Consider the following 57,671-nt stretch of genomic DNA (forward strand, 5'->3'; position numbering starts at 1 on the left):
CTCAACAACAGTCATTTCGGTACGACCGGCTGATAAACGTACCACCGTTTTTGGCATAATAATGCGGGTAGTAGCTATCATCCTCACCATTTCCCAAACAGATACCCTTGGCTGATCGGCTAACGGCGTACCTGCTACAGGTACTAAAGCATTGATTGGCACGGATTCGGGATGCTTTGGCAGGTTCGACAAAGTTTTCAGCATGGAGATCCGGTCTTCTACTGTTTCTCCTAAGCCGATAATGCCGCCACTACAAACCGAAATTTTTGCTTTGCGTACATGCTTCAATGTTTCAAGGCGCTCATCATAGGTACGGGTTGTTATAATACGCTTGTAATCCTCTTCAGATGTATCAAGGTTATGATTGTAGGCATACAAGCCTGCATCTGCCAAACGTTGAGCCTGGCTCTCGGTAAGCATACCCAGTGTACAGCAAACTTCCATATCAAGGCTATTAACGGCTTTCACCATATCTATTACCTTGTCAAAATCGCGGTTATCACGTACCTCGCGCCATGCGGCACCCATGCAAAGCCTTGATGCGCCACCTGCCTTTGCCTTTTCGGCTGCGGCAATAACTTCATCTTTGGGCATGATGGCGTGTACATTAACACCTGTATTGTAACGTGCAGCCTGGGGGCAATAAGCGCAATCCTCAGAACAACCACCAGTTTTGATAGAGATAAGTGAACTGATCTGTACCTCGGCGTAATCAGTATTTTCACGGTGTATAGTTGCCGCCTTGTAAACAAGATCAAGCAACGGGGTGTTGTATATTTCTGCTATTTGCTCTTTTGTCCAATCGTATCTTACTTCAGTCATAGTCTCAATTTTGATGGTTCAAATTTATAATAAAAGCTTGATTGGAAAATTAATGATGTAATAAAAGCTTAGTAGCTAGGTAAAGTGGCAGCAAAAAACCCGCGCAATCTGTAAACGTAGTTATAATAATAGATGACGCAACTGCTGGATCGACCCCTATCCTCTTCAATACAAGCGGAATAGACGCACCAGTGATGCCTGCAATAATTAAATTACCTGTCATTGCTAAAAACAAAACCAGGCCCAACATTGGGTTGGCATCATAAAATAAGGCAATACAAAATACTACCAAACCATTGGCCGCACCGTTGAGCATACCAACTAAAAACTCTTTAATAACTGTATTGTATGCCTGGCTATCGGTAAGGTTGCTTAGCGATATACGCCTAACCGTTACTGCAAGAGCCTGCGTGGCAGCGTTGCCTCCCATACCTGCTATAATAGTCATGTATGCTGCTATTCCCTTTACCTGGGAAACAGTATCATCAAAATGACGGATTACAGATGCTGCTAAATACGCTGTAGCTAAGTTTATCACCAACCATGGCAGGCGGCTTTTTACAGCATCTTTCCAGTTACCGCTTAGTTCCTCATCTTCAGATACACCAGAGATCTTTAATAAATCCTCGGTATTTTCCTGCTCCATTACGTCGATGATATCATCAACTGTAACCCTGCCAAGCAACTTCATGTTATCATCAACTACGGGGATCGTGGTTAAATTGTACTGGGATATTAAGCGCGCCACTTCCTCCTGGTCAAGATCGGCCTTTACGTAAACAGGGTCGCGTTTTACCAGGGCTTTCACTTTTACATCGGCGTGAGCCTTAATTACATCTTTTATGGATAATATTCCTTTCAGGATATCAAAATCGTCGACAACATAAATGGTGTAAAACTCTTCCATTTCTTCAGATTGACGGATGATCTCGTCCAACGCCGTCTTTTTATCAAGATTGATGTTCACCTTAATAATATCGGAGTTCATCAAACCACCCGCCGTATCCTCGTCATAACTTAACAAGGCCCGAATACTGCTTGCATCTTCCTGGTCAATATCCTTTAATATTTCATGCTGCTGATCCTCGTCGAGCTGTGAAATAATATCGGTGGCATCATCATAGTCCAGTTCCTCTACAATCTCCGATCTTTTCTCGGGATGCAGGTTAATGAGCAGTTCTTCGGGGTGATGCTCCTCGTCCATTTCCGAAATTACTTCTGAGGCAACGTCGGTTGGCAGGATATTGATAATGCGTTCTTTCGCTTCCTGTGGAAGCTGTTCAAAGAGTAAGGCAATCTCCGAAGCGTGGTAGTCCTGCAAAACAACCTCTAAATCAGCATCATCGCCTTCAAGGGCGGTTTTAATGCGGAGCAGATCGGTTTTATCTAATTCAAAAGATTGCATACGCGACTAAAATAGTCATTTAAGCCACAAAACAGGAATTAAAAAGCATTAATTGAGCGTTAAAATTAAGGCTGAACTAACAGATTAATAATAACATTAACGTGACTATTAAATGTGTATCGATTTGTGTGTTCCGGTACAAAAGTAAGGATTTGTCGTTTTTTTTTAACCATTTCGCATTTTGCCTTGTAATTGTCTTATTATTAGAAACTTAACAGTAAAAATGAAAAAAAGATGTACGACATGAGTTGTCGTACATCTTTTCTTCAGTGTTGATATTTATTCTGAAAAATAGATATATATCCGTTAAAGACTATAATTATACAGGGATTTTAACCCATTTATCTTACTTAATTTACCCAGGGTTTGTTCTACCTGCGTTTTGCGGATGGAAAGCCGTATGCTACAATCATTATCAAATTGCTGCTCAAGTACAACCAGGCTATCGTCCTTAATTATCCGCATTACATCGTTCATTTGCAGGTAATCAAATGTAATGGTATAAACATCGTTTACAGTTTTACGGATAATAACTGCCTGCTTCAGGGCCTCCTCGGTAGCAACCTTATAAGCATTGATCAAACCGGGAACACCTAACAATGTACCACCAAAATAGCGCACAACTACAACCAGTATATTGGTAAGATCCTTAGATAACAGCGTATTTAAAATAGGCCGCCCGGCTGTGCCTGATGGTTCGCCATCATCATTTATCCTGAATACCGACCTATCTATACTTAACCGTGTGGCCCAGCAGTGGTGATTGGCTTTGGGGTGTTCTGCTTTCAGTTTAGCAACAATACCTTTAATCTCAGTTTCTGACCTGATAGGATATGCAARGCCCAGGAATTTACTGCCCCGGTCGCGAAACAGGCTTTCGGTTGGTTTTTCTATAGTTTGGTAAGTATCGTCAAAAAGCATTTTAGAGGCTGTAGGCTGTTAGAGACTGTAGGCTGAAAGTTTAAAACAAAAACGGTTATTGGGACCTTCGTAATGAATATTAAACGTTACAGGTGCAGAAAACCCAGCGTTTGCGGAAAGTAGATGATTACAATAGCCAATACAGCTATTACTATTCCTATTTTATTAAGCAAACTAAGTTTTTCTTTGAATATTAGCATACCAACCAAAGCACCAACAACAATAACACCAATGTTCATTGCCGAAAATACAGATGATGGATTGTTTGCCAGCGCCTTATGGGCCTTTAGGTAAAATAGTATATTACCAAAGTTAAACATACCCAATACCCAGCCAATTAAAATATGCGGCCAGGAAAAACGCATTTTTTTTGTAATAACCTGGTAAAACAATCCAATCAGCGATAATACAAACGCCAGTATAAATATGATAAAGATAGCCGTAGTGAATGGTACATTGTTTACCTTGGTTATCTGTTTTAATAATACATCAATAACCCCAAAACCTAAAAATACAATAAGCAAATAAAACCACGAGCCCTTTTCTATTCTGTTGCCTGCGTTTTTTTGCCAGGGCATTGAACATATAATAGCAATAAAAGCCAGTACAATACCAATTATTTTAACTGTGTTTGATGCCTCGCCAAATAAAAAGAATGCTGCAACTATAGGTATAAACAGCGATAAACGTTGTGCCACATCTGTACGCACTATCCCAGCCTTCCGTACCGACGATGCCATAATTACAAAAATCAATGGAAATAATATCCCAAGCGCCACGTAATTGTAAATTGGAGTCTCCTGCAGGTTTGATAGAGATGGTTTAAAAAATATCCCGGTAAGCAGTATGGCCATTGAGTAATTCCAGGTGATTGCCTGGAAAACATCAATATGATAACGCCTGGCCAGCTTTAGCATAACCGACACAATAACACTGCAACAGATACTTAAAAAAACGTATAGCATTTTATATAATTGGCTTGTTATGTGAGAACAAGAGTCAAGATATTAGAGTCAAGAATCAAGATTAAAAATACAGCCAACTTATTTTAGTGGATCTCTTTTATCATATGCTACTACTTTCTTGACTCTTGGTTCTTGACTCCTGATTCTTAACCCTTAATTTTCATTTGTTGTATAACACTTGCAGGCGGTCGGCCCCAATAAAAGATTCGCCCGCAATTATACCTGTTATTTGTGGTGATTTTATGCCTTTTGCTAAAACAGTTTTCCCTGTGAAAATACGGGCCTCGTCCCATAAACCGGCTTCCATGAATGTTTGGAGGGTATGTGCGCCTCCTTCAATAATAACTGATTGAATATCCTGCAGGTATAACTGGTACAAAATATACTGGGGCACATAGCGTTCAAAATCCTCCAGGGCAATATATTTGTTTTTGCCGTCAACATTAAATTCAATTTCGTTAAAAATCAGTGTTTCAACAGATTGATCAAATACCTTCAAGTGTTTGTTTAACTCCAGCCGCCTATCGATAACCACCCGTTTGGGCGATCGGCCTTCCCAATAGCGTACGTTCAATTGTGGGTTATCAATGGCAACGGTATTCTTTCCCACCAATATAGCATCTTCTTCGCTGCGCCATTTATGTACCAGCTTACGCGATTCGGTACCGGTTATCCAAAGCTGGCTGCCATCATCCGGAGCAAAAAAGCCATCGGCGGTTTGCGCCCATTTCAGGATGATGTATGGCCTGTGTTTTTGCACCTTGGTAAAAAAGCGGCGGTTTAGCCACTGGCATTCCGCTTCCAGCACCCCTCTGATCACGTTAATACCGGCAGCTGTTAGCTTTTCAATTCCCTTCCCATCAACCTGCGCAAAAGGATCGCGCGTGCCAACAACAACTAAGGGGATCTGGTGCTTAATGATCAAATCGGCGCAGGGCGGCGTTTTACCATAATGCGCGCATGGCTCCAAAGAAACATATATTACCGATTGCTTTAGCAATTCAGTTGAATTATCAAACCTGCCGGTAACCTGGGCAATAGCATTTACTTCGGCATGGGCTTCGCCATATTTCTGGTGATACCCCTCGCCTATTATTTTACCATCATGAACAACAACGGCGCCCACCATCGGGTTCGGACTAACCTGCCCGGCACCAAGTTCGGCAAGTTCCAGGCAGCGCTGCATAAATATTTCATGTTGAACCATGCAGCAAAAGTAGCTTTTATGTTACTTTGTTGTATGATTACTATCCAGGATGTTTTTGAAGATTACAAACGGCTGAACAATATTTACGCCATTAATGAAACAGAAGCAATTAGTTTATTGTGTATCAGTGAGATAACTAACTTATCAAAAGCATCTGTTAAAGCATTTCCTGAAAGGGAAATAACCATAGAACAATCTGAAAAGTTAAAACAGATCCTCGCCGAATTACTGACAGGTAAACCCATTCAATATATTTTAGGTGTTACCGAGTTTTACGGCTTGCCGTTTAAGGTAAACCCTTCCGTACTGATTCCCCGGCCTGAAACCGAAGAATTGGTGGAGTGGATTTTGGGAGAAAGGCAAAAAGTGAAAGGTAAAAAGTTTTCCGGACGCATTATCGACATAGGTACCGGTAGTGGATGTATCGCTATCACTTTGAAAAAGAATTTACCTGGTGCTGTTGTTTTTGCAATAGACATATCTGAGGACGCGTTAAGAACTGCCGAGGATAATGCAGAACTTAATGAAACAGAAGTTCATTTCTTAAACCTGGATATACTCACTTTTTTACCTGATAACACCATTCCAAAGTCGGATATCATTGTGAGCAATCCGCCCTACGTTACTATTGTTGATAAAAAGCAGATGCATACCAATGTAACCGATTTTGAGCCGCATACTGCCCTGTTTGTACCAGAAAATGATCCACTGCTATTTTACAGAGCTATAGCCGATTTTGCTTTGGTTAATTTAATGCCAGGCGGGTACCTGTTTTTCGAGATCAACGAAAGCTTTGGTGAGGAAACAGTAGAATTATTGCGGGATAAGGGCTTTGTAAACATAGAGTTAAGGAAGGATATGAGCGGCAGGGACAGAATGGTGAAAGCGGTTGCCAATTCATGACCGGGGATGAAACTGGCTGATTGTGCTCTTCAGATACTCCCTGTCTAAATGTGTATAGATCTCGGTTGTGGTGATACTTTCATGGCCCAGCATTTCCTGCACGGCACGTAAATCAGCACCGCCTTCAACAAGGTGAGTGGCAAAGGAGTGACGGAAGGTGTGCGGACTTATCGTTTTTTTTAACCCCACAATCTCTGCAAGATCTTTGATCATTAAAAATATAAGCTGGCGGCTTAGCCTTGATCCTCTCCTGTTTAAAAACACGATGTCCTCCTCTCCTTTTTTTATTGGAGTATGTACACGAACATTTTCAATCCATATTTTAAGGGCTTTGATGGCCTCGGCGCCAATAGGTACCAGGCGTTCTTTATTGCCCTTACCGGTTACCTTTATAAATTCAATATCAAGGTATAGGTTTGATAGTTTAAGCTCTGTAAGCTCAGATACCCGCAGGCCACTGCCATAAAGTGTTTCTAATATGGCTTTGTTACGCGTGCCTTCGGGTTTGGAAAGATCAATAGCGGCAATTATTTTATTGATATCCTGGTAGCTCAGCGTATCTGGCAGTTTGCGCTGTATTTTGGGTGATTCCAATAATTCCGACGGGTCATTTTTTATAATATCCTCCATCAGCATGTACTTATAAAAAGCCTTAATGCCCGATAGTATCCGGGCCTGCGAAGACGGAATCATTCCCAGCTCATTAACCCAGTTAATAAACTGGCGCAGATCATTTAAAGTAATAGCTTCTGGCTTTAGCTTAATTGTTTGTGCATCAGCAAATTGATACAGCTTTTCTATATCCCTGCTATAAGCTTCAACAGAGTTATCAGCAAGCGATTTCTCTAATTTTAAATAAGCCTGGAAACCTTTTATTGCCGAACGCCAATCCAATTGATTTTACTTTTAATGTTTTATAGTTAAGTTTGAACCAATGAAGATACAAATTATTAACGGCCCCAATTTAAATCTGCTTGGTGTACGCGAAAAATCAATCTACGGTAACACCAATTTTGAAAGCTACCTTGAAGAGCTGCGCTCACGATACGCAAACATCACCATTAATTATTACCAAAGTAATGTTGAAGGCGAAATTATAAACAAGTTGCACGAAATTGGTTTCGAATACGATGGCATAGTAATAAATGCCGGCGCTTATACCCACACATCCATTGCTATCGCCGATGCTATAGCGGCCATCAACACGCCTGTTATCGAGGTGCATATCTCTAACGTTTATAAGCGTGAGGAGTTTAGGCATCATTCCATGTTAGCTGCAAGTTGCAAAGGTGTTATTGCCGGTTTTGGTATGGATTCATATAGGTTGGGAATTGAAAATTTTGTTGGTTAAAAATAAAGGCAGGAAATAAAGCCAGGAAGTAATAGATAAAAAATAAAAAAGCAGACCGTCACGGGTAGTAAAATCCGAGAACTCTGAAGATGGAATGACGTTTTAAAAGATTTGTCATCCTGAACGGAGTGAAGGATCTATTATTCGCCATGCTTCTTCGCCCTGTACAGTGTGCAAATAGATCCTTCACTCCGTTCAGGATGACAAAAAAGGTTTTTTTTTGCAAACACGTCATCGGTAGGTAAGAAGCAATGGCGCTCTGTTTTTTTATTTTTAGACAACCTCTTACATCTTTTATCTTTTTTTAAAACGTTTTCAGGTATATTGTGTTAACACATTGCTTTCAGCCTATCTTTTACGATGCATAAATTATCTAAGGTTACCGCTTTTATCTTATTATTCATCACGCTTTTTTCTTGTGCCGATGTGCTGGCGCAAACAAAAAAGAAAAAGCAGCGATCAGTAAGGGATTCCCTCCGCGCTGCCATCCTGTCGCGGGATTCGCTGATGCGGTCACTCAAAAAATCAGACACATCGGTAAATAACCTTTTACAAAAGGTGGAGTATTATACTTCGTCTTTTAACCAGATCAAAACCAATCTTTCTAAAGAATTGGATACGATAGAAATCAGCCAGAAGCTGCCTTCTTTTGAAAGACGGATTGGCCTGATTAAATCATTAATAGACAACGATAAATCAAGTACCCTGCGCTATTTGTATGCTATCCGCGATGTTTTAACCCGGAGTGACGATCAATTAGACTTGTGGCAGGATCAACTGGCCGACATTAATACCAAACTGGTTCAAAACCAAACCGACCTTAATGCCATATCGAAAGATAGTGTGTTAAAGATTCTGCCGTCTGACAGTTCATTGGCTACTACCTATCTTATCCAAAAAATAGCTATAGATAGCAAATACCACAGGCTGGATACAGTTAACAAAAAGTTGATGGTAAAAATAGGTCTGCTTCAAAATCGTGCATCCGCCGTCTATATCGGTGTGCTCGATCTGAAAGACCAGATAGACCTGAAGATCAGAAATTTCAGTATCCGCGCTTTATCTGCAGAATACAGCAATATATGGGAGATGAAGGCCGATGAGGGTACTGATTTTGGTGACGCGGTTTCAAAATCAGCAACCATGAACTCCAAATTGTTGAACTTTTTCATTGGTCGCGATATATTGATCCACCTGGCTGGGTGTTTATTATTAATAGGCTTTGTACTCTGGGTTTATACCAGCCGTAAAAAAATTCTAAAGATAAATGAGGCACCCGGCAATATATTTAGCCAGGCTAATTATGTAGTTAATTACCCCATTGTTTCTTCGGTAATTGTAACATTTACCTTATTACCCAATTTTTATGATCACCCGCCTGTTGTAGTGTTAGAGGTATTTTTCCTGGTACTTATCAGCGGGATATTATACCTGGTGAATAAAGCCTGCCCTAAACCATTTTTCAATTATTTAATGCAGCTTTATGTGTTAACTATACTTTACTGTCTCAGTAATTTATTTGTACAGGTTGCCAATGCCGATAGAGTGGCGGTGCTTATCCTGGGTATAGCATCGGGATATATTAGTATCAGGTTTGTAAATATTGTACGCAAAGCGCCAGGTGATTTTTTACCATATACAGGCCTGGTACTTAAGCTTTTTGTATTGCTGCAGGCATGTTCATTTATCTGTAATGTATTTGGCCGCTTTAGCCTGGCTAAAATAATTGGTGTAACCGCCGTGCATAACCTGTGGCTTGTATTAAGCATGTATTTTGTGGTACAGATACTAATGGAAGCCTTGTTTTTACAATTGGAAGCCAGTAAAAACAACAACAGTATTAGCTCATTTATTGATTTTAAGCTGCTTAAAAACAGGTTCAAAAGCGTACTCACAGTATTAGCAAGTGCGCTTTGGCTGGTTATGCTTACCCAAAACTTAAGTATTGAAGACGCCGTTTTTGACCGCCTTGCTGCTTTCCTTACCGCAAACCGCAGCATTGGTGGCACCAATACGCAGTTTACCTTTCAAAGTGTCATCATATTTTGCGTGGTGATATGGCTATCAACCCTTACTTCAAAAATCATCAGCTATTTTTACGATATATCTGCCAAACACCATAACGACATGGATGTGCTGAAAAAGAAAAACCGCACCTCTACCCTGCTCATCCGTATCGGGGTTATCGCGGTTGGTTTTTTCCTGGCAGTTGCAGCTTCTGGCGTTCCGCTGGATAAGATCACCATTATTGTAAGCGCCTTTGGTATAGGCATCGGTTTTGGCTTGCAGAATATTGTAAATAACCTGGTTTCGGGACTGATACTGGCCTTTGAAAAGCCTATCCAGGTTGGCGATATTATTGAGGTAGATAACCGCTCGGGTACCATTATGGATATCGGTATCCGCGCCAGCAAAATTGCCACTGGCGACGGCGCAGAGGTGATTATCCCCAATGGCGACCTGATATCACACCACGTAATTAACTGGACCCTAAGCAATAACAACCGCCGTGTTGAACTGATTGTAGGTGTGGCTTATGGCTCAAATATTGAAAAGGTAAAAGGCTTGCTTACGGATTTATTGAACAACCACGAAGACATCATGGCCGAACCTGCTCCGGCTGTATTTTTACATAGTTTGAGCGAAAGCTCTGTTGATTTCAGGTTGTTTTTCTGGGCCGATGATATAAATACATGGCTTGGCCTTAAAAGCCGGGTATTGACCGACATTTACGATACTTTCAATAAAGAAGGGATCGAGATTCCTTTCCCCCAACAGGATATGCATGTTAAATTTCCCCAGGAAATGCCTGCGTTGAATATTCCCGTAAAAGCGAAAAGCAAAGCTAAAGCAGAAAAAAAAACTGAAGAGCCGGATGCTACTGATACTAAACCAGGTCGGCCTGCGGCAGATCAGTAAACCTGGTTTTCTTTTTAACAAAAAACTGCCACACAATACTGCCTTTGAAGGTTCCTTTTAAGTGAGCAGAGAATGATGAATCTGGTAAAATAACTTTTGACTTTTGACTTTTAGCTTTTGACTTAAATAACTCTATAAAAAAGCTTTGGTGTGCCCTGCTTACCGCCCAGGCATCTTTGCGCTTACCTTCGGTTAAAAACCGCAATAAAGCCAGCAGATCCATCCATATACGGATACTGATAAGCCAAAATGCTCTCCAGAAAGGCAGGTTATTTTTAATCAACAGCAAATTGTTCCTGAAGTTGAGATAGGTTTTAAAAGGGTTTTCTGCATTCAACGTGCCCCCACCAACGTGATATACCGTTGATTGTGCACAATACATTACCTTATAACCCATGTTTTTTAAGCGCCAGCATAGGTCTATTTCTTCCATGTGTGCAAAAAAAGATTCGTCAAATCCACCGGCCAGGTCCCAATATTTTTTTTTGATGAACAAGGACGCGCCCGATGCCCAAAATATTTCGCCCGACTGCTCATATTGCCCATGATCCTTTTCTACTTCATTAAACAGTCGTCCGCGGCAAAACGGATAACCATAAGCGTCAATAAAGCCTCCGGCAGCACCTGCGTGCTCAAATGTATCTTTTTTAGCGTAAGCCAGTATTTTAGGCGCAGCAGCAGCAATTAGGTCATCACTTTCCATTAGGCTTACAACCGGCTCAATCCAGCCGGGTACTACTTCCACATCCGAGTTCAGCAGGATGTAATAATCGGCATCAACCTGGGCCAAAACCCTGTTATAACCGCCTGTAAAGCCATAATTCGTATCATTTTGTATGACCCTGATGGATGGGTAATTATCGCGCACAAGGGCCACAGAATCATCAGTAGAAGCATTATCGCCCATTACAACTTCCAGCGCAGGCCAGGTTGAGGCCAAAACCGATGGAAGAAATTGCTTAAGATATTTAGCGCCGTTCCAGTTTAAAATAACCACGGCAACTTTGGGTTTATTTATCATGTATGTTTGTCCTCCGGCTTAAACTTCCACCTCCGGTGCGACCATAGCCAATATTGTGGTTCCCGCCTGATCATGCTTTCCAGGTATTGCACATGTATGTCGGTAATTTCGTGCTCGGCTGTCTGCTTCGCATTTTCTGTTAAAGGAATTAGCGTATAGGTATAATAGCCACGTTTTACACGTTTCATGTCGTAAAAAACAACGGCCGCATCAATTGTTTTGGCTATTTTTTCGATGCCCAAAAATACGGCAGTAGGCTGGTTTAAAAAGCGGGTAAAGTAAGTCACCTCGTGCATAACGGGAGTTTGGTCGCCAACAAGTACACTTACGGTTAATTCCTTTCGGTATTCTACCATCTTGCGCATAGTTTGCTTCATGGCAACAGGCTGCCCGCCAAACCGGGATCTGATTTTGATAAAAAAATCATTAAACGTGGCATTCGACAGCGGTTTATAAATTATCATAAACCTTTTATCGGTTACAAAATTAAAGTTCAGCGCCGCCATTTCCCAGTTGCAATAATGGCCCGCCACTGCAATGATGCTTTTACCTTTGGCAAAATATTCATGCACCAGTTCGGCATTGGTAGCTACCACCCTTTTCTGGATCTGCTTTTCAGATACAGTGATCATTTTTACCGTCTCTACCATCAAATCGGCAAGGTAGCGATAATACTTGCGTTCAATATCCCCGCGCTCTTTAACTGATTTTTCAGGGAAAGCATTAGCCAAATTTTGTTGCACCACCTGCCGGCGGTAATGTACTATGTAGTAAATAACAACAAATAAAACATCAGATACGAGGTATAAAAACCAGAAGGGCAATAATGATATGAGGTATAAAAATACTATCCCCAACCTTAAAAACCCTTTTTTTATCATTATTTTAACCAATTTTGAACGCAAACATAAAATATATGATTGAAAAAGGTGCTGTATTACCTATGTTTTATCTTCCGCCGGTTGAATATTTTGTACAATTAAATACGTACAAGACTGATATACTGATAGAAAGAGAAGAACATTTCCCCAAACAAACTTACCGCAACCGGGCTAATATTTATTCGCCCGAGGGTATCCTTACACTGGTGGTGCCGGTGGTAAAAGGGTCAAAAAACCATACAAAAATTAAAGATGTTAAAATAAGTTATGATTTTGACTGGCAGCGCCTGCATTGGCAAAGCCTGGGTGCCTGCTATCGCCGGTCGGCTTATTTTGAATATTATGAGGACGACCTGGCAGTTTTTTACGATAAAAAAAAGCAAATTCCATATTTGTTTGATTATAACGAACAGCTTTTACAACTGCTGCTTAAATTCATCAAAATAAAAACGGAAATAAAATATACCGATGAATACCATGCGGAGTATGCGTCCGTTCCAGACTTCAGAGCATCTATCCACCCTAAAAAAGAAATTGAACTGCAACAAAAACCGTATTTTCAGGTTTTTGAAGATCGGCAAGGCTTCCTGCAAAATTTGAGTATTGTCGACTTAATTTTTAACCAGGGCCCGCAAGCCATAAATTATTTATAAATGAACAATATTATAAAAAGGGTTAAATATAACGCGCGCCGCAATGCAGGAAACGTTGGCGACAGTCCGGGTATGATTCGCGTACCGGATGGTGCTCTTAAGCCGCATATAGCCATGTTTAGCTATAACAAAGACGAACTGATAACATCCGAAGGCAAAGATATTAAGGTGATACTGTCGCAGCTTAAAAAGTGCGATAACCATACCCACTGGATAAAAGTAAATGGCCTTGGCGATGCAAAACTGATAGAGCAGATAGGCGTTCATCTTAACATAAACCCTTTGGTGCTGGAGGATATTGCCAATATCCACCAGCGCCCTAAGTTTGATGAGTACGAGGATTATGTATTTAGCACCAGCCGCATTGTGCATTTTAACAGTGAGGACGAACTGATAAATCACCAGTTTTCGGCCATTGTAAAGGATAACCTTATTATAAGCTTTGAAGAAGACCATAAAGAGTATTTTGAAGCCGTAAAAGCCCGTTTAAAAGCCGGTAAAGGCGCCATACGTACTGCAGGGCCAGGCTATATGTGTTATGCCCTAACCGATACTATAATTGACACCTACTTTATTTTACTTGCCCAGATAGGCGACAAACTGGATAGCATAGAAGATAAGGTATATAAGGATGCCGATAAAAGTATCATGTTTAATTCGCAACAGATAAAGCGGACGCTTATTATAGTTCGTCGTGCGAGCTGGCCCGAGCGGGATAAGATCAATGATATGATCCGCTCAGAAAGTGCACTGATAACGCCTGAAGTAAAACTTTTTTTGCGCGATGCGTATGATCACTGCATCCAGGCTATGGATTTGATTGAAAACTACAAAGAGGTAACCTCCAGTATTATCGACCTGTATTTATCAATGGTAAGTAACCGTATGAACGAGATTATGAAGGTGCTAACTATCATTTCGGCTATATTTATTCCGCTCACCTTTATTGCCGGTATTTATGGAATGAATTTTTCCCGCCAGGATGATAAAGGACATTTGCTGCCTGATAACATGCCCGAACTTTATTGGCATCACGGCTATATATACGCTATTATTTTTATGTTTTTGATAGCAATTATACAGGTATACGTATTCTGGAAAAAAGGCTGGTTTAATAAATTGTAATATATTTGATCAACGTCCGATTTTCCATGAAGCTAAACCTTTGCGTGTTATTTATTTTTGTGAGTGCGTTTTTTAAACCTGCATTCGCGCAAACTGCCAATACAGATTCTGCCGATCTTGAGTATGTTAAAAATATAGACATCACCACAACCAGTTTTGAAAAGCTATTGCCGGCTATAACCCAACCGGGTAATACCGCAGAGCAAAAACTGAAGCTGGTTTATTACTGGGTATACGCACATATTGATTTTGATACCCACCGTTTCCGGCAATCCGGCCCGCTCCAACCATTAAGTACTCAGGAAACTTTAAAATCGGGCAAGGCATTGTGTTATGAGTACAACGGTTTTGTTAACATAGCCTGTAGCTACCTCAAAATTCCGGGCTTTGATATTGAAGGGTATGTAAAGTATTATGAGTTTGAACCAGGCGGCTCATTTACACAAAACAACCACGTTTGGCACGCAGTATACATAAACGGCAAATGGAAAATGATAGACCTGCTGTGGGGAAGTGGTAGCCTGTCAATAAAAGGAGACGATTATAAATTTAAAAAGAGCCTCCATCCAGCATACTTCCTGGCGTCGCCCGATGATTTCCTAAAAACGCATCTGCCTGCCGATCCGGTTTTTCAATTTCAGGAAAAACCATTGACTATGGCAGGATTTACGGCTAAAGATTATAATGAAATTGATAACGAAAAGCGCGGAAACTACATCAATTATGCAGATAGTATAAAAGCATCCTATAAATTGCCGGCGGCAGATAATGAAATAAAATCGGCGTTGAGGGCTTATAAATTTAACCCAACCAACGCCGATCAATTAATTATTGTTTATTATAATGCTGCTGTTAACCTCATGAACAATGAAAAGGCCAGTAAAAGTGAGCTTACAAAAGCAAAAAGCTATTTCTTACAGGATATTTCGTTAATAGAGAAAACGCCAACAAAAGAACTAAAACCGCTGTTACAAGTCTGCGACCGTGGTATAGCTTCTGCAACACTCCGTTTAAAAAAGATTAAAAGCTAAGATTATTTCGCAAACTCCGACTTCAAATCTGCAGCCATCGCTTTCCTGAATTTCATCACTTTAGGTGTAGAAACCGACTCGATATACAGCTGATTCAAATGGGTTTTATAATAGCCCTGGTGATAATTTTCGGCAGCATAAAATACAGTGAAAGGTGCAACCTGTGTAACTACCGGGTTGATATAATGCTTTGATTCGTTCACTTTTTTAATGGTAGCCAGTAAGATGTTCTTTTCTTCGGGCGTACGATAAAAAGCTATGGAACGGTAATCGGTACCCTCATCCGGCCCCTGGCGGTTTAATGTAGTAGGATCATGTGCAAAGAAAAAAGCCTCGGCCAGTTTAGCATAACTGATCACTTTGGGATCATAATACACCTGTACAGTTTCGGCATGGTTAGTGGTTCGTGTGCTAACTTCTTCATAGGTGGGATTTTTGGTGTTACCACCGGCATATCCTGATATTACTTTGTTAACCCCTTTCAGCTCAGACATAGCCTCGGCCATGCTCCAGAAACAGCCGCCGCCAAAAGTAGCAAGAGCCTCCCCGGTTTTGGGTTTAGGTAATGTAGCTAGGGCATCACCACCCTGTTTTGGCTGACCATTTACACAGCCAACAAATAAAAATACACCCGCGATATATAAGATTAACTTGTTCATGATTATGATATTTTTTACTATTTAGACGTATATACGCAGCAAACCTTACAGCCGGATGGTCACAATAAGGTAATCTTGGTTATTTAAGTTTAGGGCTGATACCCTCCCCTTTTTTGAGCGATTTTTTGACCATAAACAGTATATCGCCCAGGCCATTTGTTTTTATCTCGAAAACGGTTGACAGCATCATGCCGAGTTTATCTTTAGTAAAACCCTTGCCGGCCATCCATTCCAGGTAACTTATAGGAATATCGGCTATAATAGTGCCTTTATATTTACCGTAAGGCATTGGGGTTTGTACAATATCTATCAGCACTTTAGGATCGGGTTGTAAGTTTTCCACGGAAGTAAAGGTAATGTTTTTTGAAGTTAGCTGATTGTAATCATCGCTACAAGTAATACAAACACAAAACAATATCCGGTGTTATTATTAAAATTATAAACTATGGAACAGCAAATTGAGGCCACGTTAACCGGCACCGACAGTACAATTGATGGTATTTTGCAGCCTATTACTTACGGCAACTTTACTAAAGCATATGAATTTAAATCTGTTGATGGTACATTACACCTGATTATAGCTAAAGATAACGATGGTGAATGGATCAGGTTAACAGGCACCGAACCCTATTTATCCAGTTGGGTAGAGGAATTGGCAGAGCAGGTAAGTTGACTTACGACATAATTGAACAACAAAAAAGTGCCGGTACGTATGTTCCCGGCACTTTTTTATTGTTCGTACCCCTGTTATAGGTTTATAGGTTTCATTTTAGGTACAAGCATATGCATAATTAACCATGCTAAAATGTAGGCGCTGCCACACACAAAAAACATAATATAGTAGGCAATTTCTATCTTGTGAATTGCCCGATAATGTACAAATAGATTTTTTTGTACAACAAGTGATAAAAATACGCCGCCTATTGATCCAAACATGCCTCCTATACCCGTAACCGAACCAACAGACCTTTTTGGAAACATATCAGACACCGTAGTAAATATATTTGCGCTCCATGCCTGGTGTGCCGAAGCTGCTATACCAATTACAATTACTGCAAGCCACATATTAATTCCGCCTAAAAGCTGCGCGAAAATAATAGGGATTACAAAAAGCGCGTAAACTAACATAGAAGTTTTCCGGGCTTTAAAAACGGGCCAGTTTTTTTTGATCAATTGCATTGGTATCCATCCTCCGCCAATACTTCCTAATGTCGACATTGTATAAACCAAAGCTACCGGGATTGCTATAGCCGTACCCTTTAAGCCATATTGGCTTTCTAAAAAATCGGGAAGCCAAAACAGGTAAAACCACCAGATAGGATCAGTCAAAAATTTACCGATCACAAATGCCCAGGTTTGCTTAAAGGTCAACAGTTTGCCCCACGATATTTTTTTAGTTTCAATTAACTGTTCATTTGGGGTAGCATCCTGCTGGTCGCTATTGATATAATCAAGTTCTGCTTTAGATATATATTTATGTTTAGCAGGAGTCTCATAATACAGGTACCAAAGCAAAAGCCATATAAAACCTATTGAACCGGTAATGATAAATGCCCAGCGCCAGCCCCAGGCAACTGCAATAAACGGCACCGTTAGCGGGGCTACAATGGCGCCAATGTTTGAACCGGAATTAAAGATCCCTGTTGCAAAGGCCCGCTCTTTTTTTGGAAACCATTCGGCTACTGTTTTAATTGCTGCAGGGAAATTACCTGCCTCACTTATTCCTAACGCCGAACGGACAACGCCAAAACCAAAGGTACTACCAACAAATGCATGGCATACTGCGGCAACGCTCCAAAAAAATGTCGACAAAAAATATCCAAGCTTTGTTCCTATTTTGTCGATAATCCCTCCGGCCGCCAACAGCCCTAAGGAATATGCGATTTTAAAAGCTATTTCAATATTGGCATAATCACCATCGTCCCATTTAAATTCAACCGTAAGGTTTGATTTTAACAGGCTGATTACAGCCCTATCAAGGTAATTGACGGTCGTTGCAAAAAAAACGAGGGCACATATTACCCACCTGTAGTTTCCAACTTTGGTTTCTCTCATTATAATTGGTTTAAATTGGTTATTTGCAGGTTTGTACTATCTCCAGCAACTTTATAGTATCGTTATATAATTGATTGTACAAACGGTTTTCGAGTACACTTTTACTAATGAGTTTGCTGCCCATGCCCACCGCGCAAACCCCTGCCGTAAACCAGGTGCTGATGTTATTGATATCCAGATCAACCCCACCTGTTGGTATAAACAGCTGGCCCGAAAAAAGATCCCTGATAGACGATACAAACTCCGGCCCTAAAATATTGGCCGGGAAGATCTTTATCAGCGCGGCACCATGCTGTTGCGCACTATGGATCTCGGTAGGCGTCATACAGCCCGGGATCCATAACAATTTGTGCTGGCTGGCTATTTTCTCCACCTCGGGATTAATAATTGGCGATACTATAAAATCGGCCCCGGCACTAATAAAAGCAGCTGCTTCGGCGCCCGTTTTAATGGTGCCTATACCCAAATACAAATCGGGCATTTCATCTTGCTGTGCTTTCTTTAAAACTTTAAAATTTGCCAGTGCGGCAGCACCCCGGTTGGTATACTCAAATACGCGTATGCCTGCTTTATAAAGGGTGCGTGTTATCTCAAGGCTCACATCCGCATCTTCATAAAAAAACAGTGGTAATGTGCCCTGGGTTAGTATAGCGTCAAGCACTATTTCTTTTTTGCTCATGATTTAATGGCTTTAGTAATTTCTTCAACTGTTTTATTGGTGGCATCGCCCTCAATAAATAGTTTGGTGTATGCGGCAACGGTTGCAAACTCCAATGTTTGTTTCGGATCAAGATTAGTATAAAATCCATAGATCAATCCTGCCATAAAACAGTCGCCGCTGCCTACTTTGTCAACTACCTTATTGGTGTCGTACTGGTTTGAATTGTATAGTTTGTCACCGGTATACAAAGCGGTATAATAATTAATTCCCTCGCCCGCATCAAAGCGGAAGGTATTGGCAACAGCTGTGCATTTAGGATATTGCGCCATGATACTTTCTGATGTTTGCAGGGCCTCTTTCAGGTAAATACTTTTTTGCCCCGATTCATGAATATCCGGTGCGATTGGTATGCCCAACATCATTTCGGCAGCCCAGATATTGCCCATTATCAGATCGGCATATTTTACCATTCCGGGCATAATATCTATCGGGTTTTTACCGTATTTCCACAGTCTCGAGCGGTAATTCAAATCAACGGATATGGTAATATTTTTAGCTGATGCGGCTTCCAGTACTTCAAGACATACATCCGCCACGTCCTGGCTTATAGCAGGGCATATCGCGCTAAAATGGAACCAGCTTACACCATCCAAAGCTTCGTCCCAATTAACCTGCCCTGGTTTTAATGACGCAAATGCAGAACCGGCCCTATCATATATCAATGCATTATTCTTGATATCCTTGCCACGGGTTAAATAATAAAGACCTATCCTATCGCCATGCATGTATACAGATGAAGTATCGACCTTCTTTTCCTGCAGATAACCGATGATCTGTGACGACATGGCATTATCCGGCAAAGCCGAAAAATATGCCGATGGCAGATCCCATAAAGCTAAAGCAGTAGCCACATTCAACTCGGCGCCGCCAACAAAAAACGGCAGCTGGTTATCATTAAGCCATTCACCGCCGGCATCGGGGCAGATCCTTAGTAAAAGCTCACCAAATGAAAGTATTTTGCCCTTCGGAGATTTTATTTCAAGCGGCTGGCTCATTTTGACAGATCGAATTTAAAGTAGTTCTTAGCGTTATAGTAACAGATATCCTGGATAACCTTGCCTGTCCATTTGATATCATTTGGCAGCTCGCCATTTTCAATATCATCCCCAATCAAGTTGCAAACCAACCTGCGGAAATACTCATGCCGCGGGAAAGACAGGAAGCTGCGAGAGTCTGTAAGCATACCAACCATCCGGCTGATAAGGCCAATGTTGGATAAGGCGTTCAGTTGTTTGGTCATGCCATCCTTCTGATCCAGGAACCACCATGCCGAGCCAAACTGCACTTTGCCTGCAACAGAACCATCGTTAAAGTTGCCCGTCATAGAGGCCATTAGCTCGTTATCTGCAGGGTTTAGATTATATAATATGGTTTTGGTGAGTTGATTGGTAGTATCCAGGCGGTTAAGGAACTTAGACAATGCCCTCCCCTGCGAAAAATCGCCGATGGAATCCCAGCCCGTATCGGGCCCAAGTTCACTTAAACCACGCGCGTTATTATTGCGCAATGCGCCCAGGTGCAACTGCATTACCCAACCCTTTTCATGATTCCAAAGGGCAAACTGATGTAACATGGCCGACTTGAATTTCAGGATCTCGTCAGCCTTTAATACCTGCACGCTTCTTATCTTTAAATATATTGCGGCAATTTCAGTGTCAGTATAGTCTTCAGCATAAACCTGTTCCAGCCCATGGTCGGATAAGCGACAGCCATTTTTGGCAAAATAGTCATGGCGGCTTTTAAGGGCCGTTAAGTACGTTTCTATACTATCAATGGTAATGTTTGTGATGGTTTGCAGCTTATCAATATAGCTATTTAATCCAATCAGGTCATCAGCATTCATGGCTTTATCGGGCCTAAAAGTTGGCAATACCTGCACTTCATAGCCACTGGCTTTGATCTGTTGATGGTACGACAAATCATCCGAAGGATCATCTGTAGTACATATCACCTCCACATTTTTACTTTTGATAATATTGCGGACGCTGTAATCAGCAGATTGCAGTTTTTTGTTGCATTCACTGTATATGTCAACAGCTGTTTCCGTTGACAGCAGCTCCTTTATATCAAAATAACGTTGTAACTCCAGGTGTGTCCAATGGTAAAGCGGGTTGCGCAAGGTATACGGAACGGTAGCTGCCCACTGTTCAAATTTCTCCTGGTCGGTTTTATTACCGGTGATATAATCTTCGTTAACACCATTTGCACGCATGGCGCGCCATTTATAATGATCGCCGTTAAGCCAAACCTTCGTGATATTCTCAAAATTGATATCGGCGGCTATCTGATCGGGCGGTAAATGGCTGTGATAATCTATAATTGGTAAATCGGCAGCGTATTCATGGTATAAGCGCTGTGCTGTTTTTGTATTTAGCAAAAAGTCCTGATCTAAAAAACTCTTCATTGTATAAATTTATGCCTTATCAAGTAAAGACCGTTTAACACCCATTTCCAACCCCCGTAATTCGGCAAGACCCTTTAAACGGCCAATTGCAGAATATCCATGATAGGTTTTATAATTAAAATCATCCAGCAGTTTATGCCCATGATCGGGGCGCATTGGTATGGCAATATCATCACGACCGTCCTTTTCCCGCTTTTGCTGCTCCAATACAATGTTCTTCATCACTGCATACATATCTGTGCTGCCACCCAAATGCTCAGCCTCATAAAAGCTGCCATCAGCCTCGCGCTGTACATTGCGCAGGTGCAGGAAATGGATATGCTCCCCTAACCTTTCTACAATACCGGGCAGGTCATTATCTTCCCGTGCTCCCAGGGAGCCACTGCAAAAAGTTAAGCCATTACTTGGCGACGGGCAAAAGTTCACCACATCTGCCAGGTCCTGTTCGGTAGAGACTACCCTTGGTAAGCCTAATATCGGGAAAGGTGGATCATCGGGGTGGATACACATTTTCACGCCTGCTTTTTCTGCCGCAGGGATAATCCCCCGTAAAAAGTAAGCCAGGTTGTCCTTTAATCCTGCGGCGTCAACATCGGCATAACGTTTTAAATGCTCTTTGAACTCGCTGATAGATAATGTTTTATCCGTACCAGGAAGGCCAGCCATCAGGTTATTGATGAGTTGCGTTTTTTCTTCGGCAGTAATGCTTTCAAGATACTGTTTGGCTATTTGCTGCTGTGCGCTGCTATAATCATCCCGGGCGCCATTGCGTTCCAATATGTAGAGGTCAAATGCGGCCAGCGCTTTTGCATCGTATCTTAAAGCCGTTCCTTTGTTGGGTAACAGGTAGTCAAGATCGGTACGTGTCCAATCCAAAACGGGCATAAAGTTGTAGCATACGGTTGTAATCCCCGCACTTGCTAAATTCTGAAGGGTGCTGACGTAGTTTTCAATATACTTGTCCCTGTCGGCAGATGCGGTTTTAATACTTTCATGAATATTAACGCTTTCCACAACAGACCAGCTTAAACCGGCCTCTTCAATTATTGTTTTACGTTGGATTATTTCGTCGAGCCCCCAAATTTCACCTACCGGAATGTGGTAAAGCGCGGTAACTACCCCTGTAGCACCAGATTGAGCAATAGCTGTTAATGTAACCGGATCGGCAGGGCCAAACCATCTGAATGTTTCTTCTAAATTATTCACTATAGGTTAATGGTATTGTAGTTTGACCGGCAAATTACACATCATTATTTCAAGTTGGAAACGTTATTTGAAACAATCTACGATAACGTTTGCGTGAAAGGCCAATGGAGTAGCTGGAATGAACTGCCTGGCAATATATAACAGCAGGTGTTCCACCGGAACGCCCCCGAACACTGGAACGGCCGGAACACCTTCATCGCTGATAATCAATATTTTAGTATTTTTTAGATTTATAGCTACGGAACGCCATTTATGCTGATTATCAACGCTTTAACATTTTAAAAAACTGACACTTTTCTTATCCTGAAATAGGTTTACACATTAACTTTAAACGAGCTTTTTTTATTAATATTTATACCATTTATATCCATAAAAAAAGAGCGGCAGGTATTCAACCCGCCGCTCTTTTAACATTTATACAGAATTATTTTACTACCAGAAAACTGAATAAAGCGCCACAACTATACCTGTAACTATCAATGCACCGGCTAAAAATCCTCTTGATGTTTTAAACATAGATGCATCAATTTCCAGTCCGTTGGTGGTAATACCTCTTGCCTGGTCAATTTTTGATATGATGTACATACCAACAACGCAAATGATAAWTACAAAGCCCATACGATCAAGGAAAGGGATCTCGTAAAGTTTGGTAACCTTATCATCCTGTAAAGCCAGTTTTGAAAAACCATATGGCGACAGGAAGCTCAGATCGGCAAAGCGAGGTAACAGTTTAAAGAAACACGACATGATGAAACCGCCAACGGTTGCAAACAAGGCCGCATTTGAAGTAGCTTTTTTCCAGAAAAAACCAAGAATAAACATGGCAAATATACCCGGAGACACAAAGCCTGTGTATTCCTGTATATACTGAAACCCTTGTTTACCCTCGCCCATTAATGCCTTGCCAATAAGCTCGGATAAAATGATACCCAATACCATTGCAACCACCACAGACCATTTACCTAAACTTACCAGTTTTTTATCGGTAGCATTAGGGTTAATGGCTTTTTTGTAAATATCCAGTGTGAAAATAGTAGCTATACTGTTTGCCTTACCCGCCAGCGATGCTACAATTGCAGCTGTTAAAGCGGCAAATGAAAGACCCTTTAACCCGGTTGGCAACAAGTTAAGCAGCGATGGATAAGCCTTATTAGGATCCATAACACCCGATGAACTCATCATTTCCTGGTGGAACATGCCTTTTTGGTACAGCAGGTAAGCAGCAATACCCGGCAACACCACAATAACCGGCATCAGCAATTTAAGGAAAGCCGCAAACAGGATACCACCACGCGCGGTTTTAAGGTTTGCACCCAAAGCCCTTTGCGTAATGTACTGGTTACAACCCCAATAGTTAAGGTTGGTGATCCACATACCACCTATCAGTACCGATAAACCAGGAAGATCCATATAGTTTGGATTATCTTTCTTGAATATCATATGGAAGTGATCGGTAGCCTCGGTATGCAATATTTTAAAGCCGTTTAACAAGCCGGTAGTACCTTCTTTTTCGCTTAAAAGCGTTAATGCAAGGTAAGTAGCCATTAAACCACCCAAAATAAGCACAGCAACCTGTATAACATCGGTATAACCGATTACCTTCATCCCACCCAGCGTGATAACAACAGAGAATGCAGCCAGCAACCAGATACACAGGTGGATATCTAATCCTGATATACCACTGATAGCTAACGCACCAAGATAAAGGATAGACATTAAGTTAACCACAATGTACAGTAACAACCAAAAGATGGCCATGATCATAGCTACAGTGCCATTATAGCGCTGGTGCAAAAACTGCGGCATGGTGAAGATCTTGTTTTTAAGATACACCGGTATAAAAAATACTGCCACAATGATCAATGTAATTGCCGCCATCCACTCGTAGGTTGAAATAGCTAAACCCATCTTAAACGCCGATCCGCTTGTACCGATAAATTGCTCGGCAGAGATATTGGATGCGATTAATGATGCCCCGATTGCCCACCAGGTAAGCGACCCTTCTGCCAAAAAGTAATCTTTTGAGGTCGCGTCGGCGTTATGTTTGCGCTTATATACCCACCAGCCATAGCTGGAAACTATAACAAAGTAGATAAAAAATACAGCATAATCGCCGTACGAGAGGGTTTTCAGGTTCATTGTTTGGTCAAGTTGGTTTTAATAATGTTAGTTTGACAATTATAAACTATATATAGCGATTTATCAAGTTTTCTAAATATTCTTGTCGGCCGCTTAATGTTTTTGGCTCGCCATTGGTTATTGCATAGGTACGCAAATCTTCCAATGAAAGCTTACCGCCTTCAAAATCTTTTCCAGAACCTGTATCAAATGAAGCATATCTGTCAGTACGGATCTTTTTGTATTCTGATTTCTGCAGGATATTATCCGCTATTACCAAAGCACGGGCAAAAATATCCATACCACCAACATGGGCGTAGAACAAGTCGGCCGGATCTGTAGAGTTACGGCGGATTTTGGCATCAAAATTAATACCGCCACCTTGTAAACCACCTGCTTCTAATATGATCATCATCGATTCGGTGATCTCATTGATATCATTCGGGAACTGATCGGTATCCCAGCCGTTCTGCGTATCGCCTCTGTTGGCATCTATCGAACCTAATAAACCAGAATCGGCTGCTACCTGCAACTCATGCTGGAATGTATGGCCAGCTAAAGTAGCGTGGTTCACTTCCAGGTTAAGTTTAAAGTCGTTCAACAGGTCGTACTTTTGCAAAAAGCCTAATACGGTAGCCGCATCATAATCATACTGGTGTTTGGTAGGCTCGCAAGGTTTTGGCTCTATAAAGAAATTACCTTTAAAGCCTTGCTTGCGGGCATAATCCTTAGCTGTATGTAAAAATTTGGCTAAATGTTCCTGCTCGCGTTTCATATCGGTATTCAACAGGCTCATGTAACCTTCACGGCCTCCCCAGAATACATAGTTTTCGCCACCCAAAGCAATGGTTGCATCAATAGCTGCTTTCACCTGGGCGCCTGCATGGGCCAGTACATGAAAATCGGGATTGGTAGCAGCACCGTTCATGTACCTGCGGTGACTAAACAGGTTTGCTGTTCCCCAAAGTAATTTTACGCCACTTTCGGCTTGTTTTTGTTTGGCATATTCAACCAAAGCCTGTAAGCGCCTGTCGTTTTCGTTAACATCATTGGTATAATCAACCACATCCACATCATGGAAACAGTAGTAAGGAATGTTCATTTTGGTGATGAACTCAAATGCCGCGTCCATTTTGTCTTTGGCACGTTCAACAGCATCCGCTTTTTCATCCCATGCAAAAATGTGGGTAGCACCGCCAAACGGATCGGCACCATTACCGTTAAATGAATGCCAGTAAGAACAGGCAAAACGTAAATGCTCGGCCATAGTTTTGCCAGCTACTACCCTGTTAGCATCGTACCAACGAAACGCTAATGGATTATCTGATTCGAGGCCTTCAAATTTAACCTGGCCTATTCCTTTAAAGAATTCTTTTTCTCCGGTGATAATACTCATATTTTAAATTATTGAATTGTATTAATTATTGAATTACTGATTTATTGAATTATTGAATTTTTCTTTTCCCTTTTCTTAACCTTTTGCCTTTGACCTTTCGCCTTTGACCTTTCGCCTTTCGCCTTTAACCTTTAACTAACCTCACATCCAAAAGCGCCTTCCATTCCTGGTATATCGGCTCAAACGCGGTGGTTGCTGTTGGTTCTATTAACTGTATAGCTTTTGTATTACTAAATGCTTCAGCCGGCGATTTAAAGATCCCCGCTCCTATTCCGGCGCCTAATGCCGCGCCTACACTGCCATCGTTGTTGTATAATTCAACAGGAACACCTGTGGCGTTTACAAAAGCTTCGGCGAACAGCTCACTTAAAAACAAGTTACTTTTACCGGCACGGATCACGGTTGGGTTCATGCCATTACTGCGCATAATATCAAATCCATAACGGAACGCGCAGGCAATACCTTCCTGTACCCCTCTGAAAATATGAGCCTGGGTATGCAGGTTGAGGTCGATATTTTGGAAATGGGCGCCTACCTGCTTATTGTTCAGCATCCGCTCGGCCCCGTTGCCAAATGGCAATACCCGTAAGCCGTCGCTGCCTAACGGCGCTTTTTTTGCTTCGTTGTTTAACTGGGTATAGCTTAAACCTGCACCGAAATTGTATTTTGCCCATCGGTATAAGCTACCGGTGCCATTAATACATAATAATACACCTAAGCGTTTTTCTGCTTCGGTATAATTAACGTGGGCGAAAGTATTGATGCGCGACTGCTGGTCGTAAGCAAGTTGATCGCTCACGCCGTAAATCACGCCCGATGTACCGGCTGTTGCCGCTACTTCACCAGGGTTCAATACATTTAATGAAAGTGCATTATTGGGTTGATCGCCGGATTTATAGGTTACCGGGATGCCTGCCTTTAGTTTCAACTTTTCGGCAACCGAAGTAAGCAATGCGCCATGCGACGAAAATACAGGGTTAATTACCGGGAATATGCTTTCATCAAAACCAAAGTAATTGATAACCTCTTTGGAGATGCTGTTGGTTTTGAAATCGAAGAATACGCCTTCGGATAATGCAGATACCGACGTAGTTATATCGCCGGTTAGTTTCATGGCGATATAATCGCCGGGCAGCATGATCTTATCTATTTTTGCGTAGATCTCCGGCTCGTTTTCCTTAACCCAGGCCAGTTTGGATGCAGTAAAGTTTCCGGGGGAGTTTAGCAGGTGCGATAAGCAATTCTCCTCGCCGATGGCAGCAAACGCCTTATCACCAATTTCAACAGCGCGGCTATCGCACCAAATAATACTATCGCGCAATACATTCTGGTCTTTATCAACCAATACCAAACCGTGCATCTGGTAGGCTATACCTATGGCCGCTATATCCTGCGAATCATAAGCACCTTTGGCATGGCATCTCTCTAAGGCCTTTTGTGCCTGTTCCCACCACATTAATGGTGATTGTTCGGCCCAGCCCGGATGTATGGCTTTTATTGGCGATTCCTCATCCGGGAATTGCGCCGACGTTATAATTTGTTGCGTATCCGCGTTAACAACGCTAACTTTAACCGACGATGTGCCGATATCAATCCCTAATAACAGCATGATTTTTTTTGGGTTACTAACATGAATACTAAAAACGGGTTTACTTTTGGTAAATAATTCCACGAAATTAATTAAATATTTAAAATTACAATCGATTGCGTAAAATATTTTTTCCAAATTGCACTTTATAATGAAAAAAGGAAAACGTACTACCATTTATGACATTGCCGYCAAGCTGGGTATAACCGCGTCTTCGGTATCAAGGGCGCTGAATAACAGTAACCAGGTAAACGAAAAAACCAGGGAGCTCATCATGAAAACAGCCGATGAGTTAAACTACAAGCGTAACGTACTTGCCTCAAATTTGCGTAAGGGGCATTCAAAAACCATTGGCGTGGTAGTACCCCGTATTAACCAGAATTTTTTTGCGAATGTGATTGCCGGTATAGAAGAAGCTACTTATCAAAAGGGGTATAACCTGATCATCTGCCAATCGGGCGAGTTGCATGATAAAGAGATCCAGTGTGTAAATACGTTGATAAACCAGGATGTTGATTGTATAGTAATATCTGTATCTGCAGATGGGAACGATTACCAGCACCTTCAAAATGTAATAGATCATGGCATCCAGCTTATCCAGTTTGACCGCGTGGCCGAGGAACTGGAAACGCTGAAAGTGATCAATGATAATGAGCAGGCTTCTTACGAAGCCGTATCGCACCTGATAGAAAGCGGGTATAAACGCATTGGATTGCTTGAAGGCCCTCAAAACCTCAGTATTTTTAAACAACGTAAATCGGGTTACCTGCGGGCATTAAAAGCCTACAATATTGATGTGATTGACGAACTGATAGTTGAAAACGCCTGGACAAAAGAACTGGGCGCCGAAGGAACCCGCAAACTATTAACGCTCCCCCAGCCTCCCGATGCCATTTTTGCTTCCACATCAGATTTCTCGGCACTGGGTGTTTTGGAGGTAGCCAATGCCATGAAAATAAAAGTGCCATCTGAATTGGGTGTTTGCGGCTATGCAAATGAAGGCTTTTCGGAAATCACCAGTCCGTCCATTACCACTATCGACCAGTTTAGCGTTTACATGGGTAACACCGTTGCCAACCTGTATTTCCAGGAAAAGGGCAATACCGATACTACAGCAAAGCCGAAAATCATCAGTATTAAGCCCGAGCTGATCATCAGGGGATCGACGGCGAAGAATGGGAAGGGGTAGGTTGTTTCGTTGTCCTTTCGAGGTGCCATCAGGCAAGAACCTGAATAAAATTGGATGACGTGTGAGAAAATACTATTGAAAATCAGTATGCTTTTTTTTACACGCAACCCTCTTAATCGTCATTGCGAGGTACGAAGCAATCCCCGAATTACAGAGCAGCTATGCAGATTCGCTCTATATAGTTGGGGATTGCTTCGTCGTACCTCCTCGCAATGACGCACTTTTTTAAGATGTCATTGCTGTTTTTTCCGGTTTACGCCTGGTGATCACTCGTAATGACGCGTGGATATGTGCTTCATTAGAAGTATAAAAAAATTAATAAATCAAGCTTAAACGGCTTCGTATACATTGAGTAATATCTCTTCATTTTTTACTAAATTCCATCCACTAATACAATACTTTACCATAAAATGTCCATAATTCATATTCAATATCAATTAACATTTCTGTTACATTTGTGCCATATAGCTTTTAACTTTCAACCATAATTTATATCACTACTATGGATGATTTTATTGCAGCAAGGTCGCAAATGGCCTTATCATTAGGTTTTCATATTATATACTCCTGCATTGGTATGGTTATGCCTGTTTTTATGGCCATATCGCATTATAAATGGATAAAAACCAAAAATCCGGTTTACAAAAACGTTACCATAGCCTGGAGCAAAGGTGTAGCTATATTTTTTGCCACCGGAGCAGTATCAGGTACCATGCTGTCGTTTGAGCTGGGTTTGTTGTGGCCTTCGTTTATGAAGCATGCAGGCCCCATATTTGGGATGCCGTTTTCATTGGAGGGTACGGCCTTTTTTATTGAAGCAATTGCGCTGGGATTTTTCCTTTACGGGTGGAACAAGCTTAACACCTGGTTTCACTGGGTTACCGGGGTGGTGGTTGGTATAAGTGGGATAGCATCGGGTATTTTAGTGGTTTCGGCCAATGCCTGGATGAACAGCCCATCCGGTTTTGATTATGTGAACGGTAAGTATTTAAACATCGACCCTTTAAAAGCCATGTTTAACGAGGCCTGGTTTTCTGAATCGTTACACATGACCATAGCTGCTTTTTCGGCAACGGGTTTCGCGGTAGCGGGAATCCACGCGCTGATGATCTATAAAAAAAGAAACATTGCTTTTCATACCAAATCATTTAAAATAGCTATAATATTTGGCGCGGCGGCGGCCATCCTTCAACCTTTAAGTGGCGATATCTCGGCCAAAGGTGCAGCCAAAAGACAGCCAGCCAAGCTTGCCGCAATGGAAGCCTATTTTCATACCCAGGAATATGCGCCGCTGATTATTGGCGGGATACCGGATACCGTAGCTAAAAAAGTAAATTATGGTTTAGAGATTCCCGGCTTACTGAGCTTTTTGGTTCACGATAATTTTAAAACATCTGTGAATGCGCTGGACAAAATCCCGTTTAAGGATCAGCCTCCTGTTGCCATTACGCATTATGCATTCCAAATCATGGTAGGCATCGGTACACTGATGATGTTTATCGGGATCCTGTATTTTATTGCCCTTTGGAAAAAGAAGGAATGGTTTAACAAAGCATGGTTTCTTAAATTATTCATTATTGCCACGCCATTGGGCTTTATTGCCCTGGAGGCCGGATGGACGGTTACCGAAGTTGGCCGCCAGCCATGGATAATACAGGGAGTTATGCGCACAAGCGATGCCGTAACCAAAATGCCCGGCATTCAGTATACTTTTTACCTGTTCACCTTCATTTACTTCACCCTGAGTGTATTTGTTATTTTCCTGCTGAAAAGACAGATCCAGATGGTACCAGAATTGTACGACCGTTAACCCGCTGATATTATGTTATACGTTGTTATCCTATTTTTATTTGCCGCCATTACCCTCTATTTCCTGCTGGGTGGTGCTGATTTTGGCGCGGGCATCATTGAGTTGTTTACATCAACCGATAATAAGTACCGCACCCGCAAAACCATGTACCAGGCTATAGGCCCCATTTGGGAGGCCAACCACATGTGGCTAATTATTACCGTGGTTATCCTTTTTGTAGGTTTCCCGGATATTTACAGCGAAATGTGCACATACCTGCATATTCCCCTGTTAATCCTGCTATTGGGTATTATTGCCCGTGGTACTGCCTTTACCTTTCGTAATTATGATGCAGTAAAAGACGAAAAAACACAGGCGTTTTATAACCACATGTTTGTGTATTCCAGCTTTGTTACGCCTTTGTTTTTAGGCATTATTGCCGGCAGCGCACTGTCTGGTCAAATTGATCCAACAGCTGCAACATTTGTAAGTGCTTATATATTTAGCTGGCTCAATTGGTTTTCGGTAGCTGTAGGCTTCTTCACCGTGGCTCTTTGCGGTTTTCTTGCCGCAATCTATATTGTAGGCGAAACAGATAATGTTGATGATATAAAACGCTATATCAAAAAAGCAAAAGTATCAAACATTGTGGCCGTTATTTGCGGGGGACTGGTTTTCATTGCATCCGAGATTGAGCATGTGGGCTTATCCAAATGGATTTTTGGCAACCCGGTAAGCCTTACAGCCGTGATAGCCGCTACCCTATCGCTGGTATTATTATGGTTTATCATATCCGAAAAGAAAAACCGGCAATGGATCAGGTTATTGGCCGCATTCCAGGTAAGCATGATCCTGATTTCGGTTGGTGCAACACGCTTCCCCCGTTTCGTGATATTTAAAGGAGGAAGCTCTATGTCGCTCTTAACCGATCATGCCACCAATAATACTATTGATTACCTGGCGATAGGATTGCTGGTTGGTAGTTTGTTTATACTGCCTGCATTGGGGTATTTGTATTACAGCTTTCAAAGGAAGGATAGGTAATCTCACCTTTTTGTCATCCTGAACGGAGTGAAGGATCTATTCGCAAACTGTATAGGGCGAAGATGCATAGCGCAGAATAGATCCTTCACTCCGTTCAGGATGACAAACCATTTGCTCAAGGATGACAAAGTGAAGGCCTTAATCTTACCTCTGAAATATCTCCGGGTATTTCCTTATAAAATAAACCGGCGTGCAGCTCCAGGCATGGCAGTAGCTGTTCACCGGGTAAAACTCGTAGGGAGATTTCAGCTCGTCCTTAGGGTCATAAACTTCCCAAAAGGTATCAGCCCCTTTTTTGATCATCCCACCCCAGTAAGTAGTGAGCGCTTCTTTGGCTTCGGTTTTTAAACCGCTTTCAATTAAAGCCGCCACATAATAGTGAAACATATATGGCGCACCGGGATGTACCGCATTGGTTACAGCTGGTAACGCCTTTAGCGCTTTTTGTCCTTCGGCTTTGGTAGCTACGCCGCTTAATACCATCCAGGCTTGCGCACCATATGATACCTGCTTATCTACCCCGCTCACAAACAGGCCCGATTTTTTATCATACAGGTTTTTATGCGCGGCGCCCTTTAATTTTTTGGCTAATGCAGGAAGTTCGGCAACTTCACTTTCCTTGCCTAATAATTTAGCCAGGGCATAGGTTTGGTTAAGCGTATAAACACTTAAACCCTGCAAAACGGTTTGTTTATCAAGATCGTTTTTCCAGTCGAAAAACACCCACCATTCTTTGCCCGCTTTTACATAGTCCACCATACCATCTTCGCCGGCATATTTTTTAATCATATCGAGTTGTTTTTTGGCAACAGGCCACAAATCACTACCGGTTTGTTTATCGCCGGTGGCGGTAACGTATTCCTTCAATGCTACATTGTACAGGAAACAATAATCAAGCAGGCGGTTGCCGGTTTGTGCATGAGGCTCGGGTGTTTCAAATACATTTGATATCAGCACCCCATCTTCGGCAGATAAACCAGCCAGTAAATAAAAGCAGCGTTTGGTAAGGTTATTATTCTGGAAAGAATACAGGTTAGCCAATGATTCAAGGTAAAGGTCTCCTATCCATAACCGGCGATCACGTTTTGGCCCATCTTCATATACGGTTTGCATGCACTCTTTTAAAGTAGTTAAACCTACCCTGTCAATATCCTGTATCATTTGCGACGTTCCGGCGGCTAAGGCGGCAGGTGCTGTGGCTACGGACGTTGTTGCCTTAAATTCAATATTAGTGATTGCAAAATCAAAGTAATTTGATGCCCCTAACAATTCTATCTTCACAAAACGGCAAGCCAGCCTGCGCGGAATAGTAATAGTGGCGGGCGACTCGGTAACCGTAACAATCTCGTCCTGTAGCCAGGCCCGGCTCAGTGTTCCCGGGTAGGGATCAAATGGTGTCGCCAATTCTGAAGGAACTTCACCAAAGGTAAATTTTAACCTTAACGGGGCATCCATAACACCCTTTGTTGCTTTTACGGTGAAAGTGAAATAGCCGGTCATGTGTTCGCCAAAATCAGCAACTACGCCGCTTTGTTTTTTAAATGAGTTGTTGTACAGTACATCTACCCCATCGGCTTTTACTGTCTTCCAGCCCTGGAAAGCCGCTGCATCTTTTTCAAGTTTCACAAGGGCGATTGGTTGTTTTACAGATTCGATGAGCTTGGGTTTGCATTCTTCGGCTTTTTTTAGCCAGGATTGCCTGTAACCGGCATAGGGGTCCTGGGCTTTTACATTAGCCGTTATCAATGCGATAGCGCAGGTGAATAAAAAAATGAACTTAGCGTTTGGTCTGATTGGCGCCATAAAGGTTAATTTAAGATTGAGTTCTTTGTTTTGGTAACATGGAGAAGACCGGGCAAAGAAATAATTGGTTGTTGCAATATAAAAATATGCAGTTGTGAAACCATCCTGTACTATCTTTTTAAATTAAAAATATAATTGTGGAATATTACATTTGTGCCAGCCCAATTATAAAGCGTGAAGAACTACCTGAAAATATTATCTATTGATGAGTATTCTATTACTCCAAAATACCTTCAGTTATCAAATGCCATCATCAGGGCAATTGAAAGTGGTGATATTGTTAGGGATGATATGCTGCCTTCTATTAATGACCTCAGTTTTGCACTGGATACATCACGCAATACCATTGAAAGGGTTTACAAGGAGTTAAAGGATAAAGGTATTGTAAGCTCGGTACCGGGTAAAGGTTTTTTTATCTCGAATACCGATTTTCAAAAGCCACTGAAGATCTTCCTGCTGTTCAACAAGCTAAGCGCACATAAAAAGATAATTTACGATGCCTTTGTTGCTACCATTGGCGAACTGGCTACCATTGATTTTTATATTTATAACAACGATTTCTACTTTTTTAAAAAGATAATTGCTGATAGTTTCCAGAACGATTATGCCAAATACATCATCATCCCCCATTTTTTGGATAATGAAACCAAGGCTCATGAGATCATCAATACCATTCCAAAGGATAAGCTGATCCTGCTGGATAACCTGGTACCGGGCGTAAACGGTAAATTTGCGGCCATTTACGAAAATTTTGCGTCGGATGTTTATGAAGCCCTTAAGAAGCTGCTTGATAAGCTAACTAAGTACCATACTATTAAGCTGATATTTCCCGGTAAAACATATCATTCCAAAGAGATCCTTAAAGGTTTTCTTAATTTTTGCCGCCAGTATGCATTTGATTATGAGGTGGTTGATTCTTTAGCTTCAGAAACGATTCAAAGGGATACGGTTTATATCAGTTTAATGGAAGATGACCTGGTTGAACTGATCAAAAAAATCATTGCTTCTGAGCTCAAAGTAGCTAAAGATGTGGGCGTTATATCCTATAACGAAACCGCGCTAAAAGAGATTATTCTTGATGGTATTACCACCATATCTACAGATTTTAAACTTATGGGAAGCAAAACCGCCGAGTTTGCGCTAAGCAATTGCCATGAGCATTTTGCGGTGCCCTTTAATGTCACCTTAAGAAGTTCGTTGTAAAACCGAAATTTAAAAAACGGGTATTAAAATTCAATCCTGAATGTAGTTCCCTTTCCCGGTATACTTTTTACTGTAATATTTCCGCCCATGGCCTCTACCTGGTTCTTAACCAGGAACAGTCCTATTCCACGCGCATCATTGTTTCCATGGAAAGTTTTATACATGCCAAAAATATTTTGGCCGTGCCTGTTCAGGTCTATGCCAACGCCGTTATCCTCAATTTCCAGGATGGTTTTGTAGCCGGGGCTGTTAGCAGATATAGCTATTTTCAGCGGTTTCTCAGGATCACGGTATTTAATACCGTTGGTAAGTAAATTAAGCAAGATACTTTCCAGGTAAGCCTTATCACAATTAATTTCAATTTCAGGATCAACCTTGATAGAAAGATTTGCTGCTGCCTCTTTCAGTGATCCCGACAGGATATTTACTGTTCTGTTAATCTCCAGGGCCAGGTTAAGGTACTTTAAATTGTGCTTATTATTAGCATGCACATCAACCACTTCATTTAAATATCCCAGCGTTTCCTGCAAATTATTTGCGCTTGTTCCCAGCATATCGGTCAGGTTATCTTTTTCCGATTTGTCTTCCTCATTAAGAATCATATCGGTAAGCATCTGAATATTGCCGGTATGAGAACGAAGGTTATGGGAAACAATATGGGCAAAGTTTAATAAGCGGCTGTTTTGGGCGCTAATGATCTCCATTGCTTTAATCCGTTCCAGCTCCATGTTTTTTCTTTCGGTGACATCTTTGATCTGCGACACAAAATACAAGGGGTTTCCCTGCTGATCACGCACTAAAGTAACATTTAGGGATGCCCATATAATATTACCATTTTTATGGAAATAGCGCTTATCCATTTGATAAGCCATAATCTTATTATCCAGCAATTGATGCATTTGTACCAGGTCAATATCAAGGTCATCCGGATGGGTAATGTCCTGAAAAGTCTCCTTTTTCAAATCGTGTTCTTCGCGGCCTAATATCTGGCATAGCATTTTGTTCACCCTGATCCATCCACCAACGGGCGATACCAGTGCCATACCTATCGGCGCATATTCAAATGCATGATGAAACTGCGCTTCTTGTTCGGCCAATCTTTTAAGCAGGTCAACCTGTTCGGTAATGTCTTCTATTGTGCCGTATATTTCTGTACATATCCCCTCTTCTAAACTTGCCTTTATCCTAACTTTTATCCATTTGGTATTCCCTTTTGCTGTTCGCAACTCAAATTCTCCGCTTAACGGATCCCTGGTTGTTATGGCATCTTCTATTAATTGCTTTATAGCCTTTTGATCAACATAAAACCCGATGGATTTTTCCAAAGTTGGCTTAAAGTCGGGGCCGACCTCATAAATTCCCCTTACTACCGCATTCCAGTAAATTTCGTCGGTTAATATATTTCTTTCCCAAATACCCAGGTGGACAAGCGGTATAACTTTTTGGTAGAGTTCGAGTTTGGTCTGCATAAAAGAAAAAAGAGGGTGATCGGCTCAATAAACAAGATAGTAAATTTGGTTTATACGTTACCTACTACCTTTTGTTTAAATTATTAGGTGCGCAATTTATTTATTTTCGTTGTAATTGCTAACTTCCTGTTGTTTAAAAAACGGTATGGGTAATTGTTCTTCATTATTATTATCATCGTACCACCAAACTGCACGTTCTCATATAATCTAAACTATGCATATCCTGATAGCACCAAATGCTTTTAAAAATAGCATAACAGCACAGGCTGCCGCTACTTCCATTGAAAAAGGACTGCAGCAAAGCAAGCTGTTATGTACAACAGCATGTTTCCCGATAGCTGATGGCGGCGATGGTACAGCTGCCCTTATCATCCAAAAGCTGCAGGGCAATTATGTTACTATGGATGTTCATGATCCGTTGGGCAGGCAAATTAAAGCCTCGTTCGGTTTGGTTGATGGCGGCAAAACCGCGGTGATTGAAATGGCCGATGCATGCGGTCTCAGGTTGCTGAAGCATGATGAACTAAACCCGCTAAAGGCCAGCTCCTACGGAACCGGCGAAATGATTAAAAAAGCCCTCGACCTTGATGTAAGCACCATTATAATTGCAATGGGCGGCTCGGCCACGGTTGATGGCGGAACCGGTATTTTAAAAGCGCTTGGCATTAATTTTTTCGGAGCCGAAGGCCATCTATTGGATAATATGCCTGAAAGCCTGCCCTGCCTGGAAAGGATTGATGGTTCAAATATGGATACCCGCCTGCAAAATACAAAGTTGGTGGTGCTTTGTGATGTAGATAATGTGTTATTGGGACCGCAGGGGGCGGCGGCAGTATTTGGTCCGCAAAAGGGAGCAGGCTCCGAAGATGTAAAAATACTTGATGCAGGGCTTTCCAGGTTTAATGATGTTACCGTGCAGCAACTCGATATAAATATGGCCGCAACCCGATATGGTGGTACTGCAGGCGGAGCATCTGCAGGGGTTTATGCCTGGCTAAATGCCAGGCTCGTAAACGGCATTGATTATTTTATGGAACTTACTCATTTTGATGAGGCACTGCGTAAAAGCAACCTGGTAATAACCGGCGAGGGAAGCATTGATGAACAGACCCTGCAGGGAAAAGGCCCTTTCGGGGTGGCCTGCAGGGCAAAGGCAAAAGGTATACCTGTAATTGGCTTAGCCGGTAAAATTCCCCTTAACAATAACGAAAAACTAAAACAATACTTTGATGTACTGATGGCCATTGGCAACGAGCCCGCAGATATCCCCGCCGCATTAGCCCATACAGAACAAAATTTAACGCGGGTGGCGAAAGATCTTGGTGAACTATTAAGCATGGGAATTTTAAAACCGGCAAACAGGTTCAGCCGCTAACATTGATCAGATTGGATGGCGATTTTAATCAATGTCCTCCGCTGTCGGCCGTAAAGCTTTTATCATCTGCCGATGGGCCATAGATAGAAGGGACCGCAATATCATTCAGCCGCATGTATACAGTTAGCTGACCGCGATGATGTACCATGTGGTTAATAGTTGATTCCACCTGTTCTTTCTTGGGCGAACTAAATAATTCCCGGCCATTTGCCTTAAGGTAAAATGTTTCTGCCAAAGTGTCTTCCTTAATGCTCGATAACGTGCTTTTAGCTTCCGTTACATTCTGTTTAAAGTGGTTCACAAGGTCCTGGGTGGTTTGGGCCTTTATATGCTGAAAAGTAGCAAAGTCGATTTCTGAATGTTTTATAATATGTGTTATCCATAAAGGGATCTCGGCAACAAGCAATGCCAGGTAACCCAGTTCCATTGACTTTTCATGCGGTTTCCAGCCGAAAAGCTCTGGCGGGATACGTTCCAGGCATTTCAGGGTGGAAGGTACTTCAGCTTCCAGTTCTTTAGCAAATTGTTCGGCGAATAGTAAATCGTTCATAGCTTTGAAAATTATTCATAAGCAATTAACATCTATCCGTTTAAATAGTTTACGGTTTTTTATATTGTGTATTATCACTTATCTTCAACAGGATCCGGCGGAGCTGGCCCGGATGGATCATATATAGCTACCGCAACCTTTGAATCGGCGCAGCCATAATACAGGAACCATTTCTTTTTAAAATAAACCATACCTTCTATAAATACAGTGCCGTTAACGTATTGCCCGCTTTTTTCAAAGGGAGCCATCGGTCGCAGGAAAGGTACATCCAGCCTGGTAATATTTTTTGAAGGATCTTTCCTATCAAACAATGCCTGTCCGGCACAATACGAATTGGCATTAAACCTTTTATCCCTGTTCTCATCTGCCTTATTTTTACCATTATAAAATAAGATGACACCTTGTTTGGTCATTAAAGCCGGCGGCCCGCATTCTGTCAAATCACTGTCGAAATAGCCATTGCGGGGTGATATCAATTGTTTTAGCTCACCGTTTTTATCAACAACCGGCGCCCAGTCAACCAGGTTGGTGGATGTAGCTGCATAAACATGCTGCTCTCCCCAGTACAACCAGTATTTACCATTAATTTTAATCACCACTTGTTTTCCATTAACTACCTTTGTAAGGATGGATGCGGATTTACTGGCAATATTAAAAAACTTACCATGATAAGCTGTTTCAAAGATAGGCCCATGCTTTTTCCAGTGTACCAGGTCTTTGGAAGTTGCTGCTCCCAAACGCGGCAACTCGCGATTCCATTCGGTATAAAAAACAACATATGTTCCATTAGGTGTAACCGCCACACGCGGATCCTCGCAGCCACCGGGCCATTCATATTTTTTTGCTATATCATTATCCGGGTAAAGTACGGGTGTTTTTTTTCGGCTAAAATGAATGCCGTCAGCACTTTCTGCATATCCTAAGCGCGATGTGCGAAAACCAATTCCAATACCAAACAAGTCCTCTGCCCGATACAATACAATCACTTTGCCGTTTTTTATGGCCGCAGCCGGATTAAACGTATCATTGGCTTCCCATGGCACCATTTTGTTACTTACCGGGTCTTTAAATTTTGAGCTGGTATCGGGTGATATGATAGGGTTTATATTTGCCGGTCTTTCAAAACCTCCAAAAGCCCATGAGGGTAATGTATTTTTGGGAATCTGACCCAGGCAGGTCTGGGCTACCAAAACAAAGGCTAATATCTTCCCGGTTTTTATTAAGTTAATCATCATAATTGGCTCATTTAAAGATATAATTTGGGGGAGCGCTATTTTTATTACAGGCACACATCCCTTTGTATGGCGAAGCCGCCAATGTAGATGAAATATAGTAGTAATTCAAAATAGTTTGAGCGGAGTTAAATAAATCACATTTACTATATTTAAACCATGCTTTTCACCGAAGACTTTTTGCATTATGTATGGAAATTCAGGCTATTTGATCGCATAGACCTGCAAACCGAAGATGGTAAAACGCTTGAAATATTTTCGACGGGGACACATAATACTGATGCCGGCCCCGATTTTCACAATGCCCGGATCAAAATAGATGACACCCTTTGGGCCGGTAATGTTGAAGTTCACCTTTCTGCCTCTGATTGGCAAAAGCATGGCCATACCAATGATGATGCTTATAACAATGTAATTTTGCATGTGGTTTATAATAATGACCTGCCGCTTGTTTTAACCAGCGGGCGCAAGGTGCCAACTCTTCAACTAAGAGACAGAATCCCAGCCGAACTATATAACCGTTACCACCAGATGGTATTCGGTAACCAAACCATTATACCTTGCGAAGCCAGCATTGGCACTGTTGATGGGCTCATTATGCATAACTGGCTAACACGGGTGTTGGTTGAACGGCTCGAAAAGAAATCGGCGTTAGTAACATCGGCTCTGGCAATTAATCGTGGCGACTGGGAGGAAACCTTTTACCAGTTTTTAGCTGCAAACTTTGGCTTTAAAACTAACGCGTTACCTTTTGAGTTACTCGCTAAGTCGCTGCCACAGCTTACCCTTAGCAAACACAAAAACAACCAGATGCAGATAGAGGCGCTGATATTTGGACAGGCTGGATTTTTAGATGGTGATTTGAAAGATGATTATCCAAACAAACTAAAAAAGGAATATGATTTTCTGCGGAAGAAATATAGTTTGAAGCCGATAGAAAATCACTTATGGAAGTTTATGCGGTTACGGCCTCAAAATTTCCCTACGGTGAGGCTGGCTCAATTTGCAGCACTCATTGTAAATTCTAACCATCTGTTCTCCAAGATATTGGAGGTAAAGGATATCGATGCACTAAGAAGCCTTTTCGCATCTATAAAAACAAACGCCTATTGGGACGATCATTTTCGCTTTGATGTACCTTCAAAGCCATCGCCTAAAATTATGGGGGCATCATCTGTAGATATTTTGCTTATCAATACCCTTGCTTTATTCCTGTTTAGTTTTGGCAAACATCACCAGCAACAGCACTATATAAGTCGTAGCCTTAAACTTTTAGAAAATTTACCGGCCGAAAAGAACAATATTACCGAAGATTTTGTTAACTTAGGGCTGAAAATTACAAACGCGTTTGAATCGCAGGCACTGCTTGAACTAAAAAATAACTACTGTAATTATAAGAAATGCCTGCATTGCGGCGTTGGTAATAAAATATTAAAGCTGACCTGACATGCTACAGAGAATACTTACTTTTTTTGAACGGTACTCCTTTGGTGTATGCACTTATCTGGGCGAAAGATTTAACGTTTCCATTGCAAAAATCCGCCTGTTTTTTATATATTCTTCATTTTTAGCTGTAGGCTTCCCGCTGATATTTTACTTCTTTGCAGGGATAGTATTGGATATTCGTAATTACATAAAAAGGAATCATACGAGAGTTACAGATTTATAGAGGTTTTATCTGGAGCTGGATTAAATTTATTATAACGATTACCGACTAAATTGTATAGCAATTTTACTTAACACTCACACTAACATTCCTGTGATAACCGCATTTTGCAGGTTGCGTACTCTAAACTTAGGTTTGTAGCAGTAATGCGCAAGCTGTTTTACCCAGGAGCTGTTATAGCCAAATACCATTTTTATCATTCTTACCCGGGTTGATCCCTTTGGATAGCCGTATTTATACCAGGTAAATTTTGATTGATCAATATTAAACTGGTCGGCAAAATCAGCCAGGAAAAGATCTATCTCGATATCAAAAATATCCAGATCAAGGTCAAGGCTGGTATCAAGGCATAAACTGCCAGGATCCACACTAATGATTTTGTAGCGGCTGCAATAATCAACAATAAATTCTTTTAAAGGCGGCAGTATCTCTTCCATTAATTGAATAGTTTTGATCATATTGTTTATAGGACGTTGTTTTAAAAATAAAGGTTGCACCATGGAGACTACTTTTTTAAAAAAAGGTTACCGAAAAGGTAAATTTGATTTATAAGCTGTACCGGGTAAGCTTTTTGATGGATAATTAAAGGCGTATTACTATTATTGCAGTACGTTTTTTCTTAATTGCCATGAAATTAAAAGTTATTGCTTTTGATGCCGATGATACCCTTTGGGTGAATGAGCCTTTTTTTCAAAACACCGAAAAAAAGTTTTGCAGCCTGTTGGAAGATTTTTTACCGAAACATAGTATATCGAGCGAGCTTTTTAAAGTTGAAATTGATAACCTGGCCCTTTATGGCTATGGCATAAAGGGATACATCCTCAGCATGATTGAGGCCGCACTCAGTATATCCGAAAAGAAGATCAGTATTGAAGTCATCGAAATTATATTGGAATACGGTAAACAAATGCTTAACGAACCTATAGAGCTGCTGGATGGTGTCGAAGAAGTATTATCAGCCTTAAAAACCAATTACAGGTTAGTTGTTGCTACCAAAGGCGATTTGCTTGACCAGGAACGAAAACTAAAAAAATCGGGCCTGGCGCATTATTTTCACCATATCGAGATTATGAGTGATAAGCAGGAAGATGATTATATCAAACTGATCAAACACCTTGACATCAACCCAGGCGAGTTTATGATGGTAGGCAATTCCTTAAAATCTGATGTGATGCCGGTGCTTAATATTGGCGGGCATGCAATTCATGTTCCTTTCCATACCACCTGGGCGCATGAGCATGTTGAAACCATCCTTACGCATGAAAAATTCAGGCATGCCGATACACTTAAGGATATATTGACTGCGATACAGGTATGAAGCAAAAGTTACACCTTGATACATGGATTCGTAAGGAGCATTTTCTTTTCTTCAAGCAGTTTGACGAGCCTTTTTATGGTGTTACAGTAAAGCTTGATTGTACCAATGCTTATAGCTTCGCCAAAGAAAAGGGAGTATCGTTTTTCCTGTATACCATGCACCGCGCACTGGCCGCTGCAAATGCTCTTGAGTCATTTAAATTAAGAGTGGAGGACGACGAGGTTTATGTGTATGATCAAATAGACGCCGGCTCAACCATCGGGCGCAGCAATGGCACTTTTGGCTTTGGATATATTCCTTATGCTCCCCTATTTGATCAATTTATTATAACTGCGAATAAGGAGGTTGAAAGCGTTCAAAACTCAAATGAGCTGATCCGGTCGAACGCCAATAACATCATTCGTTTTTCATCTTTACCCTGGATAGATTTTACCAGCATATCACACGCCCGTATTTTTGGCTTGCCCGATAGCTGCCCAAGGATCTCGTTTGGTAAAATGACACAGCAGGACGATAAAAGGTCAATGCCAGTATCAATTCATGTACACCATGCATTAATTGATGGCTTACATGTTGGTCAGTTTATAGACCTTTTTCAGAAATTAATGGACAACGGAGTTTAAATCTGCTTCTCCATCACTATTAGCTCGATCAACTCTTTAGGTGAACCAAAGCGACCGTGATCATGAAAGGGCTGAATCTCGCCGGTAAATGTATAGCCACGGCGCTCGTACCAGTTGATGAGCTCTTTACGGCTCCGGATAACAGTCATGCTGATGGTATGTAAACCCAATTGTTTTGCAATAACTTCGGCTTCCTCAATTAAAGCACGGCCTACTCCCCCGTTTTGTAATGTTGGCGATACACTAAACATGCCCAGGTACAACTTGTCAATCTTAACTTCAAGGTAAACCGATCCTATGATTATGCCATCTTCATTAACATATTTTAACAGCGTAATGGCGTCATTGTTAAGGTAATCAATCAGCATGGGTTCATCTATCCTGATCCCACCTATCAGATCACTTTCTGTTGTCCAGCCTTTTTTTGATTCTTCGCCCCGGTAAGCACTGTTAATTAAAGCATTCAATTCGGATACGTCGGCAAGGGTAGCTTTTGTTATGGGCATATTGTTTTGTTTTTTGGGAGGGCAAACTTAATATTTAACTATATTAAATGAAAGGTGTTATAGCATTTAATGTTACATGTAACCCAGGTAAATGGCGCTCAGCATAAAAACATCGTAAAAAATGTGGAAGAATATGAGGTACCACAAATTACCATCAAACACCTTATAAAGCCAGGTGATGAATAAAGCAAATAAAAATATACTTAGCATGGCACCCGTACCTTCCTGGTAATGATATAAAGCAAATAATATGGAAGTGATTAATCCGCTTAAAGTAAAAGCCCATTTACAGTATCCAAATAAAGCTTTTATCCGGGTAAATATAAAACCCCTGAAAACAATCTCCTCAAACGGGATAACCAGGAAACCAGCAATACTTAGCAGGTACAGGTAATTGATGGTATTATGCCTGATGTATTTAAAATCGGATAAGTTAGCCGGGGTAAAGCCTAAACGATCAAAAAAAGGCCCAATACCCCAATAAGCAAGCATGGCATACCCTACACCTATAACACCACCAAGCCAAACAGATTTCAAATTTATGGCTGAAAACTTAAAACCTATGTCGCCGAATCCCTCCTTAAAGAATTTAAGATATAGGCCAATGAGCAGCAATAATAAAATAGAAAAAGCAAACATGGGAAGCAAACCCATATGCGGAAAGACCACCAAAAAAGCGATCATAAGCAAATCAGTTGCTATTCTTTTCCAATTTGTAGTCATCATAATTTCGACTAATGGAAAAGCCGAATGTTACAACAACTTGTAGTCGTCGCGGGCCGGGCTAAATATATCTATTAGTCTGCAATCGGTAACCGCTGTACCACCATGAATGATATTTGATGGTATAGTGGCAAACATTCCCTGATCCAAAACCTGTGGAACGCCATCAACGGTAAGCTCAAATTCACCTTCAATAACAAAGGAATATTGCTCATGTATATGTTTGTGCATTGGAAGTGAAATGCCGGCTTTTACCTCAATAAAATTAATGGTGTTGCCACTGGTATGAATTAGTTTGGAAAAATAGCCGGGCGCTATTTCTTTGGTTACGATATCACTGAAATGATGGAAAAATTGGTTTTGCATAAAGCAAATTTAATGGACTATTTTAAACTTTATACTTTTTACTTCAGCTTATAAAAAGGATTAAAACATTATTTCACTAAAAGCAATCCTTTAGCTTTTAGCTTTTACCCCCCCCCCCGATAATTCAGTAATTGTTGTTGTACAAAACGAAGGTGATACAAATAAAGCCATAAAAATAAAAGTCGGTGAGCGGATAATTGAGCCTTTGTTAAAGGCTGATTCATTTAATACTTTAGTAATAGCCACCAAATAATGTTTAATTTTCTGCGGATAAAAACTTAGCCTTCATTTTAAGGTTATACTTACATAATAGTTTACCATGGCTTTTATTGATTATTACAAAACATTAGGCATCGACAAAACTGCTACGGAGAAAGAAATTAAAAACGCTTACCGCAAGCAGGCCCGCAAATATCATCCCGATCTTAATCCCAACGATGTTCAGGCAAATAAGAAATTCCAGGAGATTAATGAAGCCAACGAAGTATTGGGTGATCCTGAGAAACGTAAAAAGTATGACAAGTACGGCGAAAACTGGCAGCATGGAGAGGCCTATGAGCAACAAACCAGTCAACAGCAAAGCCGGCGGCGCAGTTCTGGTGATCCGGGAAGTTTTGGAGGCTTTGGCGGCGGTTTTGGCAGCGGTGAGGATTTCTCGGACTTTTTTCAATCAATGTTTGGAGGTGCAGGTGGCAGCGGCAGACGCACCGGGTATCGCGGCCAGGATTTGAATGCTGAATTGCAATTGAGCCTGCAGGATACGCTGCATACACATAAACAAACCTTAACTGTAAATGGCAAAAACATCCGTATTACAATACCTGCAGGTATAGAAAACGGACAAACAATAAAAATAGCCGGCCATGGCGGCCAGGGTGTAAATGGCGGCCCGGCCGGCGATCTGTATATTAAATTTAATATCCCAGCCGATGGGCGTTTTAAGCGCGATGGCGCCAATTTATATAAAACCGTAAAGCTTGATCTTTATACGGCCGTTTTAGGTGGTGAGATTATGGCCGAAACGCCAACAGGGAAAGTAAAGGTTAGGGTAAAACCCGAAACTCCAAACGGAACCAGGGTAAAACTTAAAGGCAAAGGTATGCCTGTTTATAAAAAGGAAAATGAGTTTGGCGACCTGTACCTTACTTACGATATCCAAATACCTACCAACCTTACTGATAAGCAAAAGCGGCTGTTTGAAGAACTATCAAAATCCTGATCTACTTATGAAAACAGAGAATTTAATAACTGCGAATGATTTTTGTGTATACCATAATGTTGAGTACACATTTTTAAATTCGTTAGAAAAGGCTGGATTGATTGAGGTTACAGTGATTAACGAGACAACGTTTATCCCAGAAACAGAATTGCGTAAGCTCGAAAAAATGATTAGCCTGTACCAGTTAGATATCAATGTGGCCGGCATTGAAGCAATAACACACCTACTTAACCGGATTGAACAAATGCAGGAAAATATGCGGGCCTTGCACAACAGGTTAGAAATGTATGAGGGGGAGTAAACCCCTATTCCATATACTTCAGCATCATACGCTCACTTACTATGTGGGCATCTTCAATCACAGATTCGGGGTATCCCATGGAGGCCAATATGGCTATACCATTTTTGCTTTTCAGCAAGCCTTCTTTCAATTTGTAATCAAAAACCAATGTTTTGCCCGATTTGGAATCCACAAACGAATAGATGGCAAAATCCTCGTCTAAAAGTTCGGCGAGCTCAAGATCATGTGTTGATACGAATACAAAATTATCATTGGCGGTAATGTATGACAATACCGATTTTGCAGCGGCAATACGCTCAATTGTATTAGTTCCCCTAAATATTTCATCAATGATAACCAGGCTTTTTACGGATTCTGCATTGCTGCTATGATCAACAATATTTAATATAGCTGATGCCTGGGCCTGGAAAAAGCTTTGCTGTTCTTCTATACTATCGGTGATCTTGATACTGGTTTGGATTTTTAAAAAGGGAGCTTTGTAGGCCCTTGCGCAGCTGGTGAATAACGTTTGAGCCAGCAATGTGTTTACCGCTATTGCTTTAATAAATGTTGTTTTGCCAGACATGTTTGAGCCTGTTATTAATGCCCCTTTATCGGCACGGGTATATAAAGAATTAGGTACACATTTATCTATTAATGGATGATAAAGATCGGTAATATCCATTTTGGCATTTTGGTCAATAAACTCTGGTTTATTGTAAAACGGCAAACCTTCCCTTACTGATTGTATGGCAATAAGCATATCAATTTCGGCCACAAACGTATATACCTTCTCTATATCATCGCGGTACCTGCCAATGTGTTTTACAGAATTGGTATAAATGTGGGATTCAAGCAAAAACAATGTTTTAAATAGTTGGAAAACCACATAACCCGGCGAACCTGAATCTATAATCAGTTCACTTTCAAAATTCACAATACTTAATGAACGTTTAAGAYCTGCAAGGTTTATCAGGCTTTTTTTAATTTCTTCAGTATCGCCGGTCTTGGCATTTTTAACTAACCAAACGGCAACCTTATGCATTATCAGCAACTGGGGTAATGAATTTGAGTAGGCTGCAATTTTTCTTTTGCTTGCAAAATGGAAAATGGTATTATACCCAAACAATACACCTAAAATTATTAAGCTTACCGGGTTAGGTATAATTAGAAGAGAAATAATTGCTGCTAAAATTAAATATGGCACTGCTTTAATATACATGTTCATCACCGGTGCAAATAACGGATCATGTGATTTTAAAAACAGGTTAACAACCTGGTAAGCGTTGATATGATTAAGTTTTGAAAGCTCCAACTCAATAAATTCCCGGTTTGGAGCATCGGCGTTAAGCGTTTCTATCTTTTTATCAAGTATTAATAAATTATCAATTGACGTTTCGGGAAAATGCAGTTTTTTGTAGAGATATTGTTTACCTGGTTTTGAATTAGCCCGGTCAATGTAGTTGAAAACACTTTTAAGGTCAAGGTCGTCGGCTGTTACATTTGATAGTTTTCCGATGCTATCGTCGGCATCCTTGTAAAGCTTTATCAAATCAAAATTACGTCTCGCATTTACAGGTTTGGCCCATTTGTTTTTTATTTTCTCCAGTTTTTTTTCTTTAGTACGTAGCTTGCCAAAGTAAGAAACAATATAGGAAACAGTAAGCACAATGGCCAAAACTAACAGCGTAAATAAGAAATAATACATGCTTAAAAGTATAAAAAAATATTAACCTCCGGGTATACTACAATAAAGATGGGCTTTTTTATGCATATCCGTTGCTACTACTACACTTTTAATTTCCATAGATTTTCCATTTCAATTATTGTAGTATTTTGAAGGAAATAATCATTTACCTGCTAACCTTTGTGGAGTATAAATATGCTACCGAAATATTATTTTTTATCCAAAAAGTTCTGTAAAGCTTGCTGCGTAAACTCAGAGAGTACCAATTCGCCGCTTATGGCTGCCCGCTTAACCAGTAGGTCATCCCAATTATCCGTGCCCTCCCAAAGTATTTGTTTCAGGCTGGTTAAAGCGTCGGGATTGTAGGAAGCCAGCTTTTTTGCAAGCTCATCAACTGATGCGTCAAGCCGGGCAATATCATCATAAACTTCGTTATACAAACCTTTATCTTTTACCCATTGTGCGGTTTGAAAATCAGTAGCGCATATGGTAAGTTGCGAGAATGCTGGTAAGCCTACTTTACGAATAACAGCAGGCGATATCACAAACGGGCCAATGCCTATCGCCAGCTCACTTAATTTAATGGATGCAAATTGTGTAGCCAGGCAATAATCGGCAGCGGCAGCAAGGCCAACCCCACCCCCAACGGCTTTACCTTGTACCCGGGCTATAATTATCTTGGATGATTTTCGGCAGGCGTTAATAACACTGGCAAAACCCGAGAAGAACTGGGTGCCGGCATCTTTATCTTTTATCTGCAACAGTTCATCAAAGCTGGCCCCGGCACAAAAGGTTCGGTCACCCTCACTTTTTATTACAATTACTTTTACCTCTGCATCGCTACCGGCATTGTTAATTTGATCGGTAAGTTGTTGCAACAGATTGGATGGAAGCGAGTTTTGGGCAGGGTGAAAAAAACTGATAATGGCTATGCCTTCCGGGCTTTTTATGATAGAAACACTTCCGTTATCGTTGGATGGCATATTAAAAGTTTATATAATACAAGTGGCTGTAGCTAACTACTTGTCCAATATCAGAAGTATTTAACTTAACTACAATTTTCAATTGAAATAATTTGATGATGCTGAAAAGAAACTAATGAAGTTAGAACCAAAAGGCAGGCCTTTAATCCATTCGCTATTTCAACAAAAACATTAACTCCCATAAAATGTTGTACTTATACAAACATAATTAAATTAGTCATGGGAATTTTACAGCACATACATCATCAGATCTCTGCACTTAACGATCTGATTAAAATAAATAACGACCGTATTGCCGGATACCAAATGGCCCTGGAAAGTACCGACGAAACCGGTTTGATCGTGCTCTTTAATGAATATATTGACCAAAGCAAAAATAATATTACCGAGTTAAAGGAATATATTCTTGTATTAGGCGGCAGCCCGGCTGATGGAACAACTTTATCAGGCAAATTTTATCATACCTGGATAAATGTAAAGGCCACTTTTGTCAATAAAAATAAACAAGGTATTTTGGCCGATTGCGAATATGGCGAGGATGTGATCATCAAAGCATACCGTAAGGCGCAGGATGATAAGGAGTTGATATGGGAAGACGAAAAAGTGGTAAATTTACTTGCTTATCAGTTGGATGGTTTTAAAACATCACATAATACCATTAAAAGTCTACGCGATACCGTAACGGTTTAGGATTTATTATCTGGAAACAAATGAACAGCTCTGATGAATCTTTTTTGGAAGAATATAAGCCACTGCATGTTCCGCATGAATATGACGCAGATGCAGGGGTGCAAAATAATGTTGTATATGCTTTAGCCCAGCTAAAGGAAGCCACTGCACATGAAGTTGCCATAAAATTAAGTGCTTTTGAGCCAGAAACGCCTCCTTTCATCCATGAAAAAAATGCGGAGGATATACTTAGATATCTTTTTAATAAAGGATTGATAAAAGCCATTAATAAAGATGGGGAACTTTGTTACAACCTCAGTAAAATAGAAACCCCCAATTCTGGCAAAGCTGATAAACTTTTTTAAGGGTTTACGGAGTTTACAGGCTTGGCAGATATAATACTATCAACAACAAACACACTTACCCCCCGCCATGGTAAAGTGTGCAGGTACTCCTTATAATGAAGTTCAAGATATGAGCCGGCATTGCTATTTAATTGCCGGGCCACTTTCTCATCAGTAACAGAAAACATAAATTCATTTGATGCTATATTTCCCTGCGTTTGCGTACGAATACCACTTTGTATTAACCTGCCTTCATATGTTTTAAATAAATAGCCCTTTTTTACAAAATAATTCATATTGCCGGCTTTTGCCCCTTCGCCAAAAACAAAATAAAAACGATAGTAAAAAAAGCCCGCTAATAATAGCAGTATAATTAATAGTAAAATAGATTTGGTACGGGTTTTCATGAATGATATTTTAATTATTTAAAGCTACAAAAACTTAAGACGAACCCTATAATGATAACACAAATAAAAAGCTAAGGGTGCAGCATACTGCATATTATTCTTTTGCAGTGAAAAAATATTATTACAAATAATACACTTTTTGAGTTTAAATTCTAACTTTATCTCGCAATACCTAAAATCTATCCAAAAAAATGTCTGCTGAGGTTCTACATACTTTACCGGAGGAAATTTTCAAGATTATTTTCGAAAAATCGCCGGGTTCTTTATTAATTAAGGCTGACGCGCCTCATTTTACCATAATGGCAGCCAGTGATACTTTTCTTACTATAACAAACGCCACCAGAGAGTTAATTATAGGCAAAAGCTTTTTCCGCGTTTTTCCTGATGATGACAACGACCCCAAAGATGAAACCGGCGCCCGTAAAATATTTACCAAAGTAGCAGAAACGGGTCAAAAAATAGATATTCCGAGCTATAGGTATGATACCAGGGATCCGGAGACAGGCAATTACAACGTTAGATACTGGTCATGTAGTAATGTGCCTTTTTTTTGTGGTGATGGTAAGGAAATGTATATTTTAAATACAATTGTAGATATCACTGGTGAGGTAAATGCTAAACAAGCCGCACAGGAGAGCGAAAACCGCCTTCGGCTGGCAGCGGAAGCTACTGGTTTTGCAACTTTTGATTGGAACTTTAGAGATGAAGAACACATTTGCCCGCCTCAATTAGTGGAATTATTAGGGCATCCGGCCGAAACTTTGTTATCGGCACAGGAGGCATTTAAAAAACAAGTGTTACCCGAGGATCAGCAAATTATTTTGGATTCATTTTACACATCAATTAAAACCGGGAGTTATGCCCACGATGTACGGGTTGCCTGGCCCGATGGCGCTGTACACTGGTTGAGCATTAAAGGCAAATTAGTTGTTGATGAACATCAAAAACCATTGCGTATGCTGGGAACTATAATTGATGTAACCGAAAATAAGCGCGACGAGATCAGGAAGAATGATTTTATAGCGATGGCCAGTCATGAATTAAAAACACCGCTTACTTCTATCAAATCGTACATCCAGATACTAATAAAAAAACTGGCACCTGTTAATGATGCATTGGTAAACAATGCCCTTACCAAAGCCAACAGTCAGGTTAATAAAATGACCGAGTTAATCCACGGTTTTCTTGATCTGTCGAAACTTGAATCGGGTAAGTTACAACTTATGCCGGAAGTGTTTGATATAAACAAACTAATAGCCGATTGTATTACAGAATTGCTGCATTCAAACATCAGTCATACGGTAATTTTTGATGGATCGAATGTTTTGAATGTTAATGCCGATAAGGAAAAAACAGCCCAGGTAATAAATAACTTTTTAAGCAATGCGGTAAAATATTCACCCAAAGAAAGTAATATCACTATAAAAAGTCATGGCATGAATAGTAATATCCAGGTTGCAGTTACCGATGAGGGTGTGGGTATTAAGCCTAAAGATCATAAAAAAGTATTTCAGCGTTTTTACAGGGTAGATAATGAAAAGATCAGGAATGTATCAGGCTTTGGTATAGGACTTTATCTTTCCAACGAGATCATTCAATGCCATAAGGGCAAAATATGGGTTGAAAGCGCCGAAGGTTTAGGTTCAACATTTTATTTCAGCCTGCCCATATGAATTACTTTACCGCTGTTAATTTTACCTTTTTATAGGATGATACCATAAACTGAACCAGGTCGATTATATTTAATGGCGGTTCATTTGTGGTTATACTGAGCTTCTTTTTGTTATTGTCAAACTCAAATGCGAAATAATAATTGGGAGCATCGGTTACCTGGTCTGTTTGCTGCCAGTTATACATTTTTTTTAGTTCGCTGTGCTTAAGCAAATAATTTATGGTATCAAGCTGGGCACCAGATAATTTACCGGTATACTCCCCCTTGTAAGGATCGGCGTATTCCCCTCCCCTTAAATGATAATCGCCATTGGCCAAAATTGAAATTTCCAGTTGGGGACACTCGCCATGGCAGGTGGATGATAAAAAACGAACCTTTGAAAATTTAACGTCTTTATCATAACTATTTTTTAAATTGGTAAACTCGTAAGTATCATTCCCGGCCAACTTTACAGCGTTGGAGTCGATGGCCTTTAAATAAAGCCTGCTTGAGGTAAGGTTCCTGATTAAAAATTTAAAATCTGTTTTGTGTTTAGCTTTAAAATTATCGGCACTGGATGTATAAATATCCGTCAATATCAACGTATCCTTTACAATGACGTAATGGCTTTTTTCCTTATCAGATCCAACAAAATTAAATTTAACATGCCCCCGGGTAAAATAAAGATGTCCAAGGTCCTTATTAATCCAGCGGATAGAATCAAGCTGTGTCTTTTGAGCTTTTGCTGTACAAAAAATCAATCCCAATAAAAATAAAGAAAGACCGCGTTTTACCATTTATTTTAATTTCTGATTTACTTACAAACTCATATAATACGTAGTTAACGACTCAAAATCATCAAACTTATGCTGATAATCATCAGTTTCGCCAAAACCATAGCTTACAAATATAAAAGGTATGCCAGCCTGGCGTGTCTGCTCAGCGTCACCTTGTGTATCGCCAACGTATACCGGTTTTTCAAGCTGATGTTTATCAATCAATAAACGCATATTATGATGTTTTGGCATATTGTTTTCGCCATAAGCAAAAGAATCAGTTATATCCTCCCCAATACCTGCCCAATTAATAAACAATGGAATAATTCCGACCGCGCAATTGCTCAATATAAACAGTTTATATTTTGAGGATAATTGCTTTATTCCTTCTTTAACACCATTATACATAATTCCGCCGCTTACAGGCAAAATTTGGCGGCGGGTTTCATTTACGTCAAGATAAATGCCCAAAGCCTTTTCATCATCAAAATCGGGCATTAAAATTTTGGTAAGTTTTTTACCTTCCATTCCCATTAACCCCATTAGTTCATCACGATTAATAGTTCTTTTTATTGAGAGTTTTTCAAAAGTGAGATTCCATGAATTGGTGTAAGTATCAACGGCATCCCAAAGGGTTCCATCCATATCGAAGATCAGGCTATCTGGTTTCTGCATAAAATTATTTGTCTTTTTTGTTAAAGATGTGAAATTAACGTTTTGCTGTAAAAACTAAGTTCATGTTTTCTTCATGATTAATTTTCACCTTAGCAGTGTGATAAGGTTAATATGAGCCAGCTTAGCAGGAGGTTGGTTTCATAGGAGTCTCCGCTGTAAAAAGCGGGGACTTTTTTTATATTGTTTTTTTTCAAATTGCCTTGCGATAATAATAGCCGGCAGCTTTGTTGGCTTCCTGCTTTACAAAACCAACAGCTTCATATAAACTTTGAGCCGTATAATTATCAACCGCAGTTTCCAACTGGATAAACGTGGCTCCATGGCTTTTCGCAAAATCATAAGCCGTTTGTAATAAAGCCTTTCCTATTCCCTTTTTACGGTGGTCATTATCAACATAAAGATCATTTAGTAACCAATTCTTTGTTGCCTTTACAGATGACAACAACGGATAAAGCTGTGTAAAGCCTGCAGGCTGGTCGCCATCCATAGCCACAAAAATTACCGATTCATTATTTTCAAGACGGTTTTTAATAAAACTCTTTGCCAAAGCAATGTCAGACGCCTGCTTGTAAAACACACGGTATTGATCGAACAAATGAGTTACTAACTGATATTCATTGGGGTTGATCTGCCTGATCTGCATTATGATATAGGTTTTGTAAGTTTATTAATATTTTAATTATCAAAAAATTTTATCAAAGGGTTATAGTATCCCCGATTTTATATACTTCATGAAATTTGATACCCTGTTTTTCAAAATGCCTTACATAAGCCGCATAACGTTGTTTAATAAAAAACTCTTTGGCATAGCCATCATGTACAGGCAATATTTGTTTGGGTTGAAGCTTGTCTGCGAAACCCGAGATTCGTACCTCGTTTGCAAATGGCGCCATGGTTACCATGAGCAGCAGTTCAATGTCTTTATATTCCAAAAGCTTGTCTTCCATAGAATCAACAGGATGCAAAACTTTATCGTTAATAATAAAGCCTGTCATTTGTGGCAGCGGATTATCCATAATCAGCTCATGTATAACCGGGAAAGCTTTTAATATAAAGGGGCCAAAGTTTGCTGTACCTTCTTCTAAAACGGTGTAAATAATACCAGCTTTATCAAGATCTTTACCTACCTGGCTGTTGGTGATTACTACGGCGCCGCTTAGTTCAAGAATGTTTTTTAGTATATCAACATCATAATGATCCGGATGAATGTGAGTAATCACCACTGCATTTACGTCTGAAAACATCTCCGCAGTAACCAATCCTTCTGTAAAAGAGAATTTACCTGGATCAAATAATAATTTGTAATCATCCAGCTCAAAAACAAGGCAGGAATGGAGGTATTTACTTATTTTCATAGATTACTATTTGCACGATTTACAGGTTGGCTTCTTCTATTTAAATACAATTAAAGGATTTGAACGGTTTTATTTTCATAGAATTAAAAAACTGTTAATTAAATCCATGAACCGTGCTGAGATCCTGTAAATCCTGCCAAATCTTCTAATCATGTTTATAGTAGTTCTGTAGCCAAATTTGCCAGTTCACTACGCTCCCCTTTTTGGAGGGTAATATGTGCATAGAGTGGATGTCCCTTCGCTTTATCAATCAGATATGACAGCCCGTTACTTTCGGCATCCAGGTAAGGCGTATCAATCTGGTAAATATCACCTGTAAACACAAATTTACTGTTCTCGCCTGCACGGGAAATGATGGTTTTTACTTCGTGCGGAGTAAGATTTTGCGCCTCGTCTACTATAAAGAATATTTTGCTTAGGGTGCGGCCACGGATAAAAGCCAGGGGAGCTATAGATATTTTATCGTTAGCTACCAGTTCATCAATTTTAGCCTGCATTTTATCATCATCGGCAAACTGGTCTTTAATAAATTTAAGGTTATCCCATATTGGGGCCATGTAGGGGTCTATCTTTGATTTGATATCGCCGGGTAAAAAACCAATATCCTTATTACTTAATGGAACAATGGGGCGGGTAACAAATATTTGCCGGTAATATTTACGTTGCTCCAACGCGCTGGCCAGGGCCAGCAGGGTTTTACCGGTACCGGCGTTACCCTGTATGGTAACCAGCTTGATATCGGGATCTAAAAGCGCATGAATAGCAAAAGCTTGCTCAATATTGCGTGGATAAATATTGAATACCGGCTGCTCAGTCACTTTTTCCAATTGTTGTGTTTGCGCACTATAAAAGCCGGATACATCACTCTTTTTACCTTTTAAAATATAGAAATGATTGTTGGTATAAGCCGGTATGTTCAGGCTTTCGGAGGGTAGGTTTTCTTGCTTATTAAGCTGGGTAACCAGTTTCTCGGTTACCTTATCTATATCGGTTTTACCGGTATACAATTCTGCCAGGTTTTTAATTTTACYGGTTTCGTAATCCTCGGCATGTAGGTTAAGGGCTTTGGCCTTAAGGCGAAGGCAGATGTCTTTGGATACAAGTACCACCTTTTTTTGAGGATATTCTTCCTGCAAACCTAAGGCAGCGTTTAAAATATGATGGTCGGTTTTATCAGATCCAAAAACTTCAACGGCATCCGTCGAGATGTTTTTTATATCCATGGCTACTTTRAAACTCCCCTTGCTTTTACCGTTAAGCGGAATCCACTCATTCACCAGGTTGTTTTTTGACAGGTCATCCATCAGACGGATAAAGCTGCGTGCCTCAAAATTACGGGTATCATTTCCGTTCTTTTTATTATCAAGCTCTTCCAAAACCTGTATAGGTATGGCTACATCATGCTCCTGAAAATTTTGAAAGGCATTATGATCGTAAAGGATCACTGAAGTATCTAAAACGAATATCTTCTTCTGGTTACGCGGGCCGTCCTTATTCATATCCTACTAAATTAGGTTTTTTAAGGTTTGTTCAAAATGAAAATGCTATTATGAACAAAAAAAACCTTGTAAAAGCGAAAACGGGAGTCTCCTCTTGCGATTTGAACTCCCGTTTCCAAACCACTGTTCCACCGTAGTTTCCCAGTAGCACCAAGTTTTGTGTAAGATGACCGATAAGCCTTCGTCTGTTGTCCTTGCGAACTACCGACTACCGCAATATCACTGATTCTGTTTTGGGTCTCCGTGAAGCCCCGCATCGTTCTCAGTACCTCCTTTAATCACAATCTTTTTTCAAAGACTTTCGTAATTTTCATTTTTCATGTGACTCAGGGACTTCTTTTGATCTTTAGCGTCTCCCGAAGGTTTCACCCGATTCAATTTCTGTATTCCTGAAAGGTTGTCAAAGTACGTCGTTCTTGATGATTACAATATAGGGACTAAAAGGCATATTTGTCAAGAAAAAAATTAATTTGTTATTAACATGTTATTAACAATACCCCATGATTTGTAAACATGCATTAGTTGTTGATTTACTGGTTGTTATACATAAAAACTGAACAATATATCAATGTTATCAACATTTACGTTATTCACATAGATTCATAAAATTAGCCTTGTAGCAAGTGAAGAAAACGCGTAAAACTCAAAAAAGCTTAAATTTTATCATGTAAATATTCCAATGTCGTGTAGAAATATGCCGTAAATAAAGCCTATTTTTTTTGCGGGCAGCAATTTATTTACACCGATGAAATAATTATCTCAGAACTGCTGATAGCTGCTTATTGTTTATTTACAACAACACTCCATTCGCTGCCGCTACCTATTTTATAAGTATCTGCAAAGCTTCCCTGGTTTAAAGCGAACGATAATTGCATCAAACTGTTCATGTAAGCTAAGGGCTTGCCTACAGCTACTTCGCCGAAGGTATCGCTGTATGGGACATCACCTTCATACTTCTTTTCTCCGTTTTTATAAATTACCAGGTGTAGCTTATCCCCTAACTTGATATGAAGTTGCTTTACAAGGTCGTCGCCAATATTTGTCCATAAGTTACCATATTGAATATCGAGTATATCGATGGTTCCTTTTAGCTTTCCATTTTCCATCACTGCCTTTTGATAGGGAATTTTTACAACCTGTTTTGGTAATACCGGCCCTACCTGCTCAAAAGTGATCACTCCGGCGGCCAGGCGGGCTGCTGTATAAGCGTAAACATCTCTGCCATGGAAGGTATATGATTTTTCGGAGCCTTTACGACGATTAAGTACTTCGTCTATCTGCCTGATTTCGGCTATACCTAAAGATTCGGCTGCAAGCGTTAAGGTACCATTATCGGGTGTTACAATAAACTGACCGCTGTTGGTTTTCAGCACTACAGATTTACGGCTGGTTCCCACGCCGGGATCGACTACCGAAACAAATACCGTTCCGGCAGGCCAGTAAGCTACTGTTTGATATAATCGGTAAGAGGCCTCCCATATATTATAGGCCGGGATCTCGTGGGTGAGGTCATACAGTTTTAAATCGGCAGATACGCCCGAGGCAACACCTTTCATGGCTGAAACGGCTCCATCTTTAACTCCGAAATCTGATTGAAAAACTACGATTTTGTTTTGAGCATGGGTGTAAAAAGCCATGCTTATAAGTAACAGGATGCTGTAAATTTTTTTATTCATGGGATGAATCTAAAAAACTTTACTATATAATCATAATATTACAAGCTCCCGCAATAACTTTTAAAAAAAAGCAAAAAAGACCGCCCCAAAAGGGAGCGGCCTTCAAACCAAACTAACTACTTTATGAAAACAGTCTTTAATTATTTTACAGCTATTTCTCTTGATTGAAATTTAGCTTCTTCCTTTTTAGTGATGGTCAATTTTAATATCCCGTCGGTATAATCAGCTTCAATTTTTGAATGA

The 57,671-nt window shown here is 40.6% G+C and carries 58 protein-coding genes (1 of these 58 running past the window's edge); 22 read left to right on the plus strand and 36 right to left on the minus strand.

Annotation, left to right across the window (positions count from 1 at the left end; all coding sequences use genetic code 11):
• The 5 genes from bioB to ribD all read right to left on the minus strand — a co-directional run.
• Positions 1-822 (minus strand): biotin synthase BioB (gene bioB, locus AC1DQW_RS21465; RefSeq protein WP_477455931.1); only part of this gene is annotated, 822 nt, incomplete at its 3' end.
• A 49-nt stretch (positions 823-871) separates the two neighbouring features.
• On the minus strand, positions 872-2,227 hold the full coding sequence (gene mgtE, locus AC1DQW_RS21470; protein ID WP_477455932.1) for a magnesium transporter: 1,356 nt from the start codon (positions 2,225-2,227) through the stop codon (positions 872-874).
• 306 nt (positions 2,228-2,533) lie between these two features.
• Positions 2,534-3,148, minus strand: a complete 615-nt coding sequence (locus AC1DQW_RS21475; protein WP_477455933.1) for an IMPACT family protein — start codon at positions 3,146-3,148, stop codon at positions 2,534-2,536.
• An 86-nt stretch (positions 3,149-3,234) separates the two neighbouring features.
• The gene (locus tag AC1DQW_RS21480) at positions 3,235-4,113 is read right to left on the minus strand and encodes an EamA family transporter (protein ID WP_477455934.1); all 879 of its coding nucleotides are present in this window, start codon (positions 4,111-4,113) and stop codon (positions 3,235-3,237) included.
• A gap of 160 nt (positions 4,114-4,273) precedes the next feature.
• Positions 4,274-5,320: a bifunctional diaminohydroxyphosphoribosylaminopyrimidine deaminase/5-amino-6-(5-phosphoribosylamino)uracil reductase RibD gene (gene ribD, locus AC1DQW_RS21485; RefSeq protein WP_477455935.1), complete on the minus strand. Its 1,047-nt coding sequence runs from the start codon at positions 5,318-5,320 to the stop codon at positions 4,274-4,276.
• 33 nt (positions 5,321-5,353) lie between these two features.
• Here ribD and prmC point away from each other — a divergent pair, with 33 nt between their 5' ends.
• Positions 5,354-6,223 (plus strand): peptide chain release factor N(5)-glutamine methyltransferase, encoded by an 870-nt coding sequence (gene prmC / locus AC1DQW_RS21490; protein WP_477455936.1) that lies wholly within the window; start codon positions 5,354-5,356, stop codon positions 6,221-6,223.
• Here prmC and xerD read toward each other — a convergent pair.
• Positions 6,218-7,117 (minus strand): site-specific tyrosine recombinase XerD, encoded by a 900-nt coding sequence (gene xerD, locus AC1DQW_RS21495; protein ID WP_477455937.1) that lies wholly within the window; start codon positions 7,115-7,117, stop codon positions 6,218-6,220. The genes prmC and xerD overlap by 6 nt on opposite strands.
• 40 nt (positions 7,118-7,157) lie before the next feature.
• Here xerD and aroQ point away from each other — a divergent pair, with 40 nt between their 5' ends.
• Positions 7,158-7,574 (plus strand): type II 3-dehydroquinate dehydratase, encoded by a 417-nt coding sequence (gene aroQ, locus AC1DQW_RS21500; RefSeq protein WP_477455938.1) that lies wholly within the window; start codon positions 7,158-7,160, stop codon positions 7,572-7,574.
• Positions 7,575-7,934: 360 nt separating this feature from the next.
• Positions 7,935-10,493 (plus strand): mechanosensitive ion channel family protein, encoded by a 2,559-nt coding sequence (locus AC1DQW_RS21505; protein ID WP_477455939.1) that lies wholly within the window; start codon positions 7,935-7,937, stop codon positions 10,491-10,493.
• Here AC1DQW_RS21505 and AC1DQW_RS21510 read toward each other — a convergent pair.
• Together AC1DQW_RS21510 and AC1DQW_RS21515 are read right to left on the minus strand one after the other, a co-directional pair.
• Complete coding sequence (locus AC1DQW_RS21510; protein ID WP_477455940.1) at positions 10,462-11,514, minus strand: glycosyltransferase family 2 protein; 1,053 nt, start codon at positions 11,512-11,514, stop codon at positions 10,462-10,464. The two genes, AC1DQW_RS21505 and AC1DQW_RS21510, sit on opposite strands and share 32 nt — an antisense overlap.
• Positions 11,511-12,395 (minus strand): lysophospholipid acyltransferase family protein, encoded by an 885-nt coding sequence (locus AC1DQW_RS21515; protein ID WP_477455941.1) that lies wholly within the window; start codon positions 12,393-12,395, stop codon positions 11,511-11,513. Before AC1DQW_RS21515 ends, AC1DQW_RS21510 begins: the two co-directional genes overlap by 4 nt.
• Positions 12,396-12,409: 14 nt before the next feature.
• Here AC1DQW_RS21515 and AC1DQW_RS21520 point away from each other — a divergent pair, with 14 nt between their 5' ends.
• From AC1DQW_RS21520 to AC1DQW_RS21530, 3 genes are read left to right on the plus strand one after another with little or no spacing between them, the layout of a single operon-like run.
• Positions 12,410-13,048, plus strand: coding sequence for a WbqC family protein (locus AC1DQW_RS21520; protein WP_477455942.1), 639 nt, complete (start codon positions 12,410-12,412; stop codon positions 13,046-13,048).
• The gene (corA, locus tag AC1DQW_RS21525) at positions 13,049-14,173 is read left to right on the plus strand and encodes a magnesium/cobalt transporter CorA (protein ID WP_477455943.1); all 1,125 of its coding nucleotides are present in this window, start codon (positions 13,049-13,051) and stop codon (positions 14,171-14,173) included.
• Positions 14,174-14,199: 26 nt separating this feature from the next.
• Positions 14,200-15,204 carry a transglutaminase domain-containing protein gene (locus AC1DQW_RS21530; RefSeq protein ID WP_477455944.1) on the plus strand — a complete coding sequence of 335 codons (1,005 nt, stop codon included), beginning with the start codon at positions 14,200-14,202 and terminating at the stop codon, positions 15,202-15,204.
• A 2-nt stretch (positions 15,205-15,206) separates the two neighbouring features.
• On the opposite strand, the gene msrA is transcribed toward AC1DQW_RS21530, so the two are convergent.
• Both msrA and AC1DQW_RS21540 read right to left on the minus strand, forming a co-directional pair.
• Positions 15,207-15,863 carry a peptide-methionine (S)-S-oxide reductase MsrA gene (gene msrA / locus AC1DQW_RS21535; RefSeq protein WP_477455945.1) on the minus strand — a complete coding sequence of 219 codons (657 nt, stop codon included), beginning with the start codon at positions 15,861-15,863 and terminating at the stop codon, positions 15,207-15,209.
• A 79-nt stretch (positions 15,864-15,942) separates the two neighbouring features.
• Positions 15,943-16,206, minus strand: a complete 264-nt coding sequence (locus AC1DQW_RS21540; RefSeq protein WP_477455946.1) for a DUF3820 family protein — start codon at positions 16,204-16,206, stop codon at positions 15,943-15,945.
• Positions 16,207-16,308: 102 nt separating this feature from the next.
• Here AC1DQW_RS21540 and AC1DQW_RS21545 point away from each other — a divergent pair, with 102 nt between their 5' ends.
• Positions 16,309-16,536: a hypothetical protein gene (locus tag AC1DQW_RS21545; protein WP_477455947.1), complete on the plus strand. Its 228-nt coding sequence runs from the start codon at positions 16,309-16,311 to the stop codon at positions 16,534-16,536.
• A gap of 74 nt (positions 16,537-16,610) precedes the next feature.
• On the opposite strand, the gene AC1DQW_RS21550 is transcribed toward AC1DQW_RS21545, so the two are convergent.
• The 8 genes from AC1DQW_RS21550 to AC1DQW_RS21585 form a co-directional block, all read right to left on the minus strand.
• The gene (locus AC1DQW_RS21550) at positions 16,611-17,918 is read right to left on the minus strand and encodes an MFS transporter (protein WP_477455948.1); all 1,308 of its coding nucleotides are present in this window, start codon (positions 17,916-17,918) and stop codon (positions 16,611-16,613) included.
• Between the two features lie 19 nt (positions 17,919-17,937).
• Positions 17,938-18,597 carry a beta/alpha barrel domain-containing protein gene (locus tag AC1DQW_RS21555; RefSeq protein ID WP_477455949.1) on the minus strand — a complete coding sequence of 220 codons (660 nt, stop codon included), beginning with the start codon at positions 18,595-18,597 and terminating at the stop codon, positions 17,938-17,940.
• Complete coding sequence (locus tag AC1DQW_RS21560; protein ID WP_477455950.1) at positions 18,594-19,634, minus strand: PfkB family carbohydrate kinase; 1,041 nt, start codon at positions 19,632-19,634, stop codon at positions 18,594-18,596. The genes AC1DQW_RS21555 and AC1DQW_RS21560 overlap by 4 nt, the downstream gene beginning before the upstream one ends.
• Positions 19,631-21,043 carry a glucuronate isomerase gene (uxaC, locus tag AC1DQW_RS21565; protein ID WP_477455951.1) on the minus strand — a complete coding sequence of 471 codons (1,413 nt, stop codon included), beginning with the start codon at positions 21,041-21,043 and terminating at the stop codon, positions 19,631-19,633. The genes AC1DQW_RS21560 and uxaC overlap by 4 nt, the downstream gene beginning before the upstream one ends.
• A gap of 9 nt (positions 21,044-21,052) precedes the next feature.
• Positions 21,053-22,249 (minus strand): mannonate dehydratase, encoded by a 1,197-nt coding sequence (gene uxuA / locus AC1DQW_RS21570; protein ID WP_477455952.1) that lies wholly within the window; start codon positions 22,247-22,249, stop codon positions 21,053-21,055.
• 432 nt (positions 22,250-22,681) lie between these two features.
• Positions 22,682-24,382, minus strand: coding sequence for a sodium/sugar symporter (locus AC1DQW_RS21575; RefSeq protein WP_477455985.1), 1,701 nt, complete (start codon positions 24,380-24,382; stop codon positions 22,682-22,684).
• A gap of 52 nt (positions 24,383-24,434) precedes the next feature.
• Entirely contained in the window at positions 24,435-25,763 is a 1,329-nt protein-coding gene (gene xylA / locus AC1DQW_RS21580; RefSeq protein ID WP_477455953.1) for a xylose isomerase, read from the minus strand.
• A 124-nt stretch (positions 25,764-25,887) separates the two neighbouring features.
• Positions 25,888-27,372 (minus strand): xylulokinase, encoded by a 1,485-nt coding sequence (locus tag AC1DQW_RS21585; protein WP_477455954.1) that lies wholly within the window; start codon positions 27,370-27,372, stop codon positions 25,888-25,890.
• A gap of 130 nt (positions 27,373-27,502) precedes the next feature.
• Between AC1DQW_RS21585 and AC1DQW_RS21590 the strand changes: the two genes are divergently transcribed.
• The 3 genes from AC1DQW_RS21590 to AC1DQW_RS21600 all read left to right on the plus strand — a co-directional run bounded on the left by AC1DQW_RS21590 (position 27,503) and on the right by AC1DQW_RS21600 (position 31,373).
• The gene (locus AC1DQW_RS21590; protein WP_477455955.1) at positions 27,503-28,540 is read left to right on the plus strand and encodes a LacI family DNA-binding transcriptional regulator; all 1,038 of its coding nucleotides are present in this window, start codon (positions 27,503-27,505) and stop codon (positions 28,538-28,540) included.
• Between the two features lie 502 nt (positions 28,541-29,042).
• The gene (locus AC1DQW_RS21595; protein ID WP_477455956.1) at positions 29,043-30,350 is read left to right on the plus strand and encodes a cytochrome ubiquinol oxidase subunit I; all 1,308 of its coding nucleotides are present in this window, start codon (positions 29,043-29,045) and stop codon (positions 30,348-30,350) included.
• A 12-nt stretch (positions 30,351-30,362) separates the two neighbouring features.
• Positions 30,363-31,373 (plus strand): cytochrome d ubiquinol oxidase subunit II, encoded by a 1,011-nt coding sequence (locus AC1DQW_RS21600; protein WP_477455957.1) that lies wholly within the window; start codon positions 30,363-30,365, stop codon positions 31,371-31,373.
• Positions 31,374-31,517: 144 nt separating this feature from the next.
• Here the strand turns inward: AC1DQW_RS21600 and AC1DQW_RS21605 are convergent, their stop codons facing one another.
• Positions 31,518-33,176, minus strand: coding sequence for an alpha-L-rhamnosidase-related protein (locus AC1DQW_RS21605; RefSeq protein WP_477455958.1), 1,659 nt, complete (start codon positions 33,174-33,176; stop codon positions 31,518-31,520).
• Positions 33,177-33,350: 174 nt separating this feature from the next.
• On the opposite strand from AC1DQW_RS21605, the gene AC1DQW_RS21610 reads away from it, so the two are divergent.
• On the plus strand, positions 33,351-34,379 hold the full coding sequence (locus tag AC1DQW_RS21610; protein ID WP_477455959.1) for a GntR family transcriptional regulator: 1,029 nt from the start codon (positions 33,351-33,353) through the stop codon (positions 34,377-34,379).
• A gap of 23 nt (positions 34,380-34,402) precedes the next feature.
• On the opposite strand, the gene AC1DQW_RS21615 is transcribed toward AC1DQW_RS21610, so the two are convergent.
• Positions 34,403-35,848, minus strand: a complete 1,446-nt coding sequence (locus AC1DQW_RS21615) for a sensor histidine kinase (protein ID WP_477455960.1) — start codon at positions 35,846-35,848, stop codon at positions 34,403-34,405.
• 214 nt (positions 35,849-36,062) lie between these two features.
• Here AC1DQW_RS21615 and AC1DQW_RS21620 point away from each other — a divergent pair, with 214 nt between their 5' ends.
• Entirely contained in the window at positions 36,063-37,223 is a 1,161-nt protein-coding gene (locus AC1DQW_RS21620; RefSeq protein WP_477455961.1) for a glycerate kinase, read from the plus strand.
• A 28-nt stretch (positions 37,224-37,251) separates the two neighbouring features.
• Here AC1DQW_RS21620 and AC1DQW_RS21625 read toward each other — a convergent pair whose 3' ends face one another.
• Both AC1DQW_RS21625 and AC1DQW_RS21630 read right to left on the minus strand, forming a co-directional pair.
• Entirely contained in the window at positions 37,252-37,773 is a 522-nt protein-coding gene (locus tag AC1DQW_RS21625) for a DinB family protein (protein ID WP_477455962.1), read from the minus strand.
• Positions 37,774-37,847: 74 nt separating this feature from the next.
• Positions 37,848-39,008: a glycoside hydrolase family 130 protein gene (locus AC1DQW_RS21630; protein ID WP_477455963.1), complete on the minus strand. Its 1,161-nt coding sequence runs from the start codon at positions 39,006-39,008 to the stop codon at positions 37,848-37,850.
• A gap of 156 nt (positions 39,009-39,164) precedes the next feature.
• Here AC1DQW_RS21630 and AC1DQW_RS21635 point away from each other — a divergent pair, with 156 nt between their 5' ends.
• A complete protein-coding gene (locus AC1DQW_RS21635; protein WP_477455964.1) occupies positions 39,165-40,451 on the plus strand; it encodes a DUF2851 family protein in 1,287 nt (428 codons plus the stop codon).
• 1 nt (position 40,452) lies between these two features.
• On the plus strand, positions 40,453-40,674 hold the full coding sequence (locus tag AC1DQW_RS21640; RefSeq protein ID WP_477420712.1) for a PspC domain-containing protein: 222 nt from the start codon (positions 40,453-40,455) through the stop codon (positions 40,672-40,674).
• A 74-nt stretch (positions 40,675-40,748) separates the two neighbouring features.
• Here AC1DQW_RS21640 and AC1DQW_RS21645 read toward each other — a convergent pair whose 3' ends face one another.
• Positions 40,749-41,129: a DUF1493 family protein gene (locus tag AC1DQW_RS21645; RefSeq protein WP_477455965.1), complete on the minus strand. Its 381-nt coding sequence runs from the start codon at positions 41,127-41,129 to the stop codon at positions 40,749-40,751.
• Positions 41,130-41,299: 170 nt separating this feature from the next.
• Here AC1DQW_RS21645 and AC1DQW_RS21650 point away from each other — a divergent pair, with 170 nt between their 5' ends.
• Both AC1DQW_RS21650 and AC1DQW_RS21655 read left to right on the plus strand, forming a co-directional pair.
• Positions 41,300-41,989 (plus strand): HAD family hydrolase, encoded by a 690-nt coding sequence (locus tag AC1DQW_RS21650; RefSeq protein ID WP_477407404.1) that lies wholly within the window; start codon positions 41,300-41,302, stop codon positions 41,987-41,989.
• Positions 41,986-42,612: a CatA-like O-acetyltransferase gene (locus AC1DQW_RS21655; protein WP_477455966.1), complete on the plus strand. Its 627-nt coding sequence runs from the start codon at positions 41,986-41,988 to the stop codon at positions 42,610-42,612. The genes AC1DQW_RS21650 and AC1DQW_RS21655 overlap by 4 nt, the downstream gene beginning before the upstream one ends.
• Here the strand turns inward: AC1DQW_RS21655 and AC1DQW_RS21660 are convergent.
• The 3 genes from AC1DQW_RS21660 to AC1DQW_RS21670 form a co-directional block, all read right to left on the minus strand.
• Positions 42,609-43,118: a GNAT family N-acetyltransferase gene (locus AC1DQW_RS21660; RefSeq protein ID WP_477455967.1), complete on the minus strand. Its 510-nt coding sequence runs from the start codon at positions 43,116-43,118 to the stop codon at positions 42,609-42,611. The genes AC1DQW_RS21655 and AC1DQW_RS21660 overlap by 4 nt on opposite strands.
• A gap of 72 nt (positions 43,119-43,190) precedes the next feature.
• Positions 43,191-43,844, minus strand: a complete 654-nt coding sequence (locus AC1DQW_RS21665; protein WP_477455968.1) for a CPBP family intramembrane glutamic endopeptidase — start codon at positions 43,842-43,844, stop codon at positions 43,191-43,193.
• Positions 43,845-43,871: 27 nt separating this feature from the next.
• On the minus strand, positions 43,872-44,207 hold the full coding sequence (locus tag AC1DQW_RS21670) for a cupin domain-containing protein (RefSeq protein WP_477455969.1): 336 nt from the start codon (positions 44,205-44,207) through the stop codon (positions 43,872-43,874).
• Between the two features lie 169 nt (positions 44,208-44,376).
• Here AC1DQW_RS21670 and AC1DQW_RS21675 point away from each other — a divergent pair, with 169 nt between their 5' ends.
• From AC1DQW_RS21675 to AC1DQW_RS21685, 3 genes are all read left to right on the plus strand, one after another.
• Positions 44,377-44,460 carry a hypothetical protein gene (locus AC1DQW_RS21675; RefSeq protein ID WP_477455986.1) on the plus strand — a complete coding sequence of 28 codons (84 nt, stop codon included), beginning with the start codon at positions 44,377-44,379 and terminating at the stop codon, positions 44,458-44,460.
• A gap of 66 nt (positions 44,461-44,526) precedes the next feature.
• Complete coding sequence (locus AC1DQW_RS21680; protein ID WP_477455970.1) at positions 44,527-45,426, plus strand: DnaJ C-terminal domain-containing protein; 900 nt, start codon at positions 44,527-44,529, stop codon at positions 45,424-45,426.
• A gap of 7 nt (positions 45,427-45,433) precedes the next feature.
• Entirely contained in the window at positions 45,434-45,727 is a 294-nt protein-coding gene (locus AC1DQW_RS21685; RefSeq protein WP_477455971.1) for a chaperone modulator CbpM, read from the plus strand.
• Positions 45,728-45,731: 4 nt separating this feature from the next.
• Here AC1DQW_RS21685 and AC1DQW_RS21690 read toward each other — a convergent pair whose 3' ends face one another.
• Together AC1DQW_RS21690 and AC1DQW_RS21695 are read right to left on the minus strand one after the other, a co-directional pair.
• Positions 45,732-47,414, minus strand: coding sequence for a MutS-related protein (locus AC1DQW_RS21690; protein WP_477455972.1), 1,683 nt, complete (start codon positions 47,412-47,414; stop codon positions 45,732-45,734).
• Between the two features lie 188 nt (positions 47,415-47,602).
• On the minus strand, positions 47,603-48,376 hold the full coding sequence (locus AC1DQW_RS21695; protein ID WP_477455973.1) for an enoyl-CoA hydratase/isomerase family protein: 774 nt from the start codon (positions 48,374-48,376) through the stop codon (positions 47,603-47,605).
• Between the two features lie 219 nt (positions 48,377-48,595).
• Between AC1DQW_RS21695 and AC1DQW_RS21700 the strand changes: the two genes are divergently transcribed.
• Positions 48,596-49,066, plus strand: coding sequence for a ferritin-like domain-containing protein (locus AC1DQW_RS21700; protein ID WP_477455974.1), 471 nt, complete (start codon positions 48,596-48,598; stop codon positions 49,064-49,066).
• A 44-nt stretch (positions 49,067-49,110) separates the two neighbouring features.
• Entirely contained in the window at positions 49,111-49,410 is a 300-nt protein-coding gene (locus tag AC1DQW_RS21705; protein ID WP_477455975.1) for a hypothetical protein, read from the plus strand.
• Here the strand turns inward: AC1DQW_RS21705 and AC1DQW_RS21710 are convergent.
• On the minus strand, positions 49,407-49,796 hold the full coding sequence (locus AC1DQW_RS21710) for a hypothetical protein (RefSeq protein WP_477455976.1): 390 nt from the start codon (positions 49,794-49,796) through the stop codon (positions 49,407-49,409). The two genes, AC1DQW_RS21705 and AC1DQW_RS21710, sit on opposite strands and share 4 nt — an antisense overlap.
• A 191-nt stretch (positions 49,797-49,987) precedes the next feature.
• On the opposite strand from AC1DQW_RS21710, the gene AC1DQW_RS21715 reads away from it, so the two are divergent.
• Positions 49,988-51,469: an ATP-binding protein gene (locus tag AC1DQW_RS21715; protein ID WP_477455977.1), complete on the plus strand. Its 1,482-nt coding sequence runs from the start codon at positions 49,988-49,990 to the stop codon at positions 51,467-51,469.
• A 1-nt stretch (position 51,470) separates the two neighbouring features.
• Here the strand turns inward: AC1DQW_RS21715 and AC1DQW_RS21720 are convergent, their stop codons facing one another.
• From AC1DQW_RS21720 to AC1DQW_RS21750, 7 genes are all read right to left on the minus strand, one after another.
• Entirely contained in the window at positions 51,471-52,244 is a 774-nt protein-coding gene (locus tag AC1DQW_RS21720) for a DUF6438 domain-containing protein (protein WP_477455978.1), read from the minus strand.
• A gap of 21 nt (positions 52,245-52,265) precedes the next feature.
• A complete protein-coding gene (locus tag AC1DQW_RS21725; protein WP_477455979.1) occupies positions 52,266-52,898 on the minus strand; it encodes an HAD family hydrolase in 633 nt (210 codons plus the stop codon).
• A gap of 190 nt (positions 52,899-53,088) precedes the next feature.
• A complete protein-coding gene (locus tag AC1DQW_RS21730; RefSeq protein ID WP_477455980.1) occupies positions 53,089-53,541 on the minus strand; it encodes an N-acetyltransferase family protein in 453 nt (150 codons plus the stop codon).
• Between the two features lie 52 nt (positions 53,542-53,593).
• Positions 53,594-54,253 (minus strand): MBL fold metallo-hydrolase, encoded by a 660-nt coding sequence (locus AC1DQW_RS21735; protein WP_477455981.1) that lies wholly within the window; start codon positions 54,251-54,253, stop codon positions 53,594-53,596.
• A gap of 155 nt (positions 54,254-54,408) precedes the next feature.
• Positions 54,409-55,752, minus strand: coding sequence for a PhoH family protein (locus AC1DQW_RS21740; protein WP_477455982.1), 1,344 nt, complete (start codon positions 55,750-55,752; stop codon positions 54,409-54,411).
• Between the two features lie 779 nt (positions 55,753-56,531).
• Positions 56,532-57,428 (minus strand): SAM hydrolase/SAM-dependent halogenase family protein, encoded by an 897-nt coding sequence (locus AC1DQW_RS21745; RefSeq protein WP_477455983.1) that lies wholly within the window; start codon positions 57,426-57,428, stop codon positions 56,532-56,534.
• A 140-nt stretch (positions 57,429-57,568) separates the two neighbouring features.
• Positions 57,569-57,671, minus strand: part of the annotated coding region (locus tag AC1DQW_RS21750; protein ID WP_477455984.1) for an Hsp20/alpha crystallin family protein (this coding region is incomplete at its 5' end). Its footprint extends 298 nt past the window's final position; 103 of its 401 annotated nt are in view.

The sequence above is a fragment of the Mucilaginibacter sp. P5_A4 genome, assembly GCF_056400605.1.

What these genes read in the sequence shown, in the direction of transcription:
- mgtE (WP_477455932.1), bottom strand. Translation starts at nt 2,227, where the DNA reads ATGCAATCTTTTGAATTAGATAAAACCGATCTGCTCCGCATTAAAACC.
- AC1DQW_RS21480 (WP_477455934.1), bottom strand. Translation starts at nt 4,113, where the DNA reads ATGCTATACGTTTTTTTAAGTATCTGTTGCAGTGTTATTGTGTCGGTT.
- ribD (WP_477455935.1), bottom strand. Translation starts at nt 5,320, where the DNA reads ATGGTTCAACATGAAATATTTATGCAGCGCTGCCTGGAACTTGCCGAA.
- prmC (WP_477455936.1), top strand. Translation starts at nt 5,354, where the DNA reads ATGATTACTATCCAGGATGTTTTTGAAGATTACAAACGGCTGAACAAT.
- aroQ (WP_477455938.1), top strand. Translation starts at nt 7,158, where the DNA reads ATGAAGATACAAATTATTAACGGCCCCAATTTAAATCTGCTTGGTGTA.
- AC1DQW_RS21505 (WP_477455939.1), top strand. Translation starts at nt 7,935, where the DNA reads ATGCATAAATTATCTAAGGTTACCGCTTTTATCTTATTATTCATCACG.
- AC1DQW_RS21510 (WP_477455940.1), bottom strand. Translation starts at nt 11,514, where the DNA reads ATGATAAATAAACCCAAAGTTGCCGTGGTTATTTTAAACTGGAACGGC.
- AC1DQW_RS21515 (WP_477455941.1), bottom strand. Translation starts at nt 12,395, where the DNA reads ATGATAAAAAAAGGGTTTTTAAGGTTGGGGATAGTATTTTTATACCTC.
- corA (WP_477455943.1), top strand. Translation starts at nt 13,049, where the DNA reads ATGAACAATATTATAAAAAGGGTTAAATATAACGCGCGCCGCAATGCA.
- AC1DQW_RS21530 (WP_477455944.1), top strand. Translation starts at nt 14,200, where the DNA reads ATGAAGCTAAACCTTTGCGTGTTATTTATTTTTGTGAGTGCGTTTTTT.
- msrA (WP_477455945.1), bottom strand. Translation starts at nt 15,863, where the DNA reads ATGAACAAGTTAATCTTATATATCGCGGGTGTATTTTTATTTGTTGGC.
- AC1DQW_RS21545 (WP_477455947.1), top strand. Translation starts at nt 16,309, where the DNA reads ATGGAACAGCAAATTGAGGCCACGTTAACCGGCACCGACAGTACAATT.
- AC1DQW_RS21550 (WP_477455948.1), bottom strand. Translation starts at nt 17,918, where the DNA reads ATGAGAGAAACCAAAGTTGGAAACTACAGGTGGGTAATATGTGCCCTC.
- AC1DQW_RS21555 (WP_477455949.1), bottom strand. Translation starts at nt 18,597, where the DNA reads ATGAGCAAAAAAGAAATAGTGCTTGACGCTATACTAACCCAGGGCACA.
- AC1DQW_RS21560 (WP_477455950.1), bottom strand. Translation starts at nt 19,634, where the DNA reads ATGAGCCAGCCGCTTGAAATAAAATCTCCGAAGGGCAAAATACTTTCA.
- uxaC (WP_477455951.1), bottom strand. Translation starts at nt 21,043, where the DNA reads ATGAAGAGTTTTTTAGATCAGGACTTTTTGCTAAATACAAAAACAGCA.
- xylA (WP_477455953.1), bottom strand. Translation starts at nt 25,763, where the DNA reads ATGAGTATTATCACCGGAGAAAAAGAATTCTTTAAAGGAATAGGCCAG.
- AC1DQW_RS21585 (WP_477455954.1), bottom strand. Translation starts at nt 27,372, where the DNA reads ATGCTGTTATTAGGGATTGATATCGGCACATCGTCGGTTAAAGTTAGC.
- AC1DQW_RS21595 (WP_477455956.1), top strand. Translation starts at nt 29,043, where the DNA reads ATGGATGATTTTATTGCAGCAAGGTCGCAAATGGCCTTATCATTAGGT.
- AC1DQW_RS21600 (WP_477455957.1), top strand. Translation starts at nt 30,363, where the DNA reads ATGTTATACGTTGTTATCCTATTTTTATTTGCCGCCATTACCCTCTAT.
- AC1DQW_RS21605 (WP_477455958.1), bottom strand. Translation starts at nt 33,176, where the DNA reads ATGGCGCCAATCAGACCAAACGCTAAGTTCATTTTTTTATTCACCTGC.
- AC1DQW_RS21615 (WP_477455960.1), bottom strand. Translation starts at nt 35,848, where the DNA reads ATGCAGACCAAACTCGAACTCTACCAAAAAGTTATACCGCTTGTCCAC.
- AC1DQW_RS21620 (WP_477455961.1), top strand. Translation starts at nt 36,063, where the DNA reads ATGCATATCCTGATAGCACCAAATGCTTTTAAAAATAGCATAACAGCA.
- AC1DQW_RS21625 (WP_477455962.1), bottom strand. Translation starts at nt 37,773, where the DNA reads ATGAACGATTTACTATTCGCCGAACAATTTGCTAAAGAACTGGAAGCT.
- AC1DQW_RS21630 (WP_477455963.1), bottom strand. Translation starts at nt 39,008, where the DNA reads ATGATGATTAACTTAATAAAAACCGGGAAGATATTAGCCTTTGTTTTG.
- AC1DQW_RS21635 (WP_477455964.1), top strand. Translation starts at nt 39,165, where the DNA reads ATGCTTTTCACCGAAGACTTTTTGCATTATGTATGGAAATTCAGGCTA.
- AC1DQW_RS21640 (WP_477420712.1), top strand. Translation starts at nt 40,453, where the DNA reads ATGCTACAGAGAATACTTACTTTTTTTGAACGGTACTCCTTTGGTGTA.
- AC1DQW_RS21645 (WP_477455965.1), bottom strand. Translation starts at nt 41,129, where the DNA reads ATGATCAAAACTATTCAATTAATGGAAGAGATACTGCCGCCTTTAAAA.
- AC1DQW_RS21650 (WP_477407404.1), top strand. Translation starts at nt 41,300, where the DNA reads ATGAAATTAAAAGTTATTGCTTTTGATGCCGATGATACCCTTTGGGTG.
- AC1DQW_RS21655 (WP_477455966.1), top strand. Translation starts at nt 41,986, where the DNA reads ATGAAGCAAAAGTTACACCTTGATACATGGATTCGTAAGGAGCATTTT.
- AC1DQW_RS21660 (WP_477455967.1), bottom strand. Translation starts at nt 43,118, where the DNA reads ATGCCCATAACAAAAGCTACCCTTGCCGACGTATCCGAATTGAATGCT.
- AC1DQW_RS21665 (WP_477455968.1), bottom strand. Translation starts at nt 43,844, where the DNA reads ATGATGACTACAAATTGGAAAAGAATAGCAACTGATTTGCTTATGATC.
- AC1DQW_RS21670 (WP_477455969.1), bottom strand. Translation starts at nt 44,207, where the DNA reads ATGCAAAACCAATTTTTCCATCATTTCAGTGATATCGTAACCAAAGAA.
- AC1DQW_RS21680 (WP_477455970.1), top strand. Translation starts at nt 44,527, where the DNA reads ATGGCTTTTATTGATTATTACAAAACATTAGGCATCGACAAAACTGCT.
- AC1DQW_RS21685 (WP_477455971.1), top strand. Translation starts at nt 45,434, where the DNA reads ATGAAAACAGAGAATTTAATAACTGCGAATGATTTTTGTGTATACCAT.
- AC1DQW_RS21695 (WP_477455973.1), bottom strand. Translation starts at nt 48,376, where the DNA reads ATGCCATCCAACGATAACGGAAGTGTTTCTATCATAAAAAGCCCGGAA.
- AC1DQW_RS21700 (WP_477455974.1), top strand. Translation starts at nt 48,596, where the DNA reads ATGGGAATTTTACAGCACATACATCATCAGATCTCTGCACTTAACGAT.
- AC1DQW_RS21710 (WP_477455976.1), bottom strand. Translation starts at nt 49,796, where the DNA reads ATGAAAACCCGTACCAAATCTATTTTACTATTAATTATACTGCTATTA.
- AC1DQW_RS21715 (WP_477455977.1), top strand. Translation starts at nt 49,988, where the DNA reads ATGTCTGCTGAGGTTCTACATACTTTACCGGAGGAAATTTTCAAGATT.
- AC1DQW_RS21720 (WP_477455978.1), bottom strand. Translation starts at nt 52,244, where the DNA reads ATGGTAAAACGCGGTCTTTCTTTATTTTTATTGGGATTGATTTTTTGT.
- AC1DQW_RS21725 (WP_477455979.1), bottom strand. Translation starts at nt 52,898, where the DNA reads ATGCAGAAACCAGATAGCCTGATCTTCGATATGGATGGAACCCTTTGG.
- AC1DQW_RS21730 (WP_477455980.1), bottom strand. Translation starts at nt 53,541, where the DNA reads ATGCAGATCAGGCAGATCAACCCCAATGAATATCAGTTAGTAACTCAT.
- AC1DQW_RS21735 (WP_477455981.1), bottom strand. Translation starts at nt 54,253, where the DNA reads ATGAAAATAAGTAAATACCTCCATTCCTGCCTTGTTTTTGAGCTGGAT.
- AC1DQW_RS21745 (WP_477455983.1), bottom strand. Translation starts at nt 57,428, where the DNA reads ATGAATAAAAAAATTTACAGCATCCTGTTACTTATAAGCATGGCTTTT.